General features: G+C 70.0%; 36 protein-coding genes. 14 read left to right on the top strand and 22 right to left on the bottom strand.

Annotation, left to right across the window (positions count from 1 at the left end; translation table 11 throughout):
* Window positions 1-420: 420 nt before the first annotated feature.
* Complete coding sequence (locus AC1DDU_RS09540; RefSeq protein ID WP_477433366.1) at window positions 421-1,875, bottom strand: purine-cytosine permease family protein; 1,455 nt, start codon at window positions 1,873-1,875, stop codon at window positions 421-423.
* 121 nt (window positions 1,876-1,996) lie between these two features.
* On the opposite strand from AC1DDU_RS09540, the gene AC1DDU_RS09535 reads away from it, so the two are divergent.
* Window positions 1,997-2,638: a TetR/AcrR family transcriptional regulator gene (locus tag AC1DDU_RS09535; RefSeq protein ID WP_477433364.1), complete on the top strand. Its 642-nt coding sequence runs from the start codon at window positions 1,997-1,999 to the stop codon at window positions 2,636-2,638.
* 77 nt (window positions 2,639-2,715) lie between these two features.
* Here AC1DDU_RS09535 and AC1DDU_RS09530 read toward each other — a convergent pair whose 3' ends face one another.
* On the bottom strand, window positions 2,716-5,070 hold the full coding sequence (locus AC1DDU_RS09530; RefSeq protein WP_477433362.1) for an arylsulfatase: 2,355 nt from the start codon (window positions 5,068-5,070) through the stop codon (window positions 2,716-2,718).
* A 402-nt stretch (window positions 5,071-5,472) separates the two neighbouring features.
* On the opposite strand from AC1DDU_RS09530, the gene helR reads away from it, so the two are divergent.
* Window positions 5,473-7,602, top strand: a complete 2,130-nt coding sequence (gene helR, locus AC1DDU_RS09525) for an RNA polymerase recycling motor ATPase HelR (protein WP_477433361.1) — start codon at window positions 5,473-5,475, stop codon at window positions 7,600-7,602.
* A 34-nt stretch (window positions 7,603-7,636) separates the two neighbouring features.
* Here the strand turns inward: helR and AC1DDU_RS09520 are convergent, their stop codons facing one another.
* The gene (locus AC1DDU_RS09520; protein WP_477433359.1) at window positions 7,637-8,284 is read right to left on the bottom strand and encodes a class I SAM-dependent methyltransferase; all 648 of its coding nucleotides are present in this window, start codon (window positions 8,282-8,284) and stop codon (window positions 7,637-7,639) included.
* Between the two features lie 137 nt (window positions 8,285-8,421).
* Between AC1DDU_RS09520 and AC1DDU_RS09515 the strand changes: the two genes are divergently transcribed.
* On the top strand, window positions 8,422-9,783 hold the full coding sequence (locus AC1DDU_RS09515; RefSeq protein WP_477433357.1) for an HNH endonuclease signature motif containing protein: 1,362 nt from the start codon (window positions 8,422-8,424) through the stop codon (window positions 9,781-9,783).
* Between the two features lie 153 nt (window positions 9,784-9,936).
* Here AC1DDU_RS09515 and AC1DDU_RS09510 read toward each other — a convergent pair whose 3' ends face one another.
* Window positions 9,937-10,860 (bottom strand): S1C family serine protease, encoded by a 924-nt coding sequence (locus AC1DDU_RS09510; RefSeq protein ID WP_477433355.1) that lies wholly within the window; start codon window positions 10,858-10,860, stop codon window positions 9,937-9,939.
* 77 nt (window positions 10,861-10,937) lie between these two features.
* Window positions 10,938-11,906, bottom strand: a complete 969-nt coding sequence (locus AC1DDU_RS09505; RefSeq protein ID WP_477433353.1) for a squalene cyclase — start codon at window positions 11,904-11,906, stop codon at window positions 10,938-10,940.
* 124 nt (window positions 11,907-12,030) lie between these two features.
* Between AC1DDU_RS09505 and corA the strand changes: the two genes are divergently transcribed.
* Window positions 12,031-13,029: a magnesium/cobalt transporter CorA gene (gene corA / locus AC1DDU_RS09500; RefSeq protein WP_477433352.1), complete on the top strand. Its 999-nt coding sequence runs from the start codon at window positions 12,031-12,033 to the stop codon at window positions 13,027-13,029.
* A gap of 12 nt (window positions 13,030-13,041) precedes the next feature.
* Here the strand turns inward: corA and AC1DDU_RS09495 are convergent, their stop codons facing one another.
* Complete coding sequence (locus AC1DDU_RS09495) at window positions 13,042-14,607, bottom strand: glycosyltransferase family 39 protein (RefSeq protein ID WP_477433350.1); 1,566 nt, start codon at window positions 14,605-14,607, stop codon at window positions 13,042-13,044.
* An 85-nt stretch (window positions 14,608-14,692) separates the two neighbouring features.
* Window positions 14,693-15,601 carry a LysR family transcriptional regulator gene (locus AC1DDU_RS09490; RefSeq protein ID WP_477433348.1) on the bottom strand — a complete coding sequence of 303 codons (909 nt, stop codon included), beginning with the start codon at window positions 15,599-15,601 and terminating at the stop codon, window positions 14,693-14,695.
* 77 nt (window positions 15,602-15,678) lie between these two features.
* Here AC1DDU_RS09490 and AC1DDU_RS09485 point away from each other — a divergent pair, with 77 nt between their 5' ends.
* Window positions 15,679-16,719, top strand: coding sequence for a YeiH family protein (locus AC1DDU_RS09485; protein WP_477433346.1), 1,041 nt, complete (start codon window positions 15,679-15,681; stop codon window positions 16,717-16,719).
* Window positions 16,720-16,729: 10 nt separating this feature from the next.
* Here AC1DDU_RS09485 and AC1DDU_RS09480 read toward each other — a convergent pair whose 3' ends face one another.
* Genes AC1DDU_RS09480 through AC1DDU_RS09470 form a run of 3 tightly spaced genes read right to left on the bottom strand, consistent with a single transcriptional unit; the run spans window position 16,730 to window position 20,335 of the window.
* Window positions 16,730-17,737 carry a zinc-dependent alcohol dehydrogenase gene (locus AC1DDU_RS09480; protein ID WP_477433344.1) on the bottom strand — a complete coding sequence of 336 codons (1,008 nt, stop codon included), beginning with the start codon at window positions 17,735-17,737 and terminating at the stop codon, window positions 16,730-16,732.
* A complete protein-coding gene (locus AC1DDU_RS09475; RefSeq protein WP_477433342.1) occupies window positions 17,734-18,636 on the bottom strand; it encodes an SMP-30/gluconolactonase/LRE family protein in 903 nt (300 codons plus the stop codon). Before AC1DDU_RS09475 ends, AC1DDU_RS09480 begins: the two co-directional genes overlap by 4 nt.
* Complete coding sequence (locus AC1DDU_RS09470; protein WP_477433340.1) at window positions 18,623-20,335, bottom strand: IlvD/Edd family dehydratase; 1,713 nt, start codon at window positions 20,333-20,335, stop codon at window positions 18,623-18,625. The genes AC1DDU_RS09475 and AC1DDU_RS09470 overlap by 14 nt, the downstream gene beginning before the upstream one ends.
* 109 nt (window positions 20,336-20,444) lie before the next feature.
* On the opposite strand from AC1DDU_RS09470, the gene AC1DDU_RS09465 reads away from it, so the two are divergent.
* Window positions 20,445-21,086 carry a TetR/AcrR family transcriptional regulator gene (locus AC1DDU_RS09465; RefSeq protein ID WP_477433338.1) on the top strand — a complete coding sequence of 214 codons (642 nt, stop codon included), beginning with the start codon at window positions 20,445-20,447 and terminating at the stop codon, window positions 21,084-21,086.
* Window positions 21,083-22,756 carry an MDR family MFS transporter gene (locus tag AC1DDU_RS09460; protein WP_477433336.1) on the top strand — a complete coding sequence of 558 codons (1,674 nt, stop codon included), beginning with the start codon at window positions 21,083-21,085 and terminating at the stop codon, window positions 22,754-22,756. Before AC1DDU_RS09465 ends, AC1DDU_RS09460 begins: the two co-directional genes overlap by 4 nt.
* Window positions 22,757-22,760: 4 nt before the next feature.
* On the opposite strand, the gene AC1DDU_RS09455 is transcribed toward AC1DDU_RS09460, so the two are convergent.
* From AC1DDU_RS09455 to AC1DDU_RS09440, 4 genes are read right to left on the bottom strand one after another with little or no spacing between them, the layout of a single operon-like run.
* Complete coding sequence (locus AC1DDU_RS09455; RefSeq protein ID WP_477433334.1) at window positions 22,761-23,567, bottom strand: isocitrate lyase/PEP mutase family protein; 807 nt, start codon at window positions 23,565-23,567, stop codon at window positions 22,761-22,763.
* 39 nt (window positions 23,568-23,606) lie between these two features.
* A complete protein-coding gene (locus AC1DDU_RS09450; RefSeq protein WP_477433332.1) occupies window positions 23,607-24,050 on the bottom strand; it encodes a VOC family protein in 444 nt (147 codons plus the stop codon).
* A 10-nt stretch (window positions 24,051-24,060) separates the two neighbouring features.
* Window positions 24,061-25,596, bottom strand: coding sequence for an aminotransferase class I/II-fold pyridoxal phosphate-dependent enzyme (locus tag AC1DDU_RS09445; protein WP_477433330.1), 1,536 nt, complete (start codon window positions 25,594-25,596; stop codon window positions 24,061-24,063).
* A gap of 37 nt (window positions 25,597-25,633) precedes the next feature.
* Window positions 25,634-26,749, bottom strand: coding sequence for a peptidoglycan-binding protein (locus AC1DDU_RS09440; protein WP_477433328.1), 1,116 nt, complete (start codon window positions 26,747-26,749; stop codon window positions 25,634-25,636).
* Between the two features lie 204 nt (window positions 26,750-26,953).
* On the opposite strand from AC1DDU_RS09440, the gene AC1DDU_RS09435 reads away from it, so the two are divergent.
* Window positions 26,954-27,811 carry an aldo/keto reductase gene (locus tag AC1DDU_RS09435; protein ID WP_477433326.1) on the top strand — a complete coding sequence of 286 codons (858 nt, stop codon included), beginning with the start codon at window positions 26,954-26,956 and terminating at the stop codon, window positions 27,809-27,811.
* A 3-nt stretch (window positions 27,812-27,814) separates the two neighbouring features.
* Here the strand turns inward: AC1DDU_RS09435 and AC1DDU_RS09430 are convergent, their stop codons facing one another.
* The 4 genes from AC1DDU_RS09430 to bsh form a co-directional block, all read right to left on the bottom strand.
* A complete protein-coding gene (locus tag AC1DDU_RS09430) occupies window positions 27,815-28,228 on the bottom strand; it encodes an L-rhamnose mutarotase (RefSeq protein WP_477433324.1) in 414 nt (137 codons plus the stop codon).
* 31 nt (window positions 28,229-28,259) lie between these two features.
* Window positions 28,260-29,603, bottom strand: coding sequence for a D-alanyl-D-alanine carboxypeptidase family protein (locus AC1DDU_RS09425; protein WP_477433322.1), 1,344 nt, complete (start codon window positions 29,601-29,603; stop codon window positions 28,260-28,262).
* A 219-nt stretch (window positions 29,604-29,822) separates the two neighbouring features.
* Complete coding sequence (locus AC1DDU_RS09420; RefSeq protein WP_477433320.1) at window positions 29,823-30,212, bottom strand: hypothetical protein; 390 nt, start codon at window positions 30,210-30,212, stop codon at window positions 29,823-29,825.
* 69 nt (window positions 30,213-30,281) lie between these two features.
* Window positions 30,282-31,259 (bottom strand): choloylglycine hydrolase, encoded by a 978-nt coding sequence (gene bsh / locus AC1DDU_RS09415; protein ID WP_477433318.1) that lies wholly within the window; start codon window positions 31,257-31,259, stop codon window positions 30,282-30,284.
* A 197-nt stretch (window positions 31,260-31,456) separates the two neighbouring features.
* On the opposite strand from bsh, the gene AC1DDU_RS09410 reads away from it, so the two are divergent.
* Both AC1DDU_RS09410 and AC1DDU_RS09405 read left to right on the top strand, forming a co-directional pair.
* Window positions 31,457-32,326 (top strand): SAM-dependent methyltransferase, encoded by an 870-nt coding sequence (locus tag AC1DDU_RS09410; protein ID WP_477433316.1) that lies wholly within the window; start codon window positions 31,457-31,459, stop codon window positions 32,324-32,326.
* Between the two features lie 151 nt (window positions 32,327-32,477).
* Window positions 32,478-33,344 carry an AraC family transcriptional regulator gene (locus AC1DDU_RS09405; protein ID WP_477433314.1) on the top strand — a complete coding sequence of 289 codons (867 nt, stop codon included), beginning with the start codon at window positions 32,478-32,480 and terminating at the stop codon, window positions 33,342-33,344.
* A 31-nt stretch (window positions 33,345-33,375) separates the two neighbouring features.
* On the opposite strand, the gene AC1DDU_RS09400 is transcribed toward AC1DDU_RS09405, so the two are convergent.
* Window positions 33,376-34,542, bottom strand: coding sequence for an epoxide hydrolase family protein (locus AC1DDU_RS09400; RefSeq protein ID WP_477433312.1), 1,167 nt, complete (start codon window positions 34,540-34,542; stop codon window positions 33,376-33,378).
* Window positions 34,543-34,603: 61 nt separating this feature from the next.
* Here AC1DDU_RS09400 and AC1DDU_RS09395 point away from each other — a divergent pair, with 61 nt between their 5' ends.
* Window positions 34,604-35,566, top strand: coding sequence for a helix-turn-helix transcriptional regulator (locus AC1DDU_RS09395; RefSeq protein ID WP_477433310.1), 963 nt, complete (start codon window positions 34,604-34,606; stop codon window positions 35,564-35,566).
* Between the two features lie 34 nt (window positions 35,567-35,600).
* Here AC1DDU_RS09395 and AC1DDU_RS09390 read toward each other — a convergent pair whose 3' ends face one another.
* Window positions 35,601-36,029: a nitroreductase family deazaflavin-dependent oxidoreductase gene (locus AC1DDU_RS09390; protein ID WP_477433308.1), complete on the bottom strand. Its 429-nt coding sequence runs from the start codon at window positions 36,027-36,029 to the stop codon at window positions 35,601-35,603.
* A gap of 180 nt (window positions 36,030-36,209) precedes the next feature.
* Here AC1DDU_RS09390 and AC1DDU_RS09385 point away from each other — a divergent pair, with 180 nt between their 5' ends.
* Entirely contained in the window at window positions 36,210-37,709 is a 1,500-nt protein-coding gene (locus AC1DDU_RS09385) for an arylsulfatase (protein ID WP_477433306.1), read from the top strand.
* A gap of 59 nt (window positions 37,710-37,768) precedes the next feature.
* Here the strand turns inward: AC1DDU_RS09385 and AC1DDU_RS09380 are convergent, their stop codons facing one another.
* Window positions 37,769-38,206 carry a hypothetical protein gene (locus tag AC1DDU_RS09380; protein ID WP_477433305.1) on the bottom strand — a complete coding sequence of 146 codons (438 nt, stop codon included), beginning with the start codon at window positions 38,204-38,206 and terminating at the stop codon, window positions 37,769-37,771.
* A gap of 126 nt (window positions 38,207-38,332) precedes the next feature.
* Here AC1DDU_RS09380 and AC1DDU_RS09375 point away from each other — a divergent pair, with 126 nt between their 5' ends.
* Window positions 38,333-39,847 (top strand): arylsulfatase, encoded by a 1,515-nt coding sequence (locus AC1DDU_RS09375; RefSeq protein WP_477433303.1) that lies wholly within the window; start codon window positions 38,333-38,335, stop codon window positions 39,845-39,847.
* A gap of 878 nt (window positions 39,848-40,725) precedes the next feature.
* On the opposite strand, the gene AC1DDU_RS09370 is transcribed toward AC1DDU_RS09375, so the two are convergent.
* The gene (locus AC1DDU_RS09370) at window positions 40,726-41,094 is read right to left on the bottom strand and encodes a hypothetical protein (protein WP_477433482.1); all 369 of its coding nucleotides are present in this window, start codon (window positions 41,092-41,094) and stop codon (window positions 40,726-40,728) included.
* 924 nt (window positions 41,095-42,018) lie between these two features.
* On the opposite strand from AC1DDU_RS09370, the gene AC1DDU_RS09365 reads away from it, so the two are divergent.
* Complete coding sequence (locus tag AC1DDU_RS09365; RefSeq protein ID WP_477433301.1) at window positions 42,019-42,288, top strand: helix-turn-helix domain-containing protein; 270 nt, start codon at window positions 42,019-42,021, stop codon at window positions 42,286-42,288.
* Window positions 42,289-42,798: the final 510 nt, after the last annotated feature.

The following is a 42,798-nucleotide window of genomic DNA, read 5'->3' as shown; positions in this document are numbered from 1 at the left end:
AAAAACGAATATCAAACTGACATCCATGAATTGATCCAAAAAAGACCCCCACCAACCAGCAAAACTGGTCGACAGAGAAATAAATTTGGCATTTGACAAGTGCACGCTGTTGAGTTCTCAAAGATCGGACGCACCCGCAGTCAGGCCTCTCAGCCATCCCCGCAGGGCAACTTCACTTGCCCGCGCACCCCATCTGTCCTGTCGAACCGACCAGCAGCACAGGGAGCGCGGATCCATCTCTCGACCGTTTCCGGGCGACCAACCAAGCGGCTGGAGGTGAGATGGTGTTCGTCCGCCGCTTGAGGGGAGCCAGACCTTCCGGCCTTCCGCTCTACCCTGTGGGGCGAACAAGAAGAAGCTTATGACGATCCGGCCCCTTCCGTCGAATCCAGCGTGCACCCCGGGCGTGTCCGACCGCCATCACGCCGGTCGCCCCGTCTTTCCGAGGGGCGTGCGCAGCAGCAGGACGTAGACGAGCACCGACACGATCATCCCGACCGGCACCGACAGATCGACATAGCCGAGCGACTCGGCGACGGGCCCAGTCCACACCTCGGTCGACAGGCACAGGGCACTCGCGACGCCGCCGACGAGCACGGCTGCGAGGCCCGGGATGCTCCAGCCGGCGCTGTACCAGAACCGTCCGCCGCGCTCCTCGTCGAAGAGCTCGACGCCGTCGTAGCGGCCGCGGCGCATGAGGACGTCGGCCACGAAGACGGCCATCGTGGGTGCCGAGACGATCACGAGGAACTGCAGCATCAGGTTGACGGCATCCAGCAGGCTCGTCGACAGCACGAGGTAGATCGTCAGCGCCGTGCCGATCACACCCACGACGATCGCCGCCGGGATGCGGCGGATCGGAAGGCCGATCGCCTGCAGCGCCATGCTCGAGGTGTACGTGGTCATGCCGTTGAGGGCGATGGTGTTCGCGATGACACCGACGACGAGGACCGCGCCCAGCCAGCCGGGCAGGAGACCGAGCAGCGCCGACTCGATGCCCGCGCCCATCGCCTCCCCCGTGACCGCGGTCGCCAGCAGCACGCCCACGATCGTGAACACCATGCCCGGCAGCGCGCCGCCCAGCGCGGTCGCGGCGACGATGTGCGACCGCTTGGTCGAGCGGGGCAGGTAGCGGGCGATGTCGGGGCTGTTGATGTACGAGATCGGGCCCGACGCGATGATCGTGAAGCCGATCGTGATCGCCGACCACAGCGGCACGCCGGTGAGCGGCTCTGCGGCCTGGTAGCTCCAGTCGACCTGGGGCAGGATGAACGCCGCCACGGTGACGAAGATCACGGCGAGCACGATCGCGAGCCACGAGTACACCCGCAGGATCAGCGCGTGGCCGTACACGGCGACCAGCACCGTGAGCGCCGAGATCACGAGCGTGACCGCGATCGGCGCGACGATCGGGTCGGCGAAGCCCATACCGGCCAGGAGATCCGCGCCGAGGAAGGACGACGCGAGCCAGTTCAGCGCGAGGAACACCGCGCCGATGAGCCACCCGGTGAAGGCGACCACGGGTTTGTTGCCCAGCACGCCGTAGATGGCCCTGGTGATGACCGAGCCGGAGGTGCCCGCCGCCGGCCCGCTGATCGCAATGATCCCGGGGAAGATCCACAGCGCCGATCCCGCGATCACGACGAGCACCGCCTGCCACAGCTCGAGCCCGAGGAGCACGAGTGTCGCCCCGATCGTGAAGTTCAGGATGCTGACGCTCGGCGCCGCCCACACGAAGAACAGGTCGCGCGCCCGGCCGTGGCGCTCGTGGGCACCGATGAGCTCGATGCCGCGCGTCTCGGGCTGGCCGGCGGCATCCACGAACTCGCTGCTGTTGGTCGGGGCCGCCGACGCGGTCTGCGATTGCTGGGACACGGGGATCCTCTCGGTGGCGTGACGACGTCGTCGTGCCGTGGCTTCGTTGCTTCGGGATGCTGCGTCTATTGGCCGCGTGGACAATAGAGCTATTGGTCACACATCCAATAGCATGGGCGGCATGGTGTCAAGCGCCGTTGCCCCCCGTGTCCGCAAGCGCCCCGAAGAGCGCCGGGAGGAGATCCTCGCGGCCTCGGCCGCCATCGCCCTCGCCGAGGGCCTCGAACGCATCACGCTGCGGGCTGTCGCCGACCGCCTGGGGGTGCGTCCCGGCCTGATCACGCACTACTTCCCGGCCGCCGAGGACCTCGTCGTGGCGGCGTTCTCGCGCGCCGCGGCCGAGGAGCGCGATCAGCTCTTCCCCCGCGAGGGCACCGCCGTGGACCGCCTCGCACGCCTGGTCACCGGCTTCGAGAGCACCGACTCGTGGGACCTCGCGCGACTGTGGCTCAACGCCCGGCACCTCTCGCGCTCCAGCCCGGCGCTCGACGCCGCGGTCGTCGAGCAGGAGACCCTCAACGAGGCGGGCCTCGTCGACATCATCGAGCAGGGCGTGGCCGCCGGCGACTTCGCCGACGTCGATCCGGTCCACGCCTGCACGCGGATCCTCATGGCGGTCGACGGCCAGTCCTCCTACGTCAACAACACCCGCGAGGTCGCCTCGGTCGGCACCTATCGCTTCGTCTCGGACGTCGCCGAGTGGACCCTCGGCCTTCCGCCGGGGTCGCTGCACGCGCACCGCGCCCGACAGCCCGCGGACTGACGCCGCGGCATCCGCTCTGCCCAACCGCCGCCGGGAGCGGCGGAGTCCCGCGCGCTGCGAGACCCCGCCGCGCCGCCTCAGCCCTTCGCCGCCGGCGTGTAGGCGACGTGGATCCGGCCGATGTCTCCGTCGAACGCGAACGGCATGCGGTCGGCGTACGACCGGGAGACGGGTCCGCCGTAGGCGCGCCCGACGTCGAGGCAGTCGTTCGCGGAGAACAGCAGCGGGGCGCTGATCTGAACGGTCCCCGACGCGACCGACGAGCCGTTCACGCGGAGTTCGACGCGGAGCGGTCCGCCCGGGCGGGGCTCGACGTAGCTCGTCTCGATCTCGATGGTGACCTCGCCCGCGGGCAGAGGCTCGGATGCCGCGATCGTCGTGCGCTGCACGAGGAACAGGTTGTACTCGTAGGTGAGGATGCCGTCCATGACGAACGCGGTCAGGCCGCCGCCGGCGCCGCCGAGCTTGTACAGCACACCGTTGGCCTTCTCCCCCACGGTCGCCTCGATCGTCACGACGTTCGGCTTGTTGCCCAGCGCCGGCGCGCAGAACTCCGGCACCCGGAAGGTGTCGCCCGAGAACTCCCACTGCGTGTAGGGCGGCGTGATGCGGAACTCCGGGTGGTAGACCGGCACCCAGAGTCCTGCGCCCACCGGCAGCACCTTGTTCTTGGCCGCCTCGATCGCGAACAGCTCCTTCAGCGCCGCCAGCTTCTCGGGGTGCTGGTCCGCGATGTCGCGGGCCTGACTCCAGTCCTCGTCGAGGTTGTAGAGCTCCCAGGTGTCCGCGTCGGGTGTCCACGTCGCGATCCCCGGAGGGGCGCCCGGCACCCAGGGCAGGCGCGGTCCGGTCGTGGACGCCATCCAGCCGTCCTCGTAGATGGACCGGCTCGCCATGACCTCGAAGTACTGCACCCGGTGCCGGCCCTCGGCGGTCTTGTCGTCGATGGAGTACGCGAAGCTGGTGCCGTCGATCGGGTCCTGCGGGATGCCGTTGACCGTGTCGGGGTGGGAGATGCCGAGGATCTCGTAGATCGTCGGGGCCAGATCGATCACGTGGTGGAACTGCGTGCGCGGCTGCGGGTCGTGGTCGATGCGCCCCGGCCACTGGATGAACATCGGGTTGCGGGTTCCGCCGAGGTGCGAGGCCATGAGCTTCATGCCCTGGTACGGGGTCGACCCGGCCCAGGCCCACGCCGCGTGGTACTGGTTGTCGGTCGCCGGGGTGCCCAGCACATCGAGCCCGCCCAGTTCGTCGAGCACGGCGATGTGCTGGTCGATCGTGGTGGGGATCATGTTCTGCGCCAGCAGCTCGCTGATGGTGCCGTTCTGTCCCTCGCCGGAGGACCCGTTGTCGCCCCAGATGTAGATCACGATCGTGTCGTCGGTGTATCCGAGGCGCTCGAGCTCGTCGACCAGGCGGCCCGCCTGCACGTCGGCGTGCTCGCCGAAGCCGGCGCACACCTCCATCAGGCGCCGCTGGAACGGCTTCTGGTGCTCGGGGATGTCGTCCCAGCCCTGCAGCGACTCGGGTCGCGGGGTGAGTTCGGCGTCCTCGGGGATCCAGCCCGCCGCCTTCGCTGCCGCGTGCGCGTCCTCGCGGTAGGCGTCCCAGCCGTCGTCGAAGACGCCGGCGTACTTGTCGGCCCATTCCTTCATGATGTGGTGCGGGCCGTGGATGGCGCCGGTCGCCCAGTACATGAAGAACGGCTTGTCGGGCGAGAGGGCCTTGTGGTCGCGCAGCCACGCGATCGCGTCGTCGGCGATGTCCTCGCTGAGGTGGTATCCCTGCTCGGGGGTCTTCGGCGGCAGCACGCTCGTGGTGTTGCGCACCAGGTTGGGCTCGTACTGCGAGGCCTCGCCGGCGAGGAACCCGTAGAAGTACTCGAACCCGTTGCCGGTCGGCCAGTTGTCGAACGGACCCGCCTTGGTGGTCTCCTCGGCGGGGGTGTTGTGCCATTTCCCCCAGGCCGCGGTCGCGTAGCCGTAGTTGCGAAGCACCTCGGCGATGGTCGCGCTGCTCTTGGGGATGTGGCCCGAGTAGCCGTCCCAGTCGTTGGCGAGCTCGGCGATCTGTCCTGCGCCGACGCGGTGGTGGTTGCGCCCGGTCAGCAGCGAGGCGCGCGTCGGCGAGCACATCGCCGTCGTGTGGAATCGGTTGAACCCGATGCCGCCTTGGCGGATCCGATCGAGGGTCGGCGTGTTCACCTTGCCGCCCAGTGGTGCCGGCAGCGCCGGCCCGGCGTCGTCGATGAGGATCACGAGGACGTTGGGCGCGTTCTCGGGGAGGTGCCGCTCCGGCGGCAGCGGCGCGTAGGTCGACTCCGCAAGCGTGCGTCCCGCGTAGCTGCCCGAGGGCTTCGGTGCGAAGGGGAGCGTGCGGGCGGGAGGGAGAGGCTCCCCCACGATGGATGCGCGGATGCCGTCGGTCATGTGTCGCTCCTGTCGTCGTCCCACGATGGTGGTCGAACGGCAGCGCTCGACCGGCCGGCACACGACCTCACGGCACCTGGGGAGAGCGGACAGCAGCGGCGACCCCGTCGCCTCGTCGTTCGGATCCCCCCAGGACCGTGTACGGAGCGTGTCGCCTGCTCGGCATCCTAGGCGCGCCTTCCGCAGCGGACAACGATCGGAATCGGATCGGGGCGATTCTCGCGGGCGGGAGGAGGTCGGCGCACGCAGAGGCGCGACCGTCCTGCCACTACCAGGATATCCGGCGGAGGGGGCCTTGCGGCAAGGGCCCCTCGAGGGCGCATACTGGTCGGTCGCGACGCGCCCCCGTCGCGCCAGCCGCCAGGAGCCGATGCCGTGATTTCCCCAGTGACCAGCCATTCGATGCCCGCCACCGCCTTCCGCCTGCCCGAACGCCTCGCCGCGAAGGCCGATCCCGCCCTGGTCGGCGGCGACGAGCGGCACTTCGCCGCGATCGCCGACAGCCTCGCCGCATCCATCGCAGGACTCGAGGACCGCCTCGACGTCGTGCGGCGGCATCCGGGCGGCGGCGGGCAGGCCGCGCTCGAACGCGACCTCGAGATCCACCGCCTGTCGGCCCGCCTTCGGGTGCTGCGTCGGTTCACGATCGACGCATGCCTGGGCAGGATCGCGCCCGCCGACGGGTCCGCCCCCGTCTACATCGGCCGGTTCGGGCTGACGGATGCCGAGGGCCGCCGCCTGCTCGTGGACTGGCGCACGCCCGCTGCCGAGCCGTTCTTCGCCGCCACGCACGCACACCCGATGGGCCTGGCGAGCCGCCGCCGCTACCGCTGGACCGGCGGGCACGTCACCGACTACTGGGACGAGGTGTTCACGGCCGAAGGGCTCGCCCAGGGCGCCGCCCTGGACGACCAGTCGGCGTTCATCGCGAGCCTCGGCGCCAGTCGCTCGCCGCGCATGCGCGACGTGCTGGGTACGATCCAGGCCGACCAGGACGCGATCATCCGCGCCGGGTCGCGCGGTGCGCTGGTCGTCGACGGCGGGCCGGGCACCGGGAAGACCGTGGTGGCGCTGCACCGCGCTGCGTACCTGGTCTACTCCGACCCGCACCTGGGCGAGGGGCGCGGCGGGGTGCTGTTCGTCGGCCCGAGCCCCGCGTATCTCTCGTACGTCGAGGACGTACTGCCGAGTCTGGGCGAGGAGAGCGTGCAGACCTGCACGCTGCGCGAACTGGTCGCCGAAGGCCCGACCTCCGGGCCGGAGTCCGACCCGCTCGTCGCGCGTCTCAAGGCCGATGCGCGCATGGTCGATGCGATCGAGCCGGCCGTGCGCCTGTACGAGGAGCCGCCGACCAGGACTCTGCTCGTGGAGACGCCGTGGGTCGAGCTCCGGCTCGACCCCGAGGACTGGGCCGAGGCGTTCGCGTCGGCCGAGCTCGGCCTGCCCCACAACGAGGCGCGCGACCAGGTCTGGGAGACCGTGCTCGACATCCTCACCGACCAGGTCGACGGCGAGGAGGTGCCGCTGCACCAGCTGCGCCGCACGCTCGCCCGCCACGAAGAGCTGACGCGCGCCTTCTCGCGCGCGTGGCCGCTGGTGGAGGCATCCGTCCTCGTCGCCGACCTCTGGTCGGTGCCCGCGTATCTGCGCCGCTGCGCGCCGTGGCTCACCCCAGACGAGGTCGAGGCGCTGCAGAGAAAGGATGCCGCCGCCTGGACCGGCGCGGACCTCCCCCTGCTCGATGCCGCACGCCGTCGGCTGGGCGACCCGGCCGCGTCGCGTCGCCGCCGTGAGCGCGAGGCGCAACTCGCAAGGGAGCGCGAGTACATGGCGCAGGTCGTCGACCGCCTCAAGGAGGCCGGCGACGAGATGATGCAGTGGCTCGACGGCGACGACCTGCGCAACAGCCTCGTCGACGAGTCGGTGCTGGCGGCATCCGATCCCGACCTGCTCTCCGGCCCGTTCGCGCACATCGTCGTCGACGAGGCGCAGGAGCTCACCGACGCGGAATGGCGGATGCTGCTGGCCCGCTGCCCGTCGCGCAGTTTCACGATCGTGGGCGACCGCGCGCAGGCGCGTCACGGGTTCCGCGAGTCGTGGCGGGACCGCCTCGAAGCCGCGGGTCTCACGGACGTCGAGATCGCGTCGCTGACGGTGAACTACCGCACGCCCAGCGAGGTCATGGACGAGGCCGAGCCGGTGATCCGCGCCGCGATCCCCTACGCGAACGTGCCGACGTCGATCCGCGAGAGCGGCATCCCGGTGCGGCATGGCGCCGTCGCCGAGCTCGAACCGCTCCTCGAGGAGTGGCTCACCACGCACGCCGAGGGCACGGCATGCGTCATCGGGGATCCGTCGTTCGCACCCCGCGAGCGCGTGCGGTCGCTCGCCCCGGAGCTCGCGAAGGGGCTGGAGTTCGACCTCGTGGTGCTCGTCGAGCCCTCGCGCCTCGGCGGCGGGATCGAGGGCGCCGTCGACCGCTACGTCGCGATGACCCGCGCGACGAGCCGGCTGGCGGTGCTCGAGGGGTAGGGCGGCGCGCGGCAGGCGGGAGCACCGGCGCCGGTCAGCGCGGCGCAGTCCACGAGGCGGTGTAGCGCCAGAACAGGCGGCGCCGCATCCGGATGCCGGGGAGCACCTCGGTGGCGATCGCGCGGATCTCGTCGAACGACTGGCTCGCCTCGGCAGTCGGAGCCTGCATGTGCGCCGGAGTGCCGGTCGCGCGGGCCGGGTGACGTATCAGGCCGACGAGCGGATTCAGCAGGAGCGACACCCATTCGCGCATCGTGTCGCCTGAGGCTTCTTCGGCCAGTCCGACGATCACGACCCGGCCACCGGGGCGCAGCGCCGCGCGAGCCTCGTGGAGCGCTGCCCAGAGGGGCATGTGATGCAAGGAGGCCACGAACACGATCACGTCATACGCCTGCGCCGGCTCAGCCCCGAACTCCCGTCGGTTGATCCGGATGCGCGTCCCGCTGAACCGTCGTCCGGCGGCCGCGGCGGTATCGGGATCAGGTTCGATGCCGATAGCCGTGGGGAACACCTCCGCGAGAAGCTCCAGCAGGTTCCCGGTGCCGCAGCCCACGTCGACCGCGGTGACTCCGCCGCGGCGACGCACCGCGCGTGCGTGCCTGAGCACGAACCCCGCGTAGGCGTCATTGTGCGACCACGGGTGGGCGGCGTTGACGCGGCCGAGGAATGCCAGGAATCCCATCGTGTCCAGCCTAGGCATGTCGCCTCGTTCCGCTCCATGGCGATCACGCGGGCGAGCTGACGGAAACCCCCGATCAGTCCGAAATCGAGCGACCCGCACCTCGCCGCGATGTCGGAGGTATGTTCTAAAGTCGGGGTATGTGCAGGACCGATGCGCTCCATTGTGACGACGCCGCGGCGATCGTCGGCGAGCTCGATCGCGTGCGTCGCGCGCAGGCCGAGCTCGAGGCCGAGCGCACCCGCCTGCTCGACGCGCTGCGGCGGGCGAATGAGGCGCATCAGGAACGGATCGTGTCCTCCGACTCCGCCGGTGAGACACCGCGCGGCGAGGCGACGGATGCCGCGGATTGGGTGGAGCGCTCGACCCGCGCCGAGGCGGCCTGCGTGCTCCGCATCACCGAACGGCACGCGGCCGCACTGATCCGCGAGGCGCGCGTGCTGTGCGCCGACCTGCCCGGCACGATGGCCGCGCTGACTGCCGGCGAGATCTCGTACCGGCATGCTGCGGCCCTCGTCGAAGACGCCGAGCTGTTCGCCCCGCTCCACCGGGCCGCATTCGAAGACGCGGTGCTCGCGGGCCGCCTCGACGTCACCGCTCACCGATTCGCCCACCGCTGCCGGCGGGTGCGCGAACACCTCGACCCCGAGACCATCGAAGTGCGTGCCACTCGCGCCACCCGGTCCCGGCAGGTCAACGTGCAGCCCGCGCGCGACGGCATGGGATGGCTGATGGCCTACGGCCCGATCCTGCAGGTCCATCTCGCCCACACCCTGCTCAACGGCATCGCGAAGGACGAGCAGGATGCCGGCGACCCGCGAACCCTCGACCAGCTCCGGTTCGACGCGCTCGTCGACGCACTCCTGCGCAGCGGTCGCCCCTCGACCGTGCCCGACGCCACCGACCCGGCGACCACGCTCCGCGACGTGCGCGTCGATGTGACGCTGACCGTGCCCGCACTCACCCTGCTCGGTCACGGCGACGAACCCGCCGTGCTCGACGGGTTCGGCCCGATCCCCCTCGACGTGGCGAAGGCCATCGCCGCGGGCGCCCCCTCCTGGCGGCGCGTGCTCACGCACCCCGTCACCGGGGTGCGGCTCGCGTACGACCGCGAGACCTACCGCGTCCCGGCAGCGCTGCGCGCCTGGCTCGCCGACCGCGACGGCACCTGCCGTTTCCCCGGCTGCGACCACCCGGCCGGCACGTGCGACGCCGACCACAACCACGATTGGGCCGATGGCGGCTGCACCGACCACGACAACCTCGCGCACCTCTGCCGCAGGCACCACCGCCTCAAGCACCACCGCCTCAAGCACCACACCCGTTGGTGGCCCGCCTCGAGGACGATCTGCTGGTGTGGACCAGTCCTTCCGGGCACGAGTTCGCCTCCGGACCACGAGAGGACCGCGTCCCTCCGCTCACGCCGATCCGCGCGTGACACGGTCATCAGCACGCGTCCGCGCGGATCGGACTTCGACGACTCGTTCGCCATGAAGCCCTAGTACCTTCGGCGTCGTGACCCTGGAGCCGGGGCGCGCATGAGGCTGCGCTATGCGGACGCGTGCCGGCTCTGCGGTCACGCCCCTCCCGGCAGGAACCGATGCCGTGGACGAACGTGACTCGAGAACCGCCGTCCCGCTGCACCACCGGCGCCGTCAGGGAACCCGCAGCTCCTCGGGCTCCACGACGACGTCCACGAGCGCGCCGTTGCGCCACACCGTCATCTCCATGCGCCGGCCGATCGCGCCCTCGACCATGCGCCGCTGCAGCGCGGTGGGATCGGCGATCGCGACGCCGTCGAGGGAGAGCACGATGTCGCCGCGATGGGCACCGGCGAGTGCGGCGGGGCTGTTCGGCACCACCGACACCACCTGCATGCCGCGCTCCGCGCCCGCCTTCAGCGCCGCCGCGGGCGCCAGCGGAACCGTGGCCCCCGCGATCCCGAGCCAGGCACGACGCACCCGCCCGACCGTACGCAGCGCGTCGATGATCTCGCGGGTCGTGGCGTTGATCGGCACGGCGAGACCGAGCCCGACGCCGGCGACCGCGGTGTTGACGCCGATCATCCGGCCCGCGCTGTCGGCGAGCGCGCCGCCGCTGTTGCCGGGGTTGAGGGCGGCATCCGTCTGGATCACCTCGTCGATCACGCGCCCCGATCGCGTCGGCAGCGAACGCCCGAGCGCCGACACGATGCCCGCGGTCACGCTGCCCGACAGCCCGCGCGGATTGCCGAGGGCGACCACGAGCTGACCCACGCCGAGTTTCGACGCGTCGCCCAGCGTGAGCGGCGGCGGGGTCGCGCCGTGCGCGCGCAGCACGGCCAGATCCGACAGCGGGTCGGCGCCGACGACGGATGCCGCCGACGTCGTGCCGTCGGGGAACTCCAGCTCGACACCGGTCGCCCCCTCGACGACGTGGGCACTGGTCAGCAGGTGCCCGTCATCGGTGATCACCGACGCGCTCCCCGCCCCCGCGCCCTGGCGCGTGTGCACCGACACCGCCGCGACCGACGGCAGCACCGTCTGCGCCACGCGCATGACGATCGTCGAGTACGCGTCGAGGGCGTCGTCTTCGTCCACGCACCCAGTGTCGACCCGTGACGGATGCCGCGGCCCGAGTTCGCCGTCGGCGCAACACCCCTCAGTCAGGCGGCGCGTCAGGCCGCGGCATCCCACCACTCCAGCACGCGGGAACCGATCAGCGTGAGCCAGCGCGACGGCTCGCCCTCGGCGGCGTCGACGTCGAACCAGGTGCGCCCGGGCAGCGGCGTCGTCTGCAGCCACGTCCCGTCGCTCTGCCGCGCGGCGCGCACCACGTCGATCGCCTCGGCGAGCCGGGAGTCAGGGGCCGTCCCCTCGAGCAGCGCGACGTCGCGGAAGTGGTCGAGCGCGACCAGCGCGCTGTACCGATGGCGGTTCGGGTACACGAACCGGGTCACGAAGTCGCCCACGACCTCGCCCGTCGACGCGCGGAGCATCAGCCGCCGCGACAGCAGGTACTCCTCGCCGCCGTGACGGGCGTCGCGCATGCTCGTGTCACCGGTGATCCGCTCGTAGGCGAGGATGCCGCGCGCGGCGTTGAGGGTCGAATGGAACGACGACCGCACCGAATCGCCCTCTTCGGCCTCGCAGTTCCAGCCGCCGTCGGCCAGGCGATGCTCGGGGAACCACGCGACCAGCCGCGACACGTCGGCGCCGAGCCAGGCACCGCTGGCGAGCGTGTAGGAGTTGATGCAGACATCGACCTCGCCACCCCAGTACGGCAGGTCCTCGTACTCCCACCTGCTGTTCGCTGCGAGCTTCTCAGCGGTGCCCGCCAGAACCGCGGCATCGACGCCCCACTCCCGCAGGTCTTTGAGCGACCACGTGGTCGCGACCCACGGCTGACCCGGCGCCTCGGCCTCGGCGCTGCCGAAGAACCCGGCGGGGAAGAACGCGCCGCCGGCCCACTGGCCGTCGGCATCCTGCTTCGCCAGCAGCCGCGCGCCGAACCCCTCGGTCGCGACCCGGCGCCGCGTCTCCTGCCAGACCTCGGCCGGCGCGCCCGCCAGATCCCGCTCGACCTGCCACCGCAGTGCGGGGTCGGCGTCGAGCAGCCAGTCGAGCACACGCTGATCGATCGTCATGGGGGCAGGGTAGCCACGGTCATGGACATCGTGAAGGGCCGGCGCGGGCCGAGCGGCGGCATCCGCTCGTCACGGAACCGTGAGGAACGTTGCCCGTGCACCGCTCGCCAGGGAGAATTGCCCGATGCCCATCGTCGACAACGGCGTGTACGTCGCCGGGAAGCGGATCGAGAATCCGTCGAGCCTCGCCGAGACCTTCGAGTACACGCGCGCCCACCACGGGATGGCGTGGATCGGACTGTTCCGCCCGTCGCCCGACGAGATCTCGCAGGTCTCGGACGAGTTCGGGCTGCACCCGCTCGCGGTGGAGGATGCGCTGACGGGCCATCAGCGTTCGAAACTGGAGCGCTACGGCGACGTGCTGTTCGTCGTGCTGCGGCCCGCCCGCTACATCGACGAGTCCGAGACCGTCGAGTTCGGCGAGCTGCACGTGTTCGTCGGCCCCGACTTCATCGTGACGATCCGCCATGCCGAGTCCCCCGACCTCAGCCGCGTGCGTCGACGCATGGAGAACGAGCCGGACCTCCTGGCCCTCGGTCCCGAGGCCGTGCTGTACGCGATCCTCGACGAGGTCGTCGACGAGTACACGCCGGTGATCGACGGCGTCGAGAACGACATCGACGAGATCGAGGACGCGCTGTTCGAGAACGGCGGCGTCTCGCTGTCCAAGCGCATCTACGACCTGTCCCGCGAGGTGATCACGCTCCAGCGCGCGGTCGCCCCGCTCGCCGACATGCTCGAGGCGCTGCAGCGGGGAGCGCCCAAGTACGAGGTCGACCTCGAACTGCAGCGGTCGCTGCGCGACGTGCACGACCACGCCCTGCGCATCATCGACAAGACCACGGCGTTCCGCTCGATCCTCGACAACGCGCTGACCGTCAACGCGACGATCGTCACCCAGCGTCAGACCGATACGGCGCTCGTCCAGAACGAGCAGGTCAAGAAGATCTCCGGCTGGGCGGCGATCCTGTTCGGCCCCACGCTGGTCGGCACCATCTACGGCATGAACTTCGACTACATGCCCGAGCTCCACTGGACCCTCGGCTATCCGATGGCCCTCGCGCTCATGGCGGCCACGAGCGTGACGCTGTACGTGGTGTTCCGCAAGCGCCACTGGCTCTGACGATCCGCCCCGTCACCGGGTGAACAGCAGCACCATGCTGCTGTGCAGCCTGACGCTGTCGGCCTCCTCGTAACCCAGCGCCTCGAGGTCGGCCACCGCGTCCGAGTCGGGCGCGCCGCCGTCCCTCGCGTACTCCACGACCCAGACCCGGTCGACCCCGGCGAACCGCCCGAGGCGCGCCGCCTCGGCGACGGAGTACACGCTCGCATACCAGCTCGTACTGTCGGCGTACGAGGTCTCGAGAGTCACATCGGCCAGCCCGGCGAAGGCGGCCGGGTCGGTGTCGAGGGCCAGACGCGGACGACGCGACGGGCGCACCGAATCGTCGAACACGATCGCATCGCCCGGCAGCGCGCTCTGCTGGATCGTCGCGGCGATGTCGTTCCAGTCCGACTTGTTCTTGGCCCACGGGGTGCGCTGCCCCGTCCACACCGGCCCCGCCGCGACGAGCACCGCGACCAGGGCCAGCGCGGCGAGCGTGACGCGCGGCATCCAGGACGGAAGACGGATGCCGGCGATCCGTCGCACGCCGACCGCCATGAGCACCGCCGCCGCGGGCGCCGCGAACGTGCCGTAGCGCGGTGTGTAGCCGGCGACGACCGCGCTGGCGGCCAGCAGGATGCCGGTCGGCACCGCGAGCCACGCCACAGCGAGCGCCTCGATGTCGAGCCCTGCGCGCTCCCCGCGCCGGCGGCGGCGCACCGCATCGGCCAGCCACCACACCACGGCCGTGAGGATGAGGGCCCAGGCGATGACGGCGAACGGCCACGCCGTGAACCACATCTTCACCAGCACGGTGCTCGCGGTCACCTCGCGGTGCGCGAGGAAGGCGACCTGCCGCCGCTCGGCGAGGGCGAGCACGACGACGGGCGTCGCAGCCACGATCGCCACGGCCGACGCCACCGCCCAGTGCCGCAGATGCCGGCGACCCTGCCCGTGCATCGCGAGCACGACGCCGACGGCGATCGTCAGCAGGGCGAGGTAGAGGAACACGTAGATGCCCAGGGTCAGCACCACCGCGTACAGCGCCCAGCCCCGACGGGTCGGCACGCCGTGACGGAGGAGCTCCACCACGACGATCCAGACCAGCGTCGCCAGCGCCGCCGAGAACGCGTAGCCGCGCGCCTCCTCCCCCGCGTAGGTCAGGCGGGGGAGGACCGCGGCGATCACGCCGGCCGAGACGGCGAACGCGAGGGGGCCGAACCGGCCGCACAGCCACGTCACGCCCGCCGCGCAGACGCCGATCGCGAACGCCGACGGCAGGCGCACCGCGAACGGGCTCGCGCCGAACACCTGCACCCACTCGTGTAGCCCGAGGTAGTACGCACCGTGCACGGCGTCGACGTGCGTCAGCATCGCGAGGAGGCTGCCGCCGGGACGGAGCGCCGACAGCACGCTGGCCGCTTCGTCGCCCCACAGCGACGGGATCCAGGAGCCGGCCGCGCTCACCACCGCGGCGAACACGCCGACGACGGCGGCTGCCACCGGCATCCGTCCATCCGTGGTGGGCCACGACGCGGCGGAAGCCCCGGCGCGCGCGGTGACGGCCGAGGCGGTCCTTTCGGCCGCGACGCTCACCGCACCAGGGTGCCCCCGTGCTCTGTGAACGGGCCGAGAATCGCGGGATGCCGACACCCCCGGCCACGGGTCTCGCGGCGCACGCTCAGTGCGTCGACTCCAGCAGGTCCCGCGCCACGGGCGCGAGGTCGCGGGCGGAACCGCGCCAGACCGCGGTGATCGGCCGCGTGATCGGCGGGGTGTCCACCTGCACGCGGGCGAGGCGTCCGAGGCGCAGATCGTCGGCGACGACCCGGCTGCTGAGCACGGCGGGAGCCAGGCCGCTGGCGACGGCGGAGCGGATGGCCGCAGTGGTGGCGAGCACGATCGCGGGCGCGGCGGGCGCGCGGTTCAGGCGCTCCTGGACCACGAGCTCCCAGCTGCGGCGGGTGCCGCTGCCGACCTCGCGCGCGACCAGCCCGGTGTCGGCGACCTCGTCGAGCCTCACGGCATCCCTTGCGCTCCACGGGTGCGTGGTCGAGACGACCACCACCAGCTCGTCGCGCGCGACGACGCGGCTGGACAGATCCGAGATCGGCTCGGGGCTCTCGATGAAGCCGAGGGATGCCTCGCCCTGACGCACCAGCCCGCACGTGCCGGCGCTGTTGGCCGTGAGAAGTCGCACCTCGGTCGGGGTTTTGCCGGCGTCCAGCTGCGCACCGCGCAGGGCGACGAGCCACGCCGGCAGCAGGTGGGACGCGACGGTCTGGCTCGCGGCCACGGCGAGCTCACGGCCGCTCTCTCCGCGCAGCTGCCCGATGCCGGTCTCGAGACGGTCGGCCGCATCGAGCAGCGCGTCCGCCCACGACGCGAAGACCTCGCCGGCCGGCGTCGCCGTGACGCCGTGGGGAGAACGCAGTAGCAGCTCGACGCCGAGTGCGCGTTCCATGGCGCGCAGCCGTGCGGACGCCGACTGCTGCGTGACACCGCGTTCGCGTGCGGCCGCCGAGATCGATCCCCGCTCGAAGACGGCGCGCAGCAGCCGCAGCGCCTCGACGTCCGGAACGTATCCCACGGGGTACAGCCTAACCCTGTGACCCCACGCGATCCTGTGGGATACCGCCGCGAGCCGCGGCGACGGACGGTGGAAGGGTGCAACACCCAGGACCCGTCACCACCACCCGCAACGCCCTCCGGTCAGCGGCCGGGCTGACCCCCGGCATCCTGCTGTGCCTCTCGATCGCCGCCGTCTCGCTCGTCATCGGCCGGTTCGCCCCGGTCATCGGCACCGCGCTGCCCGCGATCGCGATCGGCGTGGTGATCGCGGCGGTGCGCCGCCCGGGCCCGCGCACACGGCCCGGGATCGGATTCTCGAGCCGATACCTCCTGCAGGTCGCCGTGGTGCTGCTGGGCGCGAACCTGTCGCTGCAGGACGTCGTCGCCGTCGGCGCCGAATCGCTCCCGGTGATGCTGAGCACGCTCGCCGTCTGCCTGCTGGCGGCGTGGGGGCTCGGACGGGCGATGCGCATCCCGTCCCGCCTGCGCACCCTCATCGGCGTCGGCACCGGCATCTGCGGGGCCTCGGCCATCGCCGCCGTCGCACCGGTCATCGCCGCCACCAGCGGCGAGATCGCCTACGCCATCTCGACGATCTTCGTCTTCAACATCCTCGCCGCGGTCGCCTTCCCGATCCTCGGCCACGCGCTCGGACTCGACCCGCACACGTTCGGGCTGCTCGCCGGCACGGCGATCAATGACACCAGCTCGGTCGTCGCCGCCGCCGCGACCTTCGGCGGCGCGGCCATCGGCTTCGCGGTCGTCGTGAAGCTGGTGCGCACGCTCATGATCATCCCGGTGAGCGTCGGGCTCGCGTTCCTGCAGCCCCGCGACGACCAGGCCGGCCTCCTGCGCCGGCCGTGGCGGATCCTCACGCTCATCCCCTGGTTCATCGTCGGGTTCGCCGTCATGACGCTCCTGAACTCGGCAGGGCTGCTCTCGGCAGGCGCGCGCGAGGCGATGCTCGCCGCGAGCGGTGCGCTCATCGCGGCGGCGCTGGCGGGCATCGGACTGTCGACCGATCTCGGCGCCATCCGCCGGGCCGGCTGGCGCCCGCTCGCACTCGGCGCCGTGCTGTCGCTCCTGGTCACCGGGACGGCACTGGCGGCGCTCGCCCTGACCGGTGCGCTCGGGTGATGCGCCGCGCTCAGAGCGCGACGTGGATCTTCGGACCGGGGCCCGCGCCCTCCGGGCGCTCGCCCGCGAGAACCGCCGGAAGCTCCTCGAGCCCGACGGTCGCCGCGACGAGCGGCCGCGGATCGACGATGCCGGCGGCGTACGCGTCGATCGTCCCGGCCAGGCCCGGCGACGCGCTCAGCACGCCCACGGCGATCACGTCCTTGAGCACGAGATCGCGCGTGTCGATCAGGCTCGGAGTGCCGGCCAGGCCGATGTAGACGACCCGCTTGCCCGGTTCGACGAGCTGCAGCGCCCTCGCGGGCAGGTGAGGGGCATTGGATGCCTCGATCACGGCGTCCCACGGCAGCTGCGGCATCCGCTCCTCGGTCCAGACCTCGTCGAACCCGAGCGAGCGGGCGAACCCCGCGGAGTCCTCGTCGCGCGCGAGGAGGTGGACCTCGGCGCCGGCGGCGCGCGCGAACATCGCGCACAGCAGGCCGATCGTGCCCGGACCGAGCACGAGGCACCGGTCGCCCGGACGCAGAGCGGCGCCCTGCACCGCCCGGAACGCGTTGCCGCCGGGCTCGACCATCGCCCCCATCGCCTCGTCGACGAGATCGGGGAGACGGTGCAGCGACGTGACGGTCGTGGCGAGGCGCTCGGCAAGCGCCCCGGCCTTGCCGCCGCGGATGCCGAGTTCCCGACGGTTCTCGCAGACGTGCTGCAGCCCGTGCTCGCACCGCCGGCACGCTCCGCAGCCGAGCATCGTGTCGCCGGTGACCCGACGGCCGATCCACGCCGGATCGACGCCGGCGCCGACGGCGGAGACCACGCCCATCCACTCGTGGCCGATGCGCATCGGGTACTCGGCGTGGCCGGTGTGCAGGTAGGCCATGTCGCCGGTGAAGAACTCGACGTCGGTGCCGCAGATGCCCGCGCGGCGCACGTCGACGACCACCTCCCCCGGGGCGGGCTCGGGGTCGGGGACGTCCTGCACCTCGGCGTGGCGCGGCCCGGTGATGACGAGGGCCTTCATCGGCCGCCCCACAGCAGCGGCGGAAGGCCGCGCACTCCGGGGCGGAACGTGAAGATCCGCCCCGACAGCGGATGCTCCGCGAGCTGCGCGGGCGTCAGGTGCTCGGTCGCCGTCGTGACGACGAGGACGTCGAGATCGGGTCCCGCGAACGCAGGGCACGACGTGTGCGGGGCGGGCACGTCCACGCGGGCGACGATCCGGCCGTCGGGCGCGATCCGCAGCACGCAGCCGCCGCCCCACACGGCCACCCACAGGTGGCCTTCGGCATCCATCGTCATCCCGTCGGGGAACCCGTGAGCGAGCTCGAGGAAGACGCGGCGGACGCCGACGGCGCCGGTCGCGGGGTCGTCGTCGCGCACGAAGATGCGCCTGGTCGGGGTGTCGATGCTGAACAGACGCCGGCCGTCGGCCGTCCAGGTGAGCCCGTTCGACAGGGTCAGATCGTCGTCGAGGACCGTCACCCGCTCATCCGTGTCGACGCGCAGCAGCAGCTCGCCACCCGGTCCGCTCGTGCCCACCACGAAGCGCCCGGCGGGGTCCGGCTTGCCGTCGTTGAACCGGCGCCCGGCGCCGGTGACGAGCTCGCGGCCCGACGTGATCCGGCCGTCGGCATCGCGGTAGTGGAGGCGGTGGGTTCCCGCCACGACCAGGGCGCCGTCCTCGGCCACCGCGACGGCGCCGGCGGTGTCGGGGAAGCCGATGCGCTCCACCGGCTCGATCCGGTCGTCGCCGCCGAGCAGCCCGACGTGGACGTCCCCCGCCATGATGTCGACCCACAGCAGGCGGCTCCGGATCGGGTCCCACGTCGGGCCCTCGCCCAGGAAGTGCGACACGTCCGTCGCGACGCGGGCCGTGCCGAGCGAGGGCACATCGGCGTACGCGGGCTCAATGGGATTCACGCGACACCTCCGACCCGGACCCGCCGACGAGGAAGTCGAGGTCGGCACCGCGGTCGGCCTGCAGCACGTGGTCGACGTAGAGGCGTTCCCAGCCGCGGCGCGGCTTCGCATAGCCGTCGAGGGTGGCTTGGCTCGGCATCCGCTCTGCCAGCTCCTCCGGCGACACCTCGAGATCGAGCCGCCGCGCACGCACGTCGAGGCTGATCCAGTCGCCGGTCCGCACCAGCGCGAGCGGGCCGCCCGCCGCCGCTTCGGGCGTCACGTGCAGCACCACCGTGCCGTATGCCGTTCCCGACATACGTCCGTCGCAGATGCGCACCACATCGCGGATGCCGCGCTCCAGCAGCTTCTTGGGCAGCGGCATGTTCGACACCTCGGGCATGCCGGGGTACCCCTTGGGCCCGCAGCCGCGCAGCACCATCACCGAGTCCTCGTCGATGTCGAGGTCGGGGTCGTCGACGCGGGCGTGGAAGTCCTCGATGGAGTCGAACACGACGGCGCGCCCGCGGTGCTTCAGCAGGTGGGGCGATGCCGCAGCGGGCTTGATGAGCGCTCCGCCCGGGGCGAGGCTGCCGCGCAGCACCGAGATGCCGGCGTGCGGCTGCAGCGGGCTGTCGCGGGGCGTGATGACGTCGGGGTCCCAGATGCGCGCGTCGTCGAGGTGGTCGACCAGCGGCCGCCCCGTCACGGTGAGCGCGTCGGGATCGAGCAGATCGCGCACCTCGCGCAGCACCGCGAGGAATCCGCCCGCCCGGTGCAGGTCGTCCATCAGGTACCGCCCCGCCGGCTGCAGGTTCACCAGCAGCGGCACGTCGGCGCCGATCCGGTCGAAGTCGTCGACCGTGAGGTCGATCCCGAGCCGCCCGGCGATCGCGAGCAGGTGCACCACCGCGTTCGTCGACCCGCCGATCGCGGCCAGCGCGACGATCGCGTTGTGGAAGCTGCCCTTGGTGAGGAACGACGACGGACGGCGATCCTGCGCCACCAGGTCGACGGCGAGAACACCGGTGTCGTGGGCCGCCTCGAGGAGCCGCGCGTCCGGCGCGGGCGTGCCCGCGACGCCGGGCACCACCACTCCCAGCGCCTCGGCGACCAGCGCCATCGTCGACGCCGTGCCCATCGTGTTGCAGTGCCCCTTCGAGCGGATCATCGACGACTCCGACCTCAGGAAGTCCGCTTCGCTCAGGGTGCCCGCTCGCACCTCCTCCGACAGCCGCCACACGTCGGTGCCGCACCCGAGCGCCTCGCCGCGGAAGTGGCCGGTGAGCATCGGGCCGCCCGGCACCACGACGGCGGGCAGATCGACGGATGCCGCCGCCATCAGCAGCGACGGGATCGTCTTGTCGCAGCCGCCCAGCAGCACCACGGCGTCGATGGGGTTCGCGCGCAGCATCTCCTCGGTGGCCATCGCCGCCATGTTGCGCCACAGCATCGCGGTCGGACGCACCTGCGTCTCGCCGAGCGACACCACGGGAAGCTCGAGCGGGATGCCGCCCGCCTCGTACACCCCGTTCTTGACCGACTGCGCGACCTCGCTCAGGTGCGCGTTGCACGGCGTGAGGTCGGAGGCGGTGTTCGCGATCGCGATCTGCGGCCGCCCCTCGAACGCGCGGGACGGCACGCCCCGGCGCATCCACGCACGGTGGATGTACGCGTTGCGGGCGTCACCCGAGTACCACTGCGAACTGCGAAGCGTCATCGTCGACCCACATCCTCCGGCGGCGGACCTCGAGGCCCACCCGTTGTGGTCAGGATACGGCGCTCCCGACGTTTTGCACGATTCGGCATCAAGTGCAAAACTGCATGATGTGACTGATAGTGCAGATGGCCTTCGCGAGCGGCGCCGTGCCGAGACCACGCGCTCGCTGATCCGCGCTGCGCGCCACTTCACCGCCGAGCGCGGGCTCGCCGGGTTCACCGTCGAAGAGCTGTGCAGCGAGGCCGCCGTCTCGCGTCGCACGTTCTTCAACTACTTCGCCTCCAAGGACGACGCCGTGCTCGGCATCCCCCTGGAGCGATCGGATGCCGCCGCCATCGCCCGCTTCCTCGCCGGCGGATCTGCGGGTCCGGGCATCTCGCCCACTCTTCTCACCGACCTCGCGCTGCTCGCCGAGGAGCGCTGGCGCGCCCTCGACATCGCTCCCGACACGGTGCAGGACCTGTTCCGCGCGGTCGAGAAGGAGCCCCGACTGTTGGCGCGCATGCTCGAACTCGGATTCGAGGGCGAGCAGTTCGACGCGCGGCTGATCGAGCAGCGCGAGAACCTGCCGGCGGGCGATCTGCGCGCGCAGGTCGCCTCCCAGGTCGTCGGCGCTCTCGTGCGCTCGGCAGCCGGCGAGTTCCTCAAGCCCGGCAACACCGACAGCTTCATCCAGATCTTCGAGCGACGCATCGGCGCGGCGCGCGACCTCTTCGTCACGCAGACCGCACTGATGGGAACCCCCGAATGACCACCGCCACCGTCCCCACCGCCGCACCCGGCGGGAATGCGCCCCTGCTGCTCACGCAGCGGCGCATCTGGATCATCTTCTCCGCCCTGATCGCGGGCATGCTGCTGTCGAGCCTGGACCAGACGATCGTCTCCACCGCGATGCCGACGATCGTCGGCGAGCTCGGCGGCGTCTCGCACCAGGTGTGGATCACGACGGCGTACATCCTCGCCACCACGATCGTGATGCCCATCTACGGCAAGTTCGGCGACGTGCTCGGCCGGCGCCGTCTGTTCATGGTGGCGATCGCGATCTTCACACTGGCATCGATCGGCTGCGCGTTCGCGACCGACTTCTGGATGTTCGTCACCTTCCGCGCCATCCAGGGCCTCGGCGGCGGCGGGCTGATGATCCTGTCGCAGGCGATCATCGCCGACATCGTCCCCGCCGACCAGCGCGGCAAGTACCTGGGTCCCCTCGGCGGCATCTTCGGCCTCGCCGCCGTCGCCGGCCCGCTGCTCGGCGGCTTCTTCGTCGACCACCTGACGTGGCAGTGGGCGTTCTACATCAACATCCCCGTCGGCATCGCCGCGTTCCTCATCGCGGTGTTCGCGCTGAAGCTGCCGAACAAGAAGGCCGAGAAGCCGATCGACTGGCTCGGGGTGCTGTTCCTCTCGGTGGCCACGACGTGCCTCATCTTCTTCACCGACTTCGGCGGCTCCGCCGACTTCGGCTGGGAGCACGGTGCCACCTGGGCGTGGGGCGCGGGCCTTGTCGCCTCGGCGGGCCTGTTCATCTTCACCGAGTCGCGCGCCGCCGACCCGATCATGCCGCTGTCGATGTTCCGCAACCCGATCTTCATCAACGCCACCGCGATCGGCATGGCGATCGGCATCGGCATGTTCGCCGCCCTCGGCTTCGTGCCGACGTTCCTGCAGATGTCCTCCGGCACGTCGGCTGCGGCATCCGGGCTCCTCATGCTGCCGATGATGGTGGGCGTCATGGGCACCTCGATCGCCTCGGGTCTTCTCATCACCAAGACCGGCCGGTACAAGCTGTTCCCGATCGCGGGCACGATCATCGTCGGCATCGCCATGATCCTCATGACGACACTGACGGCGTCCACCCCGATCTGGCTCATCTGCACCTACCTGTTCCTGTTCGGCGTCGGCCTCGGCTGCATCATGCAGGTCGTCGTGCTCGTCGTGCAGAACGCGGTGCCCGCCTCCGACCTCGGCACCGCCACCTCCACGAACAACTACTTCCGCGAGGTGGGTGCGGCCCTGGGCACCGCCGTCTTCGGCACCCTCTTCACGACACGGCTCACCGAGAACCTGACGAAGGTGTTCACGGATGCCGGAGCCTCACCCGAGCAGGCAGGCGAGGCCACCTCGAGCATCGACCCGTCGGTGCTGAACTCGCTGCCCGACGCGGTGCAGACGGGCGTCGTGAACGCCTACGCCGACGCGCTCGCGCCGGTGTTCTGGTACCTCGTGCCGTTCATCGCGGTCGCGCTGATCCTGGCGCTGTTCCTCAAGGAGATCCCGCTGTCGGACGTCGCGGGGCTCGTGGCGCGCGGCGAGGCCATCGGCGGCGAAGAGGCGGAGCGCCTCGAGGCCGAGCAGCGTGCGGCGGCTCCGGCCCCGGCGCGCCGCGGCGGCCGGCGCACGAAGGACTCGGCGACGGAGTAGGCGCTCAGTCGCTGAATCGGCGCTGCACGTCGGCGTAGGCGAGCGCACCGTCGAGGAAGCCGAGGGTGCCCGCGTCGCGCAGCTCTCGCCCCGCCTGCTCCACCGCGGTCAGGGCGGCGCGGGCGAGGCTGCCGCCGACGCTGACGCGCTTCACCCCGAGGGAGAACAGCGTGGGCGCGGCGATGACGTTCGCCGTCAGCCCCGCGACCACGTTGAGCGGCACCGGGATCTCCGCGACGAGCCGGCGGATCGTGTCTTCGTCCTTCACGCCCGGGACGAACACGCAGTCCGCGCCGGCGTCGACGTAGCGCAGTGCCCGCGACACGGTCTCGGCGAACGGATCGCCGGCGGTGCCGACGAAGTACGCGTCGGTGCGGGCGTTCAGCACGAACGTCCCGCGGGGCGCCGCGTCGCGCGCGGCGACGAGGCGCTCCGCCGCCGCGTCGACGTCGACGAGCTCCCCCGCGATCGCATCCTCGATGTTGCCGCCGACGGCCCCGGACGCGACGGCCCGTGCGACGGTGCGCCCGACCGCCTCAGCGGTGTCGCCGTATCCGGCCTCGAGGTCGGCGCTCACCGGCACGGCCACCGACGCCGCGATCTCCGCGAGCCGCTCGAACATGGCGTCAGCGCTGAGCGCACCCCCATCGGGAATCCCCCGCGACCAGGCGATGCCGGCGCTCGTGGTCGCGATCGCCGGAAATCCCACCTGCTCGAGGATGCGTGCGGTCCCGGCATCCCACGCGTTCGGGATGACGAATCCCGCCCCCGTGTGCAGCGAGAGGAAGTCGGATGCCTTGTCCGCGGGCACAGCGCCGCCTTTCACGTCGATCGAGCCGGGAGGATCGCGTCAGTCGTCCAGTCGCTGGCCGAGCTCGACGATGAGCCCTTCCGGGCCCCGCACGTAGCAGACCAGCCACTGGTCCTCGTAGTTCACGATCTCGGCCATCGTGTCGTAGCCGGCGGCGCGCACGCGGGTCACGAGCGATGCGACGTCGTCGACGCGATACGCGAGGTGGCGCAGTCCCAGCGCGTTCGATGGGGCGGCATCATCGGTGGATGCCGGACTCGCCGGTCGCAGGAAGCGCGACAGTTCGAGGGCCCCAGAGCCGTCCGGCGCGGTGACGAAGACCATCTCGACATCGGTGCCGGTCAGCCCGTTGACCCGATCTGCCCACGTGCCGCCGATCCGCGCCGTGTCACCGCGGCGGAAGCCGAGCAGCTCGAAGAAGCCGGCCACCTCCTCGAGGTCCTCGACGATGATCCCGACATGCTCGAAGCTGCGAACGCCCACGGTGGCGACCCTATGCGCCCGCCCGGTTCGGCGGAAGGGCGTCGGCGTGCGCGACGACCTGGATCGTGGTCAGCGTGGGGTCGGCGGCATACGCGATGCGACCGCCCTCCGCCCGCGCTTCGCGAAGCGCCGCGACGGCACCGGGCGTGATCTCCTCGCCCGGCGCGAGCACAGGAACTCCCGGGGGATACGGGGCGATCAGCTCCGCGCAGACGCGGCCGATCGCGGCATCCGCGTCCACCGTCTCGTGCGCGGCGAAGAAGGCCTGCCGTGGTGGCAGCATGGGTGCGGCCGCCACCGCCCATGCGGCGGATGCCGTCGCCACGCGGGGCGCGCCGCGATGCCGCTCGACGGCCGCGGCGACGGCGTCGACGAGCCGTCCGGTCGACCGTTCGTCGTCGGCGACCGTGACCAGCGGCACGATCACGTCGCGGTCGGCCATCTCGAGCGTGATGCCCTCTGACAGGAGGTCGTCCTCGATCGCGTGGCCGTGCGCGCCGGTGCCCGCCAGCAGCACCACGAGCTTGGCCGGGTCGACCGCGAGCGCGCCATCGGGGTGATCGGCCGGGCGCTCGCGCAGCACCTCGACGCCTTCGATGTGCGACAGCCGATCCCCGGCGTCGGCGACCAGGGCCACGAGCCGGCCGATCAGCCCTTCGCCGTCGCGCTGCAGCAGCACACGCGAGGCGTCCATGCTCGCGAGGATCGGGCCGGCAGGGCTGGTGGTGTGGGATGCCTCGAACCCGCGTGCGAGCCGATCGGCATCGAGCAGCCCTCCGGCGCGGGTCGTGCGGGCCAGCAGCAGTGCGCCCTGGCTCCAGGCCGGAAGGGTCTTGTGCGCGCTCGTGACGAGCGCGTCCGCCCCGCGCGCGAGCGCGTGCGCGGGCACCCTCGTCGAGAACCCGAAGTACGCGGCCCAGGCGGCGTCGACGACCAGCGGCACACCAGCCGCGTGCGCCGCGTCGGCGAGCCCGGCGATGTCGGACATCGTCCCGACGTAGGACGGGTCGCCCACGAGCACGCCGCACGCATCGGGATGCCGCGCGAGCGCCGCCTCGACCGCTGCCACCGGGACGGCGCCCGGCAGACCCGTCGCGGCATCGATCTCGGGGCGCACCCATATCGGCCGGAGCCCGGCGAAGACGATGCCCAGCAGCACCGAGCGGTGCAGCGTGCGCGAGACGATCACCGGCTGTCCCGGCCGGCCGAGCGCCAGCACGGCGGCCTGATTCGCGTGCGTCGAGCCGCCCACCGACAGCCGGCACCAGTCGACGCCCCACGCGTCGGCCGCGCGCGCCTCGGCCGCCGCGAGCACGCCACGGGTCTGCTTCATCGTGTCCAGTCCGGCGAACAGCGGCGCATCGCCGCGGATCACGTCGCCGACGAGGTCGCGCCGGTGCTTGTGCCCGGGGATGCTGAACGGCGCCCGCGTTCCCGCGTCGACGTCGTCGGTGAAGCCGAGCCACGCGTCGAAGAGCGGCGCGTCGTCGGAGTACCCTCGCGGATCCCGCAGATCGCGCGCACGACCATCGTCCGATGTGTCCACGCCCACGACGATAGCGACGCGGTCCGATCGGCGGTGTCTAGGGCGTCGTCGAGGGGCTCGGCGCCGGCGCCGGAAGAGCGGCGATCGCCTGCTCGAAGGCGCTGATGGTCGCGGCATCCACCGTGCCGGTCGGCTCGACCCCGAGCTCGACCTGGAACGCCTTCACCGCATCGGTCAGCTCCGGCGTCCAGACACCGTCGACCGGACCGTCCCAGAACCCGACGAGCGCGAGGGTCTGCTGGACGGCGGCGGTCGAGGCGACGGATTCCTGAGCGGCAGCCCCGCTGAGGGCGGCGAGTTCGGCCTGCAGCGCCTCGGTCGTCGCCTTGTCCATGGTTCCGGTGACCGGCAGCCCGCTCGCCGACTGCAGATCCTGGACCGCCTGAACCGTCATCGGCCCGTAGACGCCGTCGACCTCACCGCTGTAGTACCCGGTGACGAGGAGCTCCTGCTGCAGCGCGGTCGTGTACGCGCTGACGGCGGCCGAGGCCTGCTGCACCTGTTCGTCCGTCGCGCAGCCGGCATCGACGAAGAGCCCGAGCCATGCGAGCTCGAGCGCCACCGCGGCACTGTTGAACAGCTCCGCGGCATCGGTCAGCGGCGTCTGGTCGGTCACGGCATCCGTCGCCGACGTGAACTCCGACTCCGCCTGCTTCACCCGTTCCACGGACGCACCGGAGGCCAGCGGCGTGCTGGATGGCACCGGGGCCGGAGACACCGACGCCGAGGCGGACGGGCCCGCCTCGACCGCCGCGAGCTTCGCCTGGGCATCGGCGAGGTCCTGCTGGGCGACCTCGACCGCATCGCGCGCCTCCACCGCGGCATCCGCTCCGTCGAAGGCGTCCTTGCGCGGCGCGACGAGATCCGCGCCGGCGTTCTTGACGTCGCCGACCGTGGGAGCGGTGTCGTGCAGCACGTCGCCGTAGCGATCCAGCGCATCGATGTACGTCTTGCCCGCCTGGCAGAACTGGGCGGACGCCGCGGTGAAGTCGTCCTGCGCCTGCGCCAGCGCCTTCTCCTTCGCCGAGACCTGCGCCTTCGCCCTGTCGAGGTCGCTCGTGCCGCCGGCGCACCCGGCGAGCGCGACGGCCGCCACAGCGGCCCAGACCAGGGCCACGACGAGTCGCGTCGGCGCTTTCGTGCGATCCGCCATGACGCGATCCTCCGATCAGCTGCGGGAACCTGCGCTCATCATGGCACCGGGAGTGCTCGCGCGTCCCGCATCCCCCGGCTCGTCGGGTACTCCCGCCGAGAGCGTGCGGGATCTAGATTCGTTCCACAGGCGCGAAAGCCCGGCCCCGCACTCCGCCGCTCCTTCGAGCCCGACGTCAGCACGCAACGACGAAGGGAACGAGCCATGACGACCAGCATCGTGCTCTCCGATGGCGTCCGGATGCCGCAGATCGGCCTGGGCGTGTATCTCGTCACCGACATCGACGTGTGCGAGGCGAGCGTGAAGGCCGCGCTGGAGGCGGGGTACCGGCTCATCGACACCGCCGCGGTCTACCGCAACGAGCGCGCCGTGGGGCGCGGCATCCGCTCTTCCGGAGTGCCGCGCGAGGAGATCTTCCTCACCACCAAGCTGTGGCCCTCGGACTACGGGTACGACAAGGCGCGCATCGCGATCGAGGCGTCGCTCGAGCGCCTGGGCTGCGACTACCTCGATCTGCTGCTCCTGCACCAGCCCGTCGGCGACGTGCGCGGGGCGTGGCGGGCGATGGAGGATGCCGTGGACGCGGGAATGGTGCGCTCCCTGGGCGTCAGCAACTTCACCGCCGCCGACCTCGATCGGCTCCTCCCGCACACCCGGATCGAGCCGGTGATCGATCAGGTCGAGCTGCACCCGCACTGGCCGCAGCCACGGCTCCTTCCCTACCTCGAAGCGCACGGGATCGCGGCCGAGGCGTGGTACCCGCTCGGCCACGGTTCGCAGCGGCTGCTCGCCCAGCCCGCCGTCGTCGAGGCCGCGGCGCGGCACGGCAAGTCCTCGGTGCAGGTGATCCTGCGCTGGCACGTCCAGCGCGGGTTCGTCGCCATCCCCAAATCGACCGACCCGCTGCACATCGCGGCGAACATCGACGTCTTCGACTTCGAGCTCACCCCGATCGAGATGTCCGCCATCGACGCGCTCGCATCCGACCACCCGATGTTCCGGATGCCGCGCTGGCTCATGTCCGCGGTGATGCCGCTGGCCAGACCCCGCCAGCTTGCGTGACGGTCAATCGACGCGAGAGCGCACTCGTCCGGCGACGCCGCCGCCGCACTGAGTGGTGGACGTCATGGTCCAGACCGGCTGCAAGAGCGCGGAGGCGTCGTCCGACTGGTCCACGAGCGTGGCGATCAGGGCATCCCACTCGGGATCGATGGGGCCGCGGGCCGCCATCCGGGCACGCATCCCGTCGAGCCCGTGGGTCGTCTCGATCGTGTGGAACAGCACGTCGCCGTCGCGCCAGATGCGCCAGTCGACCACACCGGCTTCGCGCAGCGCGACCGCGATCGCCTCCGGGATGCGCGCGTGCACCTCGCAGTACCGTTCCGCGGCGCCGGGATACAGGCGTGTGCGCTGCGCGATGACCCGGTTGCCTCGGATGCCGGACTCGACATGCGACGCGAGAGCCGATTCCTCGTCCATCGCAGCAGCCTAGCGATAATCGCTAGCGGCGTCAGCCGAGTTGACTCGGGTGAGTGAGACGCCACCACGCCGTCGGCGGACGGATGCCGCCCTCCAGCTCCACGGGAACGCTCACGGTGTTCGGGCCGGCGGTCCAGGTGACGCTGCCGATGACCTCGCCGTCCTTCCACGTGGTCGGCGTGTGTGTCTGCATGTCGACGGTGATCGGGGTGTCGGACCAGGTGAACAGCGAGGCGTCCTCCCCGAGCACCACCCGCGCGCCGCTGCCCCACGGTGTCGAGTACGAGCCGACCTCCTGGCCCTGCTCCGCGACCGGAACCGTGGCGAACCCGGCGGCGATGCTGCCCAGCAGCGCCAGCACGCTGTCGTTGACGGCTTGCCTCGAACTGCCGCCCAGCGCCGCGCCGACGATGGTGAGGGGTGTGGGGGTGCCGACATCCAGCGTCGCCGTGTACAGCAGGTTGGAGGCATCGTCGAGGGTGCCGGTCTTGAGGCCCGTGATCCCCCCGCTGCCGAGGAGCGTGTTGGTGTTCACGATCGTCCCGGGGCCGGGCAGCGTCACCGAGCGGGTTCCGGCGATCTGCGCGATCGCCGGGTTCGCCGCGGCCAGCTTTCCCAGCGCGATGAGGTCTGCCGGGGTGCTCGTGTTGCGCGCGTCGATGCCCGTGGGCTCGACGATCGTGGTGTGCGTGAGGCCGTTGGCGGCCAGCCACCGTTTCGCCGCACCCACGAAGGCCCCTTGCGAGCCGAACGCCCACTCGGCGACGGCCTCCGCGTAGTTGCAGGCGGATGGGATCAGCATCGTCGCGAGCGCGTCGCGCAGCGACAGCGTCGTGCCCGTCGGCATCGGGGCGATCGTCGCGCCCATCACGTAGTACTTGTCGTACAGCGCGTGGTCGGCCTTGTCGAAGGTGAGCGCCGGCCCGCCGTCGTCCTCCAGCGGCCTCGCGTCGAGCACGACCATCGCCGTGACCAGCTTTGTGATGCTGGCGATCGATCGCGGCTCGTCGGCGGGTCCGCTCGTCGCCCAGATCCCGCTCGCCGTCGGGCCGAGGTACTCGTCGGCCCCTGCGATGGAGATCGCCGACGCACCGGTGGTCGGCAGCGCGATCGTCGCGGCGACGGATGCCGGAGCCTCGGGCGCGTGGCTGGTGCCGACGGCGTCGTCGATGGGCACCGTGAGCGCCCAGCCGACGTAGCCTCCGGCGAGCGCGAGGACGAGGGTGGTGACGACCGCAGCGATGATGAGTCCGCGCCGGCGGCGAGCGCGCCGGACGTGGGGATCTCGGCCTCGCGGCCCCGGAGCGACGTACTCGTGCTCCATCAGCTCCGTGAGCCCTTCGAGGCCATCCGCGGTCTTCGGCGGTGTCGTCACTGCGCTCCCTTCGCGGCGAGCCGGCCCGAGTGTTCCCGGCGCGGCGCCGGCCGCACCGGGTGGCTGCGGCACAGGTGGGTGTCGGCATCCGCTCTCTCGAACGACACCGCCACCTGGTGAATTGTCCGGAGACGGCGCTGCCTGACACTCCACCCGTCACGATCGCATAACGACCGGCCGCGTGGACGGCCGCGCCCGGTGCTGTGGAGAACCGGCGGGTCAGCCGAGCGGGATCACGAATGCGATGAGCGCGACGACGGCCGCGATGGCGAACGCCAGCAGGCTGATGAGCGCCGCCTTGCGCTGGTCCTTGCGGCGGAACTCGGCATCCTGCACGTTCTCCTCCGCCCCGAGCTCTCCGAAGTTGTAGAGCCCGCGCGTCGCGAAGCCGACGCAGAAGTGGAACGCGGCCTGCAGGAACCCCTGCGCCGACAGGAACACCGGCAACGCCACCAGCAGCCGCCACGGTGCCGCCCAGCCGAGGGCGAAGGCGAGCACGAGGAACCCGACCGCCACCGCGAGCCCCACCCACCCGGACGCGCGACGCTTGCGGATCTCGGCCGGCCCGATGTTGCACACACCCGGCTGGTACACGGCAGTCTGCTTCATGGCGCCATTCTGGTCCGATGGGCGCGGTTGCACATCCCCCGGAATCCGCGGGACAGGTGGCGTGATCCGTCAGTTCTGCATGTGGATCTGCTGGCCCTTGATCAGCGGATAGGAGACCAGCGCGGCGGCCCCGAGGTCTTCCTGGTGCATGTCGACCCCGCTGACCTGGCTGTTCTCGTAGGTCGTGTAGTAGTAGATCCCCTTGTCGGTGTTGCAGCACGACGAGTAGATCGTGATCTCGAACTTGCCCTCATCGCCGACGTGCACGCACCCGCGCTGCTGCGCGACGGACCCGAGGATGTGGAAGAACTGGCTGATCGACTCCGACTCGGACTCGCCGGCGACGGAGTTCATCCGCGTGAACACCGCCTTCGCGAATCGCGACGCCGACGACAGGTCGCCCGGAAGCCCGATCGCACCCATGCCACGGCTGTAGGTGTCGAACTGAAGCCCCGGCGCGAAACGATTCTCGGGCGGGTACGTCGACAGCTGCATGTAGTTGTTCAACGTGAAGCTCTGGATGTCGAACGTCGGGTTGTTCGTGAGCACGCCGAAGGGGTTGTCGTAGACGCGCAGCCCCTCCTTCACGCTCTCGACGGTGATGGACTGCGTCTTGTCGGCGATGATCCAGTGCAGAGGGGACAGCGGGAAAGCCTCGCTGAACGAGACGTTCAGCAGGCTCATGTCGGCCAAAGCCGTCTTGACCTGCTCGACCGTCTCGAACTGTCCCAGGATCCACGGGATGAACTCGAACGGCGTGATGTTCGTCTTGTCGGATGCCTCGGGCTTGTAGTCGGCGTTGTCCGGGAAGTTCAGACCCGCCATGCCGAGGCCCTTCTCGTTGACGGCGTCGTAGTACAGCGGGTACCCGTCCGCGACCGTCGCGATGCCGATGATCGCGTGATGGGTCGTGAGCGTCGGCGCCTTCCGGAACTCGAATGGAAAGTTCCTCGGGGTGACGGTGACCGTCTCGTTGTACGAGAACTCCAGGTCGAGATTCCGTCCGAAGTAGTGATCTGCGGTGGTGTAGCTCAGTCCGGTGCACATAAGGCTGCCTTCCGTTTGGTGCCGTCGGATTCTCTGGACGCCCTCCCGATTCCTGCCTAACAGCAAAGATGGAGCATCAGCCAGGGGGTTGCGCTCCTCTCCTGCGCACGCCCCGGCCGCCGCGGCATCCATCGGCGGGTTCTGCTGCGAGCGAATCCGGCGCGGACGCCGGCAGCCGAGCGGCGAGGATGGGGTCCATGTCGGTTTCCGGTGTCGGTGTGACCGCGGTCGCGGTCGCGGCCGCGCGTGCACTCGAATCCGCTCGCGATGATGCCCTCGTGCACGATCCCTGGGCATCGCTGCTGGTGGACGAGTCGGGGGTGGCGGTGCCGTTCCCGAAGCGGTGGCCGGGGGAAGGCGAACGCATTCCCGCGATCGAGCAGTCGATGCTCCTCGGTGCCGCCTACATCGGCCTGCGCACCCGCTTCATCGACGACGAGCTCCGATCCACCGGCGCCCGTCAGGTCGTCATCCTCGGCAGCGGCCTCGACACGCGCTCCTGGCGGCTCGAGTGGCCGGCCGGCACGCGCGTGTTCGAACTCGACGGCGCCGAGGTGATCCGGTTCCTCGGCTCGGCGATGGCGGCGGCGGGCGCGTCGCCGATATGTGAGCGCGTGCCGTTGGCGGCCGACGTCACGGCGCCGTGGGCATCGCTGATCGTTGCCCACGGGTTCTCTCCCGGTGAGCCGACGCACTGGATGCTCGAGGGACTCCTCCCGTATCTGAGCGCCCATGACCAGCAGGGCGTTCTCGACGACGTCGTGGCCCTCTCCGCTCCTGGTTCGCGCGTGGTGATCGAACGCGCCCCCGCGCTGACGGATACGCCGGAGACGAGGGAGCAGCTGCGTACGTTCGCCGCGGCCACCGGCATCCCGTTCGACGACCTTCTTGCACGCACCGACCCACCCGACCCCGCCACGGTCCTCGAGGCGGCGGGGTGGGCGAGCGCATCCGTCTCGGTCGAGGACCTCGAAAGCCGCTACGGTCGACCCCTGGGCGTCGAGCGCGGAGAGCCGGCGCCGCAGTCGCAGCGCGGCGGCTTCGTCACGGCGCACCTGCCGCGCTGACGCGGATCCCCCACCTCTCCCGAACGCAGATCACGGGACCGCGGCGACGCGGGCTCCCCCAGACGCTCGCCGTCAGGCACGATCGGATCGAACCGCGATAGTCGGGCGCGAAGCATGTCGTCTGGCGAGGCTTGATGGGAAAGGAGGGACCGTGATCGCGATCCTCAACCGGGTCATCGAGCTCGTCGAGGCGGACCTGTCGGACGACGTCGACCTCGCCCGAGTCGCGACGGGCCTGGGCACCACCGAGTACCACGTGCGTCGGATGTTCTCCTCGCTCGCGGGCATGCCGTTGTCGGAGTATGTCCGGCGTCGCCGCATGACCGTCGCCGCCGCCGACCTGATCGGCGACGACGACCTGCTCGAGATCGCGGTGCGCCACGGCTACGGCTCCACGGAAGCGTTCAGCCGAGCGTTCCGCGCGGTGCACGGCGTCAGCCCCGCTGACGTGCGTCGCGACGGCGGTCCCCTTCGCTCACAACCGCAGCTCAGGTTCCGCCTGACCGTAGAAGGGAACTCACCCATGGACACCCGCATCGCCGATCAGCCGGCTTTCCTGCTCGTCGGTCGCGCCGCTCGCGTCCCCCTCATCCACGAGGGCGTCAATCCGCACATCCAGTCGCACATCGCCGCATTGCCCGCGAGTGAGCACGCGCGGCTGAAGGAACTGAGCAGCACCGAGCCGGCCGGACTCCTGCAGGTCAGCGCCGACGTCGATCCCGACTACCGCGAAGGCAGCGAATTGACCTACCTCCACGGCGTCGCCGTCGGCGAGGGCAGCGCTGTACCGGATGACCTCGACGTCATCGAGGTAGCGGCCGGAGCCTGGGCGGTCTTCCGCTCAGAGGGCGCCTACCCCGCCGCGCTGCAGTCGACGTGGGCTGCAACGGCGAGTGAGTGGTTCCCGTCGAACCCCTGGCGGCTCCGCCCCGGGCCGTCGATCGTCGCCGTGCTCGATCGCTCCGCCGACTTCAGCACTGCGACGTGCGAGCTGTGGCTGCCGGTGGAGAGGGGGTAGCCGTCCTCGCGGGGGGACCGGATGATGGGACTCACCGCACGGTGCGGATGAACTCCCGCAGATCCTCGAGCAGCAGCTCCGGCTCCTCCATCGCGGCGAAGTGGCCGCCGCGACCGTCGACGTCCGTCCACCGGACGATGTTGTTCGCCTGCTCCTCCGCGAACCGCAGACCCACATCGTGTGCGAAGACGATGACCGCGGTGGGCACCCCGGAGCTCTCGGGCACCACGCCCCACGCCGCATCCTGCGCGTAGCCCACGTACGCGGAACTCCCGCCCGAAGCGGTGAACCAGTACAGCGCCGCATTCTCGAACACGAACCGCTCGCCGAGGATGTCGACAGCCGATCGCTCGGCGGGATGCGTCCACGCCTGCAGCTTGTCGAAGATCCACGCGAACTGCGCCGTGGGGCTGTCCGTCAGCGTCTGCCCGACGAGCCCGGGCCGCGTCGACTGGATGGCGATGTAGCCGAACTCGCGCTGCATGAACTCCGCGACCCGACGGAGACGGTCTTGATCGCGCGGCGTGAGGGCCGCCGCCGCCTCGTCGTCGACCTGACCGACGAACGTGCCCAGCGACCCGTTCGCGTGCACGCCGATCACCCGGTCGGGCGCGAGGCGTCCGATCTCGGGGGCGACCCCGGCACCGACATCGCCGCCCTGCACGGCGAACCGCTCGTATCCGAGCCGCGCCATCAGTTCGAGCATCACCGCCGCGATGTCGCCGCGCTTCCAGTCGGCACCGACGAGGGGCATGGAGAAGCCGAACCCGGGGTGCGACGGGATCACCACGTCGGACGCATCACGGGCGTCTCCCCCGTACGCGGGCGGGTCCGTCAGCGGGCCGATGAGCTTCTCGAACTCGAGGAAGGACCCCGGCCAGCCGTGCATGAGCAGCAGCGGCACGGCATCAGGATGCGGCGACCGCACGTGCACGGCATGCAGGTTCTGCCCGTCGATGTCGGTGATGATCTGCGGCAGAGCATTGAGCCGCTCCTCGGTCGCACGCCAGTCGTGATCGGCCCAGCGCGCGATCAGATCGGCGAGCTCTCCGGAGGGGATGCCGGTGTTCCAGTCGTCGCCAGGCAACGGTGCTGCGAAGCGGGCGTTCTGCAGGCGGGAACGCAGGTCTTCGACCGCCGCGTCGGAGACCTCGATGCGGAACGGGCGGATGCGCGGATCGGTGTACGTCGTGTTCATGACTTCACTCTCCGCTCACAAGTGGTCAGAATATGTCCTGATATCGAAGAAGGATCGACGCATGACCCGCACCACCGGCCGCACGCTCGAGCTCCTCGCCCTGCTGCAGTCCCGCCGCGAATGGAGCGGTGCCGAACTGCGCGACCGCCTCGAGGTGAGCGACAGAACGCTCCGGCGCGACATCGACGACCTGCGCGAGCTCGGTTACGGCATCGACGCGACACGGGGCCGACACGGCGGCTATCGCCTCGGCGCCGGCGCGTCCGTTCCGCCGCTGACGCTCTCTGCGGATGAGGCCGTCGCGATCGCGGTCGGACTCCGCGCGGCCGCCACGAGTGTCGTCACCGGCATCGAAGAATCTGCGGCGCGCGCCCTGGCGAAGCTGGAGCAGTCGCTCTCGGCATCCACTCGGCGCCAGATCGTCGAGATCGAACAGGCGATGCTCCCGCTCTCGACCCGTCACGACGACGTGGACGTCGCGATCCTGACGAGCGTGACCGCGGCCATCGCGGAACACCGTCGTCTGCAGATCGACTACACCCGCCACGACGGCGAGGAGGTGCGTCGCATCGTCGAGCCGCACCGCATCGTCCACACGGCCGAGCGGTGGTACCTCGTGGCCAGGGACGCGGAGCGCGACGCGTGGCTCACGCTGCGGATGGATCGGATGCGGCGACCCGTCGCCCTGCGCGATTCCTTCGCTCGCCGCGACATCCCGGAGGATGCGGTGCGGCAGTTCACCGTGCAGAGCATCACCACGGCGCCCTACCCGTACCGCGCCCGCGTCCGGATGCACGCACCTCCGGAGATCGTCAGGCAGCACTTCGACACGACGATCGCCGAGGTCGTCGACGGTGGCGAGGGAACGAGCATCCTCGCCGCCGGGTCCCGCAGCCCGGAGGAGTTCGTCCTCTACATCGGTCTCGCCGGCATCGAGTTCGAGGTGCTCGAGGGGGAGGAGATCCGCGAGGCGCTCACGAACCTCGCCGCACGACTCTCACGCGCCGAGCAGGGCGGGCCGTGAACGCGCCCCCCGGGCCGCGAGCGTCGCCCGGCGCTCACACACGGCGCAGTTCGAGAACAGGGATCGTGCGGACGCCCTTCGTGCGCACTTCGTAGTCGCCGAAACCCGGAAACCGACGCACCTGCTCGGCGTAGACCCTGTCGCGTTCGGCCCCGTGTACCTCCCGCACCGTCACGTTGTACTGCTCCTCGCCGACTTCGACACTGCCACTGCCGGCAGCCGTGAGGTTGTAGTACCAGGCCGGATTCGTCGGCGCACCGGCCTTGGTCGCGAAGACGTAGATACTTGCGGGGTCTGCCGGGTCGAGCAGATACATCACCGGGGTCACATGCTCGGTCCCGCTCTTGCGCCCTCGGTGGTGCATCAGCACGATCGGCGCGCCCTCGAAGTAACCGCCGACCTTGCCCTTGTTGGCACGGAACTCCGCGATCGTGTTCGCGTTCCAATCGTTGCGGTCAGGCATCGTGGCTCCTTCCTCAGAGTTGCAGTCGCCTCAACAGACCAGAACGTTTCCGCGCCGAGACTATGCCCGCGCGACATCACTTCGGCTGCCGGGATGACGACGCGGCAACGGGGGCGTTCTGTTGCGGAGTCTGCGGCGATGCTTGAATGGCCGGACAGTCCCTCGACGGAAGGTTCCGTGATGGCCAGCAAGCCCAACATCCTGATCATCTGGGGCGACGACATCGGGATCTCGAATCTCAGCACCTACTCGCAGGGACTCATGGGGTATCGCACTCCGAACATCGACCGGATCGCGGACGAGGGAGTGAAGTTCACCGACTACTACGGTGAGCAGAGTTGCACGGCGGGGCGTGCAGCGTTCATCACGGGCCAGAACCCGTATCGCACGGGCCTCACGAAGGTCGGGCTGCCCGGTGCGGATCTCGGGCTGCGAGCGGAGGACCCGACGATCGCCACCGCGCTGAAGCAGGAAGGGTATGCCACCGGACAGTTCGGCAAGAACCACTTCGGCGATCGGGACGAGTTCCTCCCGACCGCGCACGGCTTCGACGAGTTCTTCGGCAACCTCTACCACCTGAACGCGGAGGAGGAGCCGGAGCTGCCCGACTATCCGACCGAGGCGGACTTCCCGAACTTCCGGAAGCGGTTCGGTCCGCGCGGGGTGCTCCGCACGTGGGCGAACCCCGACGGCACGCAGCGCATCGAGGACACCGGGCCGCTCACGAAGAAGCGCATGGAGACGTGCGACGAGGAGTTCCGCGACGCCGCGATCGACTTCATGCGCCGCCAGAACGAGGCGGACACCCCGTTCTTCCTGTGGTTCAACTCGACGCACATGCACTTCCGCACGCATACCCGCGAAGAGGACCTCGGCCGCGCCGGACGCTGGCAGTCGCCGTACCACGACACGATGCTGTACCACGACGACATCGTGGGCGACCTGCTCGACGAGCTCGATGCGCTGGGGATCGCGGACGACACGATCGTCATGTACTCCACCGACAACGGCCCGCATATGAACAGCTGGCCGGATGCCGGGATGACACCGTTCCGCAACGAGAAGAACTCCAACTGGGAGGGCGCCTATCGTGTGCCGGCGATGGTGCGCTGGCCAGGTCGCATCCCTGCGGGCACGACGCTCAACGGCATCGTGAGCCACAACGACTGGTTCGTCACGCTGCTCGCGGCGGTCGGCAACCCGGACATCGCCGAGCAGCTGCGCGACGGCGTCGAGCTGAACGGCACCGAGTACAAGGTCCACTTGGACGGCAACAACCAGCTCGACTACATCACCGGCAAGAGCGACACGAGTGCTCGGGAGTACTTCTTCTACGTATCGGATGACGGCGACCTCACCGCGCTGCGCTACGACAACTGGAAGTTCGTGTTCCTCGAGCAGAGGGCGACCGGCACGCTCCAGATCTGGCAGGAGCCGTTCACCGAATTGCGATTCCCGAAGCTCTTCAACCTCCGCACCGACCCCTACGAGCGCGCCGACATCACCTCGAACACCTACTGGGACTGGGTGCTCGACCACATCTTCCTGTTCGTCCCGGCCCAGATGTTCGTCGGTGAGATGTTGCAGACGCTCGCGGAGTTCCCGAGGCGGCAGGCCCCCTCGACCTTCAACATGGAGCAGGTCCTCGCCAAGCTCCAGGGGGTCAACGGCGCGTCCTGACCCGCGGTTCCGAGAGAGCCGCAACGAGTGAAATCGCCCACGTAGACGACCTCCAGGGCTCAGCCCTTCAAGAGCGCCACGCTGTCGCTCAACTGCGTGCGCTCGGCGGCGTCTTGGTACTGGAAGTTCCCGACCTCGACTCGCGTCCCTGACGGGAGCTCGACGCCGACTCCGTCGCCGGCGCCGCACCCCGTGCTATACCACTCTTCGGTGCTCGCATCGACGAAGATCACACAGATGCCGTCATCCCACTCCATCGGTCGGGCGAGGTAGAGGTCGTACCCCTCAGCCTCACCAACGAACCGGGTGCTCTCGGCATCGATGGTCGGGTCAGCGTCGGAAGGCTCCGCCGGAGGCCGATCGCGCGCAGTCTGCGCTCGCGCGAACTCCGCCGGCTGCTCGATCGCGGCGGTGCAGCCCACCAGCAGGAGACCTGCCAGCGCGACCGTCGCGGTTCCCGACCACACTCGAGCAGCGCCCATGGTGCCTCCAGACATCGGTGCTCCTTGCTTAGCGCAGAATTCGGAGGGTTCCGCTCGTCCCCGATCCGAACCCTATGCGAGGCGTTGGGCGGCGGCTACGCTCGGAGCGTCGCAGGGTCGCGGCCGATGAGATGAGGCGCCATGTCTTCTGACAAGCCCAACGTGCTGTTGATCATGGCCGACGACATCGGCTGGTTCGATGTCGGTGCCTACCATCGCGGGATCATGGGTGCGCCGACGCCGAACATCGACCGGATCGGTGCGGAAGGCGTCATCCTCACCGATCATTACGCGCAGGCCAGCTGTACCGCCGGTCGTGCCGCGTTCATCACCGGTCAGATCCCGGTCCGCACCGGCTTGACCACGGTCGGCCTGCCAGGTGCGGAACAGGGTCTTCAGCCCGAGGACCCCACCCTGGCAGAACTGATCAAGCCGTTGGGGTATCGCACCGCGCAGATCGGGAAGAACCATCTGGGTGACCGGAACAAGTTCCTGCCGACCGTGCACGGGTTCGATGAGTTCTACGGCAATCTGTACCACCTCAATGCCGAGGAAGAACCGGAGCAGCCGGAGTACCCCAAGCATCTGCCGATGATGCAGCAGTTGTTCATGCCCCGCGGCGTGCTCGACTGCAAGGCCACCGACGTAGACGACCCGACGGTGGATCCCCGGTTCGGCCCCGTCGGCAAGCAGACCATCGTGGACTCCGGGCCGCTCACTCGCAAACGCATGGAGACCATCGAGGACGATCTCCTCACCCACTCCCTGGACTTCATCGATCGCGCCCACGCCGCCGGGGAACCATTCCTGCTCTGGCACAACACCACCCGGATGCACGTGTGGACGCGCCTGTCGGAGCGCTGGAAGGACAAGACCGGACTCGGCCGGTACGCCGACGGCATGCAGGAGTTGGACTGGGTCGTCGGCGAACTCCTCGCGAAGCTCGATGAGCTGGGGATCGCGGACGACACGATCGTGGTGTTCGCGAGCGACAACGGGGCCGAAGCCTTCACCTGGCCCGATGGCGGCACCTCTCCATTCCGCGGCGAGAAGGGTCTCGGCTGGGAGGGCGGCTTCCGCTCCCCGCTGCTGATCCGCTGGCCCGGCCACATCCCACCCGGCCAGGTACTCAACGGCATCACCTCACTCGAAGACATCGTCCCCACGATCATGGCCGCCGTGGGCGTCCCCGACATCAAGGAGCAGCTGCTGGAGGGCTACCCGGCCGGGGACAAGCATTTCCGTGTGCACCTGGACGGCTACAACCAGCTGCCCTACCTCGCCGGCGAGGTGGACGAGTCACCCCGCCACGAGTTCTTCTACTGGGGCGAGCACGAACTCTTCGCGCTGCGCTACAACAACTGGAAGGTGCACTTCCAGACCAAGGACGACTGGTTCGCCGGCGCCCTCCTCAAGCCCACCGTCCCGCTCCCGGTGAACCTGCGCGCGGACCCCTTCGAGCGCCACATGACCGCGCCGTACTACCCGCTCTACGCCGGCGAGAAGCTCTGGACCGTGCTTCCCGCCGCGGCCCTCGTCAAGCAGCACGCCGACACCTTCATCGACTTCCCGCCCAGCCAAGCGCCACCTGACTTCAATCCCCAGGCCATGGTGCAAGTCGTCCTCGACGCCGCAGCCACACGACAAGGCAACTGAGCCGCCCTGCATAGGCGCGAGGTTCGACCGGCACCGTGACGGGCCGCCACGCACTCGGGCGGGCCCTTGCGAGGGTCAGCGAAGCTGTGCTGCCGCCAAGAGTTGTCCACCTTTCGGGGGACAAGCTATCGTGACCGTGGGCACTGGCGGACCCACTGGGAGGGACCGCGCAAGGCCTGCTGGGGAATCTGGGGACTGGGGCCACTGACTCCCGCCGCGTTTCGACCCCCCCGGAGCGCAAAAGACCCTCGGACGCCGCAGATTGTCGCTACGGCGTCCGAGGGTTTGGCTTCCGCCCGGACGTGGCTGATCGTCACGCGCCCGCTGGGGACAGGCAGTCGGTACTGGGGATACCTAGGTACTGGGGATACCTATGACGATCGAGATCATCAGGTCCGGGCTCAGACCGAAACCCACCTTACGGGGCTGTAAGCGTGACTTCAAAGCGAGCAGATTCTGGATCGAGTGCACCTACGAACGGATCCGAGAACGTCGGGCGCGCGTCGGCCAGAGCGACGGTCCCCAGCGGCCGGCAACACGCACCACGCCGGCACCACGACCACCTGAAAAGCGAAAACCCCCGACTGATCGGGGGTTTTCATGGCGGTGACGGTGGGATTTGAACCCAGCAAGGTGCGATCTCTCTCGATCCACCTGAGTCGTTGCGCCGCGGAATTCCGCGGATCCAATCATTCTCGCGACCGGTTCCGATCCTTCTCGGTCGTCCCGATCCGTCCCGGATGTGGGCACCCCGTGGGCATGCGTGGAGATGTGGCCGAGGCCCAACGGAGGGCAACCGAGGCTGTGTTCACCTTGCTTGGGAGCACTGTCGGCTTCGTCACCGGCTTACTCGCCGGAACGATCCTGGCGAGCGATATTCACACGCGCCAGAGCCCCAGCTGATCCCACTCGTCGTCGAAGCCCATGTCTGCCGGGGAGATGACTTTGTCATCCGGGAACATGAGGACGCGAGCGCAGAACTGCTCGACCCATCCGGGCCGAAGTCCTCTCGATGTCAGGAACCAGGGGGCTTCAGGCACCAGGGGGCGGATCGGCTCGTACCAAACCCGCTCGGCTGGCACAGCGACGACCTCGCGTTCGGGATACCGCATCGCCGACAAAGCGCCACCGAACACGCAGCCGGTGTTGAGGCAGGCGGTGTCGGGCTTGTCCGGTATGGTCGTTCGCACACCCGCTGTTTCGGTGGGTGCCGGATCGGGACCCGACGCGACCGGTTGGTACGGCATTGGCCCCGCCGATCAGCCTGCTGATTGGGTGTGTCCGCGCGGCAGGACAAAGGAAATCCCCATCTGCAGGCACATGGCGCGCTGGCAGACTCGCGCCGTCGGCGCCGTAGTGATGACCGCCGGCTTGCCAAGCCAGCCCGACCGCTCCATCATCGAAAATCGCAGCGCGAGCACGTCGCCACGAGATTTTCTCGTTGGCGGCGCGATCCAGCCGCGTAGCGCCGCGCGCACCGTAGCCGGTGACGTCAGTCAGCGGCTGGTAGTTGTCCTGTCCCAGCCAGTGCCAAGCGTTCCCCTGCGCGTCGGTCGTCAGGGCCGCGATCTCCGGTTGCTTGCGTCGCTTCGGAGTGGGGTTCTGCGATCTGGGCCGTGCTGCTCCCACCAGCACAGCGTTCTGCCGAGGATCGAACGAATTGGTCATGTCCTCGTACAAGGCTTCTAGCTGCTCTCGTCCGAGTCGCCCGGCCTCGAAGCGGGCGCGGTAGCTCGCCTCGAGGAGACGCTCGTTCATCCACTGCGTGTCGGAATTGAGGCGGAGGGGTGCGCGGAACTCCGCCCCGGCCGTCCGGTCGGCTTCGGGAGCATGCCGTCGATCAACGACCACTGAGCATCCGAGAGCAACTGAACCGCGACACGGAATCAACCTCTCAGTCAGCATCCCCAACCTTTGTCAGACACGCCCTAGGTCTGTGCCGAGACGGCCGCAGCAAGGCAGCGTCTCGCGGATACCGTATGGGTCGACGCGCGTCCTCCGAAAGCCGGTGGAACCCGCTGTATCCATCCCACAAGTCGACTGGACAGTGGCGACAAACATCTGCGCGAACTGTCAGGTTCGAGTCGGTGCCGGACATTACGTAGTTAGGACGGGGTGACCGCGCGTGTGACGAAAATGTCTGCGCGACCCCACCGTGCGGCCGCCCGGGGATGGAGTGCGCTGTGGAGATCGATGAGAGAACTCACGACCAACGACGTCATGAGGCGGCACTTCGGCTGGGGGCGACGTTGCGTTCGCTCCGCCTCGCACGCAATCTCTCGCAGGAGCAGCTAGCCCTCGACGCTGGACTCTCCGTCGATACGTATGGCTCCATTGAACGAGGGAGAACACCCGGAGGAGGGGACCCGAATCCTCGGATCGATACACTGCTGCGGATCTTTGCGGCCCTACAGGTCAGTCCTCCGAAGTTGGTCCAGTAGCTGCTGAGTCCATAGACATTGTTGGCAGAGGTCTGATCAACTAGATGTACCGGAGGTGAGTGCGAGCCAGGTCGTCCCGGGTGATACCGGGGAGGCTCGCGGGCGTGATGCGACTGCGTTGGATGCTGGTACGTCTTCTCGGTGCTGGTCTTGTTCTAGGGGCGGTTGGTCTCGTCGTGGCCATCGTGTTGGCAAGCGTCTTCGGGCTCCCATCGATCGCCACGGCCCTCCAGCAGTGGGGGTTCTGGCTGCTGTGGGGGCCAATCGCATTGGGTCTGGTTTGGGGTGCAATCAGAGGTCGTCCGCGTGCGAAGCGCGGAGCGCCCCCTCTGGGAGCGCAGTCCGAAGTGAACGACCTTTATCTCGGCCGTCGACCCAGCTCGTCACCCACCAAGACTGTTTCGAGCTATTCGGCGTATCCGCCTGAAAACGGAGGAACAGACAAGTAACGAACAGCGCGATGGGCACGCTCCCTGATTCGCCAGGCGAGCGTGCCCATCGACCAGTGTG

Source organism: Microbacterium sp. 05T445, assembly GCF_056395865.1.
The sequence above is the reverse complement of the archived record's forward strand: the minus strand, read 5'-3'. Positions and strand labels throughout refer to the sequence as shown.

Bases quoted from the DNA above. Each gene is read 5' to 3' on its own strand.
- AC1DDU_RS09480 (WP_477433344.1), bottom strand. From the start codon at position 17,737: ATGAAGGCCCTCGTCATCACCGGGCCGCGCCACGCCGAGGTGCAGGAC.
- AC1DDU_RS09420 (WP_477433320.1), bottom strand. From the start codon at position 30,212: ATGAAGCAGACTGCCGTGTACCAGCCGGGTGTGTGCAACATCGGGCCG.
- AC1DDU_RS09365 (WP_477433301.1), top strand. From the start codon at position 42,019: ATGGAGTGCGCTGTGGAGATCGATGAGAGAACTCACGACCAACGACGT.
- AC1DDU_RS09435 (WP_477433326.1), top strand. From the start codon at position 26,954: ATGACGACCAGCATCGTGCTCTCCGATGGCGTCCGGATGCCGCAGATC.
- corA (WP_477433352.1), top strand. From the start codon at position 12,031: ATGCCCATCGTCGACAACGGCGTGTACGTCGCCGGGAAGCGGATCGAG.
- AC1DDU_RS09385 (WP_477433306.1), top strand. From the start codon at position 36,210: ATGGCCAGCAAGCCCAACATCCTGATCATCTGGGGCGACGACATCGGG.
- AC1DDU_RS09515 (WP_477433357.1), top strand. From the start codon at position 8,422: ATGTGCAGGACCGATGCGCTCCATTGTGACGACGCCGCGGCGATCGTC.
- AC1DDU_RS09505 (WP_477433353.1), bottom strand. From the start codon at position 11,906: ATGACGATCGATCAGCGTGTGCTCGACTGGCTGCTCGACGCCGACCCC.
- AC1DDU_RS09375 (WP_477433303.1), top strand. From the start codon at position 38,333: ATGTCTTCTGACAAGCCCAACGTGCTGTTGATCATGGCCGACGACATC.
- AC1DDU_RS09470 (WP_477433340.1), bottom strand. From the start codon at position 20,335: ATGACGCTTCGCAGTTCGCAGTGGTACTCGGGTGACGCCCGCAACGCG.
- helR (WP_477433361.1), top strand. From the start codon at position 5,473: ATGCCCGCCACCGCCTTCCGCCTGCCCGAACGCCTCGCCGCGAAGGCC.
- AC1DDU_RS09460 (WP_477433336.1), top strand. From the start codon at position 21,083: ATGACCACCGCCACCGTCCCCACCGCCGCACCCGGCGGGAATGCGCCC.
- bsh (WP_477433318.1), bottom strand. From the start codon at position 31,259: ATGTGCACCGGACTGAGCTACACCACCGCAGATCACTACTTCGGACGG.
- AC1DDU_RS09370 (WP_477433482.1), bottom strand. From the start codon at position 41,094: ATGCCGTACCAACCGGTCGCGTCGGGTCCCGATCCGGCACCCACCGAA.
- AC1DDU_RS09400 (WP_477433312.1), bottom strand. From the start codon at position 34,542: ATGAACACGACGTACACCGATCCGCGCATCCGCCCGTTCCGCATCGAG.
- AC1DDU_RS09395 (WP_477433310.1), top strand. From the start codon at position 34,604: ATGACCCGCACCACCGGCCGCACGCTCGAGCTCCTCGCCCTGCTGCAG.
- AC1DDU_RS09530 (WP_477433362.1), bottom strand. From the start codon at position 5,070: ATGACCGACGGCATCCGCGCATCCATCGTGGGGGAGCCTCTCCCTCCC.
- AC1DDU_RS09440 (WP_477433328.1), bottom strand. From the start codon at position 26,749: ATGGCGGATCGCACGAAAGCGCCGACGCGACTCGTCGTGGCCCTGGTC.
- AC1DDU_RS09535 (WP_477433364.1), top strand. From the start codon at position 1,997: ATGGTGTCAAGCGCCGTTGCCCCCCGTGTCCGCAAGCGCCCCGAAGAG.
- AC1DDU_RS09390 (WP_477433308.1), bottom strand. From the start codon at position 36,029: ATGCCTGACCGCAACGATTGGAACGCGAACACGATCGCGGAGTTCCGT.
- AC1DDU_RS09380 (WP_477433305.1), bottom strand. From the start codon at position 38,206: ATGTCTGGAGGCACCATGGGCGCTGCTCGAGTGTGGTCGGGAACCGCG.
- AC1DDU_RS09410 (WP_477433316.1), top strand. From the start codon at position 31,457: ATGTCGGTTTCCGGTGTCGGTGTGACCGCGGTCGCGGTCGCGGCCGCG.
- AC1DDU_RS09520 (WP_477433359.1), bottom strand. From the start codon at position 8,284: ATGGGATTCCTGGCATTCCTCGGCCGCGTCAACGCCGCCCACCCGTGG.
- AC1DDU_RS09430 (WP_477433324.1), bottom strand. From the start codon at position 28,228: ATGGACGAGGAATCGGCTCTCGCGTCGCATGTCGAGTCCGGCATCCGA.